This window comes from Geomicrobium sp. JCM 19037, from assembly GCF_000698105.1.
Taxonomy (GTDB): domain Bacteria; phylum Bacillota; class Bacilli; order Bacillales; family Marinococcaceae; genus Geomicrobium_A.
In genome coordinates, this window is record NZ_BAWZ01000001.1 from 1 (window position 1) to 57,671 (window position 57,671).

At 43.9% G+C, this 57,671-nt stretch carries 52 protein-coding genes, 1 other RNA gene, 10 pseudogenes and 1 riboswitch (1 of these 64 running past the window's edge); of the genes and pseudogenes, 51 read left to right on the plus strand and 12 right to left on the minus strand.

All coding sequences use genetic code 11. The features are described from left to right. Nucleotides 1-271 precede the first annotated feature (271 nt). Nucleotides 272-453, minus strand: a riboswitch (Lysine riboswitch). Nucleotides 454-617: 164 nt separating this feature from the next. Beyond that, nucleotides 618-1,262: a YhcN/YlaJ family sporulation lipoprotein gene (locus JCM19037_RS00005; RefSeq protein WP_042396538.1), complete on the plus strand. Its 645-nt coding sequence runs from the start codon at nt 618-620 to the stop codon at nt 1,260-1,262. A 24-nt stretch (nt 1,263-1,286) separates the two neighbouring features. Here JCM19037_RS00005 and JCM19037_RS00010 read toward each other — a convergent pair whose 3' ends face one another. Then, on the minus strand, nt 1,287-1,817 hold the full coding sequence (locus JCM19037_RS00010) for a hypothetical protein (protein WP_042396542.1): 531 nt from the start codon (nt 1,815-1,817) through the stop codon (nt 1,287-1,289). Nucleotides 1,818-2,008: 191 nt separating this feature from the next. Here JCM19037_RS00010 and JCM19037_RS00015 point away from each other — a divergent pair, with 191 nt between their 5' ends. From JCM19037_RS00015 to JCM19037_RS00030, 4 genes and pseudogenes are all read left to right on the plus strand, one after another. Then, nucleotides 2,009-2,272 carry a hypothetical protein gene (locus JCM19037_RS00015; RefSeq protein WP_042396546.1) on the plus strand — a complete coding sequence of 88 codons (264 nt, stop codon included), beginning with the start codon at nt 2,009-2,011 and terminating at the stop codon, nt 2,270-2,272. Nucleotides 2,273-2,292: 20 nt separating this feature from the next. Next, complete coding sequence (locus JCM19037_RS00020; protein ID WP_238544457.1) at nt 2,293-2,682, plus strand: type II toxin-antitoxin system PemK/MazF family toxin; 390 nt, start codon at nt 2,293-2,295, stop codon at nt 2,680-2,682. A gap of 544 nt (nt 2,683-3,226) precedes the next feature. Next, nucleotides 3,227-4,107, plus strand: a pseudogene (locus tag JCM19037_RS00025) (alpha/beta hydrolase). Nucleotides 4,108-4,358: 251 nt separating this feature from the next. After that, nucleotides 4,359-4,889 carry a hypothetical protein gene (locus JCM19037_RS00030; RefSeq protein ID WP_152548863.1) on the plus strand — a complete coding sequence of 177 codons (531 nt, stop codon included), beginning with the start codon at nt 4,359-4,361 and terminating at the stop codon, nt 4,887-4,889. A 277-nt stretch (nt 4,890-5,166) separates the two neighbouring features. On the opposite strand, the gene JCM19037_RS00035 is transcribed toward JCM19037_RS00030, so the two are convergent. Then, a complete protein-coding gene (locus JCM19037_RS00035) occupies nt 5,167-6,519 on the minus strand; it encodes a YjiH family protein (protein WP_042396557.1) in 1,353 nt (450 codons plus the stop codon). Nucleotides 6,520-6,550: 31 nt separating this feature from the next. Next, nucleotides 6,551-7,348, minus strand: a complete 798-nt coding sequence (locus JCM19037_RS00040; protein ID WP_052363358.1) for an HAD family hydrolase — start codon at nt 7,346-7,348, stop codon at nt 6,551-6,553. 534 nt (nt 7,349-7,882) lie between these two features. On the opposite strand from JCM19037_RS00040, the pseudogene JCM19037_RS00045 reads away from it, so the two are divergent. The 3 pseudogenes from JCM19037_RS00045 to JCM19037_RS29755 all read left to right on the plus strand — a co-directional run. After that, a pseudogene (locus JCM19037_RS00045) lies at nt 7,883-10,711 on the plus strand (2-oxoglutarate dehydrogenase E1 component). After that, a pseudogene (locus JCM19037_RS29750) lies at nt 10,711-11,182 on the plus strand (biotin/lipoyl-containing protein); the annotation flags it as partial. The pseudogenes JCM19037_RS00045 and JCM19037_RS29750, both read left to right, overlap by 1 nt. 146 nt (nt 11,183-11,328) lie before the next feature. Continuing rightward, nucleotides 11,329-11,969 (plus strand): annotated as a pseudogene (locus JCM19037_RS29755) (2-oxo acid dehydrogenase subunit E2); the annotation flags it as partial. Between the two features lie 65 nt (nt 11,970-12,034). Here the strand turns inward: JCM19037_RS29755 and JCM19037_RS00055 are convergent. Both JCM19037_RS00055 and JCM19037_RS26325 read right to left on the minus strand, forming a co-directional pair. Next, a complete protein-coding gene (locus JCM19037_RS00055; protein ID WP_238544458.1) occupies nt 12,035-13,453 on the minus strand; it encodes an ABC-F family ATP-binding cassette domain-containing protein in 1,419 nt (472 codons plus the stop codon). After that, nucleotides 13,369-13,659: an ATP-binding cassette domain-containing protein gene (locus JCM19037_RS26325; RefSeq protein ID WP_238544459.1), complete on the minus strand. Its 291-nt coding sequence runs from the start codon at nt 13,657-13,659 to the stop codon at nt 13,369-13,371. The genes JCM19037_RS00055 and JCM19037_RS26325 overlap by 85 nt, the downstream gene beginning before the upstream one ends. 536 nt (nt 13,660-14,195) lie before the next feature. Between JCM19037_RS26325 and JCM19037_RS00060 the strand changes: the two genes are divergently transcribed. From JCM19037_RS00060 to JCM19037_RS27990, 25 genes are all read left to right on the plus strand, one after another. Further along, on the plus strand, nt 14,196-14,609 hold the full coding sequence (locus JCM19037_RS00060) for a hypothetical protein (RefSeq protein ID WP_042396562.1): 414 nt from the start codon (nt 14,196-14,198) through the stop codon (nt 14,607-14,609). Nucleotides 14,610-14,746: 137 nt separating this feature from the next. Next, complete coding sequence (locus JCM19037_RS00065; protein WP_042396565.1) at nt 14,747-15,310, plus strand: hypothetical protein; 564 nt, start codon at nt 14,747-14,749, stop codon at nt 15,308-15,310. After that, nucleotides 15,250-15,453: a DUF6501 family protein gene (locus JCM19037_RS00070; protein WP_042396567.1), complete on the plus strand. Its 204-nt coding sequence runs from the start codon at nt 15,250-15,252 to the stop codon at nt 15,451-15,453. The genes JCM19037_RS00065 and JCM19037_RS00070 overlap by 61 nt, the downstream gene beginning before the upstream one ends. 128 nt (nt 15,454-15,581) lie before the next feature. Further along, complete coding sequence (locus JCM19037_RS21600) at nt 15,582-15,977, plus strand: acetamidase/formamidase family protein (RefSeq protein ID WP_052363359.1); 396 nt, start codon at nt 15,582-15,584, stop codon at nt 15,975-15,977. A gap of 31 nt (nt 15,978-16,008) precedes the next feature. Continuing rightward, nucleotides 16,009-16,467 carry an acetamidase/formamidase family protein gene (locus tag JCM19037_RS21605; RefSeq protein WP_152548864.1) on the plus strand — a complete coding sequence of 153 codons (459 nt, stop codon included), beginning with the start codon at nt 16,009-16,011 and terminating at the stop codon, nt 16,465-16,467. A 20-nt stretch (nt 16,468-16,487) separates the two neighbouring features. Further along, the gene (locus JCM19037_RS00080; RefSeq protein WP_042396569.1) at nt 16,488-16,916 is read left to right on the plus strand and encodes an NUDIX hydrolase; all 429 of its coding nucleotides are present in this window, start codon (nt 16,488-16,490) and stop codon (nt 16,914-16,916) included. A gap of 127 nt (nt 16,917-17,043) precedes the next feature. Then, nucleotides 17,044-17,313: a VOC family protein gene (locus JCM19037_RS00085; protein ID WP_238544471.1), complete on the plus strand. Its 270-nt coding sequence runs from the start codon at nt 17,044-17,046 to the stop codon at nt 17,311-17,313. Nucleotides 17,314-17,466: 153 nt separating this feature from the next. Next, nucleotides 17,467-18,405 (plus strand): S1C family serine protease, encoded by a 939-nt coding sequence (locus tag JCM19037_RS00090; RefSeq protein ID WP_042396572.1) that lies wholly within the window; start codon nt 17,467-17,469, stop codon nt 18,403-18,405. Continuing rightward, a complete protein-coding gene (locus tag JCM19037_RS25355) occupies nt 18,402-18,854 on the plus strand; it encodes a hypothetical protein (RefSeq protein WP_052363361.1) in 453 nt (150 codons plus the stop codon). Before JCM19037_RS00090 ends, JCM19037_RS25355 begins: the two co-directional genes overlap by 4 nt. Next, the gene (locus JCM19037_RS21615; protein WP_193744611.1) at nt 18,763-19,749 is read left to right on the plus strand and encodes a 3'-5' exonuclease; all 987 of its coding nucleotides are present in this window, start codon (nt 18,763-18,765) and stop codon (nt 19,747-19,749) included. Before JCM19037_RS25355 ends, JCM19037_RS21615 begins: the two co-directional genes overlap by 92 nt. A gap of 48 nt (nt 19,750-19,797) precedes the next feature. Continuing rightward, the gene (locus JCM19037_RS21620; protein WP_052363363.1) at nt 19,798-20,193 is read left to right on the plus strand and encodes a hypothetical protein; all 396 of its coding nucleotides are present in this window, start codon (nt 19,798-19,800) and stop codon (nt 20,191-20,193) included. A gap of 17 nt (nt 20,194-20,210) precedes the next feature. Beyond that, nucleotides 20,211-20,696, plus strand: a complete 486-nt coding sequence (locus JCM19037_RS21625; RefSeq protein WP_152548866.1) for a hypothetical protein — start codon at nt 20,211-20,213, stop codon at nt 20,694-20,696. Beyond that, complete coding sequence (locus JCM19037_RS21630) at nt 20,603-21,601, plus strand: PD-(D/E)XK nuclease family protein (RefSeq protein WP_255357820.1); 999 nt, start codon at nt 20,603-20,605, stop codon at nt 21,599-21,601. The genes JCM19037_RS21625 and JCM19037_RS21630 overlap by 94 nt, the downstream gene beginning before the upstream one ends. 13 nt (nt 21,602-21,614) lie before the next feature. Continuing rightward, the gene (locus tag JCM19037_RS27985; protein WP_052363366.1) at nt 21,615-21,887 is read left to right on the plus strand and encodes a PD-(D/E)XK nuclease family protein; all 273 of its coding nucleotides are present in this window, start codon (nt 21,615-21,617) and stop codon (nt 21,885-21,887) included. Beyond that, nucleotides 21,887-23,566 (plus strand): UvrD-helicase domain-containing protein, encoded by a 1,680-nt coding sequence (locus JCM19037_RS21640; RefSeq protein WP_052363367.1) that lies wholly within the window; start codon nt 21,887-21,889, stop codon nt 23,564-23,566. The genes JCM19037_RS27985 and JCM19037_RS21640 overlap by 1 nt, the downstream gene beginning before the upstream one ends. Further along, nucleotides 23,511-24,065 (plus strand): 3'-5' exonuclease, encoded by a 555-nt coding sequence (locus JCM19037_RS21645; protein ID WP_081828941.1) that lies wholly within the window; start codon nt 23,511-23,513, stop codon nt 24,063-24,065. The genes JCM19037_RS21640 and JCM19037_RS21645 overlap by 56 nt, the downstream gene beginning before the upstream one ends. Further along, the gene (locus JCM19037_RS21650; protein WP_052363369.1) at nt 24,008-25,528 is read left to right on the plus strand and encodes a 3'-5' exonuclease; all 1,521 of its coding nucleotides are present in this window, start codon (nt 24,008-24,010) and stop codon (nt 25,526-25,528) included. Before JCM19037_RS21645 ends, JCM19037_RS21650 begins: the two co-directional genes overlap by 58 nt. A gap of 115 nt (nt 25,529-25,643) precedes the next feature. After that, nucleotides 25,644-26,837: an exonuclease subunit SbcD gene (sbcD, locus tag JCM19037_RS00105; protein ID WP_042396574.1), complete on the plus strand. Its 1,194-nt coding sequence runs from the start codon at nt 25,644-25,646 to the stop codon at nt 26,835-26,837. Continuing rightward, nucleotides 26,834-27,502 (plus strand): AAA family ATPase, encoded by a 669-nt coding sequence (locus tag JCM19037_RS00110; RefSeq protein ID WP_042396578.1) that lies wholly within the window; start codon nt 26,834-26,836, stop codon nt 27,500-27,502. Before sbcD ends, JCM19037_RS00110 begins: the two co-directional genes overlap by 4 nt. After that, nucleotides 27,492-28,616, plus strand: coding sequence for a hypothetical protein (locus JCM19037_RS00115; protein ID WP_042396580.1), 1,125 nt, complete (start codon nt 27,492-27,494; stop codon nt 28,614-28,616). The genes JCM19037_RS00110 and JCM19037_RS00115 overlap by 11 nt, the downstream gene beginning before the upstream one ends. Next, complete coding sequence (locus JCM19037_RS26330; protein ID WP_042396583.1) at nt 28,562-29,758, plus strand: hypothetical protein; 1,197 nt, start codon at nt 28,562-28,564, stop codon at nt 29,756-29,758. The genes JCM19037_RS00115 and JCM19037_RS26330 overlap by 55 nt, the downstream gene beginning before the upstream one ends. After that, nucleotides 29,725-30,204 carry an SbcC/MukB-like Walker B domain-containing protein gene (locus tag JCM19037_RS00125; protein WP_042396586.1) on the plus strand — a complete coding sequence of 160 codons (480 nt, stop codon included), beginning with the start codon at nt 29,725-29,727 and terminating at the stop codon, nt 30,202-30,204. Before JCM19037_RS26330 ends, JCM19037_RS00125 begins: the two co-directional genes overlap by 34 nt. 122 nt (nt 30,205-30,326) lie before the next feature. Continuing rightward, nucleotides 30,327-30,758: an RNA polymerase sigma factor gene (locus JCM19037_RS00130; protein ID WP_042396588.1), complete on the plus strand. Its 432-nt coding sequence runs from the start codon at nt 30,327-30,329 to the stop codon at nt 30,756-30,758. 31 nt (nt 30,759-30,789) lie between these two features. After that, nucleotides 30,790-31,977 carry a hypothetical protein gene (locus JCM19037_RS00135; protein ID WP_042396591.1) on the plus strand — a complete coding sequence of 396 codons (1,188 nt, stop codon included), beginning with the start codon at nt 30,790-30,792 and terminating at the stop codon, nt 31,975-31,977. 14 nt (nt 31,978-31,991) lie between these two features. Beyond that, nucleotides 31,992-32,117, plus strand: a complete 126-nt coding sequence (locus tag JCM19037_RS27990; RefSeq protein ID WP_255357819.1) for a hypothetical protein — start codon at nt 31,992-31,994, stop codon at nt 32,115-32,117. Between the two features lie 110 nt (nt 32,118-32,227). Here the strand turns inward: JCM19037_RS27990 and JCM19037_RS00140 are convergent, their stop codons facing one another. Beyond that, nucleotides 32,228-33,070, minus strand: a complete 843-nt coding sequence (locus tag JCM19037_RS00140) for an SDR family oxidoreductase (protein ID WP_042396594.1) — start codon at nt 33,068-33,070, stop codon at nt 32,228-32,230. Nucleotides 33,071-33,206: 136 nt separating this feature from the next. On the opposite strand from JCM19037_RS00140, the gene recQ reads away from it, so the two are divergent. Next, nucleotides 33,207-35,000 carry a DNA helicase RecQ gene (gene recQ, locus JCM19037_RS00145; protein ID WP_042396597.1) on the plus strand — a complete coding sequence of 598 codons (1,794 nt, stop codon included), beginning with the start codon at nt 33,207-33,209 and terminating at the stop codon, nt 34,998-35,000. Here the strand turns inward: recQ and JCM19037_RS00150 are convergent. Genes JCM19037_RS00150 through kynU form a run of 4 tightly spaced genes read right to left on the minus strand, consistent with a single transcriptional unit; the run spans nt 34,957 to nt 38,681 of the window. Then, nucleotides 34,957-35,922, minus strand: coding sequence for an MBL fold metallo-hydrolase (locus tag JCM19037_RS00150; protein WP_042396600.1), 966 nt, complete (start codon nt 35,920-35,922; stop codon nt 34,957-34,959). The genes recQ and JCM19037_RS00150 overlap by 44 nt on opposite strands. A gap of 33 nt (nt 35,923-35,955) precedes the next feature. Further along, nucleotides 35,956-36,804, minus strand: coding sequence for a tryptophan 2,3-dioxygenase (gene kynA / locus JCM19037_RS00155; RefSeq protein ID WP_042396603.1), 849 nt, complete (start codon nt 36,802-36,804; stop codon nt 35,956-35,958). A 27-nt stretch (nt 36,805-36,831) separates the two neighbouring features. Then, nucleotides 36,832-37,443 carry a cyclase family protein gene (locus JCM19037_RS00160; RefSeq protein ID WP_238544460.1) on the minus strand — a complete coding sequence of 204 codons (612 nt, stop codon included), beginning with the start codon at nt 37,441-37,443 and terminating at the stop codon, nt 36,832-36,834. Then, entirely contained in the window at nt 37,440-38,681 is a 1,242-nt protein-coding gene (kynU, locus tag JCM19037_RS00165) for a kynureninase (RefSeq protein WP_042396925.1), read from the minus strand. Before kynU ends, JCM19037_RS00160 begins: the two co-directional genes overlap by 4 nt. 186 nt (nt 38,682-38,867) lie before the next feature. Between kynU and JCM19037_RS25360 the strand changes: the two genes are divergently transcribed. The 12 genes and pseudogenes from JCM19037_RS25360 (at nt 38,868) to JCM19037_RS00210 (ending at nt 49,073) form a co-directional block, all read left to right on the plus strand. Then, nucleotides 38,868-39,038: a hypothetical protein gene (locus JCM19037_RS25360; RefSeq protein ID WP_193744612.1), complete on the plus strand. Its 171-nt coding sequence runs from the start codon at nt 38,868-38,870 to the stop codon at nt 39,036-39,038. Between the two features lie 492 nt (nt 39,039-39,530). Then, nucleotides 39,531-40,222, plus strand: a pseudogene (locus JCM19037_RS26335) (chorismate-binding protein); the annotation flags it as partial. 108 nt (nt 40,223-40,330) lie between these two features. After that, nucleotides 40,331-40,921, plus strand: coding sequence for an aminotransferase class IV (locus JCM19037_RS21660; protein WP_238544472.1), 591 nt, complete (start codon nt 40,331-40,333; stop codon nt 40,919-40,921). A gap of 63 nt (nt 40,922-40,984) precedes the next feature. Continuing rightward, nucleotides 40,985-43,238, plus strand: a pseudogene (locus tag JCM19037_RS00175) (DEAD/DEAH box helicase). A 14-nt stretch (nt 43,239-43,252) separates the two neighbouring features. After that, the gene (locus JCM19037_RS00180; protein ID WP_052363372.1) at nt 43,253-44,071 is read left to right on the plus strand and encodes a ribonuclease H-like domain-containing protein; all 819 of its coding nucleotides are present in this window, start codon (nt 43,253-43,255) and stop codon (nt 44,069-44,071) included. Further along, entirely contained in the window at nt 44,032-44,475 is a 444-nt protein-coding gene (locus JCM19037_RS21665; RefSeq protein WP_152548870.1) for a hypothetical protein, read from the plus strand. The genes JCM19037_RS00180 and JCM19037_RS21665 overlap by 40 nt, the downstream gene beginning before the upstream one ends. 873 nt (nt 44,476-45,348) lie before the next feature. Then, nucleotides 45,349-45,717: a CotD family spore coat protein gene (locus JCM19037_RS00185; protein ID WP_042396606.1), complete on the plus strand. Its 369-nt coding sequence runs from the start codon at nt 45,349-45,351 to the stop codon at nt 45,715-45,717. A 166-nt stretch (nt 45,718-45,883) separates the two neighbouring features. Next, on the plus strand, nt 45,884-46,234 hold the full coding sequence (gpsB, locus tag JCM19037_RS00190) for a cell division regulator GpsB (protein WP_042396608.1): 351 nt from the start codon (nt 45,884-45,886) through the stop codon (nt 46,232-46,234). After that, nucleotides 46,227-46,640, plus strand: coding sequence for a ribonuclease HI family protein (locus JCM19037_RS00195; protein ID WP_042396610.1), 414 nt, complete (start codon nt 46,227-46,229; stop codon nt 46,638-46,640). Before gpsB ends, JCM19037_RS00195 begins: the two co-directional genes overlap by 8 nt. 54 nt (nt 46,641-46,694) lie before the next feature. Next, an RNA gene (rnpB, locus tag JCM19037_RS23805) (RNase P RNA component class B) lies at nt 46,695-47,073 on the plus strand. 102 nt (nt 47,074-47,175) lie between these two features. Continuing rightward, nucleotides 47,176-48,303: a class I SAM-dependent RNA methyltransferase gene (locus tag JCM19037_RS00200; RefSeq protein ID WP_042396612.1), complete on the plus strand. Its 1,128-nt coding sequence runs from the start codon at nt 47,176-47,178 to the stop codon at nt 48,301-48,303. Nucleotides 48,304-48,659: 356 nt separating this feature from the next. Continuing rightward, nucleotides 48,660-49,073, plus strand: coding sequence for a CoA-binding protein (locus JCM19037_RS00210; protein ID WP_042396930.1), 414 nt, complete (start codon nt 48,660-48,662; stop codon nt 49,071-49,073). Nucleotides 49,074-49,120: 47 nt separating this feature from the next. Here JCM19037_RS00210 and JCM19037_RS00215 read toward each other — a convergent pair. Beyond that, nucleotides 49,121-50,837: pseudogene (locus JCM19037_RS00215) on the minus strand (GMC family oxidoreductase). Nucleotides 50,838-50,872: 35 nt separating this feature from the next. Continuing rightward, nucleotides 50,873-51,649 (minus strand): gluconate 2-dehydrogenase subunit 3 family protein, encoded by a 777-nt coding sequence (locus tag JCM19037_RS00220; protein ID WP_042396616.1) that lies wholly within the window; start codon nt 51,647-51,649, stop codon nt 50,873-50,875. A gap of 303 nt (nt 51,650-51,952) precedes the next feature. Here JCM19037_RS00220 and parE point away from each other — a divergent pair. From parE to JCM19037_RS21675, 5 genes and pseudogenes are all read left to right on the plus strand, one after another. Next, nucleotides 51,953-53,917, plus strand: a pseudogene (gene parE, locus JCM19037_RS00225) (DNA topoisomerase IV subunit B). Nucleotide 53,918: 1 nt separating this feature from the next. Then, nucleotides 53,919-56,361: pseudogene (gene parC, locus JCM19037_RS00230) on the plus strand (DNA topoisomerase IV subunit A). 19 nt (nt 56,362-56,380) lie between these two features. Then, the gene (locus tag JCM19037_RS00235; protein WP_042396618.1) at nt 56,381-56,896 is read left to right on the plus strand and encodes a metal-dependent hydrolase; all 516 of its coding nucleotides are present in this window, start codon (nt 56,381-56,383) and stop codon (nt 56,894-56,896) included. Nucleotides 56,897-57,109: 213 nt separating this feature from the next. Beyond that, nucleotides 57,110-57,522: pseudogene (locus JCM19037_RS21670) on the plus strand (D-alanyl-D-alanine carboxypeptidase family protein). Then, nucleotides 57,498-57,671: the start of a D-alanyl-D-alanine carboxypeptidase family protein gene (locus tag JCM19037_RS21675; RefSeq protein ID WP_052363375.1), read on the plus strand. The gene runs 306 nt beyond the window's last position; 174 of the gene's 480 nt are visible here — the first part of the coding sequence; it begins with the start codon at nt 57,498-57,500; its stop codon lies off the right edge, out of view. The pseudogene JCM19037_RS21670 and the gene JCM19037_RS21675 overlap by 25 nt, the downstream one beginning before the upstream one ends.

Sequence of the window (57,671 nt, forward strand, 5' to 3'; positions counted from 1 at the left end):
AACATCGTTGTAATCAATCTGTCCTTGTTCATTAAATGGAGTCACCATCGCAGTGACAATTCGGCCAAAATCCATGAATATCACCCTCTGCTTATAAATTGTAGTCTAGGTTTGTTAAAAAACATGAGGGGCCTGACACAAACATAATATGTGCTTGCACTAGTGAAAGTGCAGCTGTTTGATTGGGAAGGGCGGCAGCTGCCAATAAAAAAGCAACAATGAGAGATCTCATTGCTGCATGAATACCTTCCTAAACAGAAAAGCACTTCATGCGTGAGATAGCCCTCCATATAAGGTTGTCCTTATATGACAGCCATACATTTGTTCAATGTAAGACCAGCTTTGACTGCGTGAGCATGCCTTAGCTTCGGCAAATTCCCCTTTCAGTAAACTTCAAAGAAACTCACGTTTCTCCATTTACTTACTAATGATCTTTGCTCCTCTACTCCCAGAAGAAGTTTGTATAAACTTATATCCTTATACTAACAAAGGAACTCACCCGATGCAATGGGTAAACGATGATCATTTTGTTACGTATTGGAAACAGTGACGACATTTGCCTTCAATAAATCAAGTAAAGCAGTGAAAAATAACAGTAAGAGGGAGGTTCGCGTACTATGAAGAGGAAAAGCATAATAGTATGTATTGTGCTTGGTCAGCTCGTATTGATGAGCGCATGCAATGAAAATGCAATTGAAGAAAGTAGTCAAGACCGCTATCCAAATCGAGACGACGATCAAATGGTTGAGAACTTAAGTTCTGATGAATATTACAATTATACAAACAAACCGACACAAAGAGATTATGGATGGCATAATAACCGTTTAACTCCTGCAAAAACAGGGAAGTTTAAAGGTAGGCCGAATTCGCATGCACATCCTGATGCGTTGTTACATGAGGCTGAGCAAATTAACGATCGTATTGAACAGACGGATACAGGTGAAGACGCTGCGAATATTAAGTACAAACTAGAAAAACTTCACCCTGTATACAGCGCGTATGTTGTTGAACTCAATGGCAGGTTTTTTATTGGCTTAGAAAGTGAAACTGAGGATAAGTTGCAGATGAATCGTGCAATCCAAGAGATTGTAAATGCAGAACGAAATGATGCGCAGTACGAATGGTTTACAGATCGAGGAGCGGTGAACCGAATCCGAGCTGCTGAACGTGCTGAACACCCGAATCAAGAAAGGCATCTGGATGATTGGTTTCATGAGATGGAGTATGAGCTACAAAAAAGAGGAAAAGGATGGTTAGATTAAACCATCCTCCCTCTTCATTTATATTTACGATGTGATGCCTAAGTCGTTAATCTTTGCTTCATACAGATGTTCCATCGTCACGAGATAATTCGTTAAGTTTTCTGTATGGGTTTTCGCATTGTCACAGTCTGTTTGCCCATCGCAGTTCGGTAGGTCGTCGAGGATGGCGTTTAATTCAACACGTGAGCTAACAATGAGTTCTTTTACATCTTCAAAAGATTGAGGTGTATAGATTCCTTCCATATCTTTTGTGTAATTGAACAATGTTTCAGCACTTTTTTCTGCTCTCATGTAGTTGCCATTTAGCATGTGGTTGTAAAGCACATCAAGTTCATCATGAAATTGCTCCAAAAAGTATGCGTAATGATCACTATAGAGCATGACCTCTTCTTCAGGAGGATGTTTCTCATTCTTTACATAAATGGAGTTAGGTTGCTGATCCTCCATGTGAGGCTTAGCATTGTCTTGTTGTAAATCTTGCTCAAGATCGTTTCCGTATTGATTGCAGCCAGCCAATAAAGAGATGGCTGTTATGGCGAACAGGTGCTTTCTCACGATCGAAACCCCTTTCTGTCAATCTTCTTTACTTCGTAGTATGGGATTTGCGCGACAATTCTATGCATGTTTTCTAACAGAACCGGTCATCCTTACATTATAGGGAAGCGAATATGTGAAAAATCATTTATTCCATCACCGATTTCACTTATAATGGATAAGGAATACATGGCTGGGGGGCGAATAGGATCATGCATTCAGAAAAAATCGCAGTTCCACTTTCAAATGATTTATTTAGTGAAATAAGGCACTTGACGCAACCCGAACAAAATCGCCTGTTTCACAATATTGTTCAATACTATGTTCAAAAGAAAAAGCGCGAACAACTCATTCAAGATCTTCGATATGGTTATGAGGAAATGGCAGAGCTCAATTTAGCGATTGCCGAAGCTTTTGCCTATTGTGAATGGGAAGCGTCTAAAAAGAATCACACACAAAAGGTCACCCATTATTAACAAGGAGGTGAATGGATGAGGTGAGCAACCATAATCAATCGCAACATCCAGCTGCAAAGAAAAGCGTCAAACGCGGCGATGTTTTCTTTGCAGATCTATCTCCGGTTGTAGGATCCGAACAAGGCGGGGTTCGGCCGGTGTTGATAATCCAAAATGATATCGGCAATCGGTTTAGCCCGACCGTCATCGTTGCGGCGATCACTGCACAGATAAAGAAAGCCAAGTTGCCAACACATGTAGAAATTGATGCGAATAAACACAAGTTTGACAGAGATAGCGTTGTACTTTTGGAACAGATCCGAACGATCGATAAACAAAGGCTAACAGACAAGATTACACATCTCGATGAGAACATGATGCAAAAGGTGAATGAAGCGTTAGAAATCAGCATTGGGTTAAGAGATTTGTAGCTACATAACCGATAAAAACCGACTCGACTCCCCGAGTCGGTTTTTCATTGCTAAGAATGTGTGAAAATGTGTGATAAACTAAAAAAATAACGCAACATTTACCAAACATTGTGATATAATATAAAAAACATGCATGAATATCGTGGAAACAGAGATAAATAGGAGAAGTGCGGGAGGCGAGATAATCGTGAAGATCTCATCAACGAAACTTTGGAAAATGATCACATTCTTATTCAAACTAGGGATTGGTTTTGGCATTATTTTATCAAGCTTTGTCAGTAGCTGGTCGGTCACCGCAGAAGGGAATTTACCTGCAAAAACGGGAGTCGTTCTTCATGCAATTAACAACCAACTCATCGTGCCAAGCGATAATTTACAAGCACCTGCATTTCTCACGCGAGGAACGAATAATGATGGGATTGTCTTTGAAAGACAAGACATTGTAATCCCAGTAAGTGATGGTCACTTCTTAGAGGCACGTTTGCACAAGCCGAAAGGTGTGCAAAATGCACCGATGATTATGTATTATCACGGCGGGGCATTCATGGAAGGGTACGGCAGCATTTATTCTCATGATAATATCGTCCGAGCTTTAGCGAATCGGTCTGGCGCCATTGTTGTTAGCGTAGGTTACCGTCTTGCACCTCAACATATCTTCCCTAAAGCGATTGAAGATTCTTACGATGCTCTCGTTTGGGTGCATGAACATGCAGAAGACTCGGGGGAGATCCAGATAATATCGCTGTCGCAGGGGACAGTGCAGGTGGGAACATTGCGACCGTTACGGCGATGAAAGCGAGGGATTTAGGAGGGCCAAACCTCGTAGCCCAGCTTCTTTATTACCCATTAACGACGTTTCACGATCACGCCCTTGAGACGAGGGACAAGTACAGCAGCGGCAACTACTTGCTTTCCAGAGCCGTAATGGAAAAGGCAAGAGATTCATACACGCCAGGAAAAGAGATGTGGGAGAACCCGTATGTTTCACCACTTGATGCTGGAGAAGGTACCGATTTGCCACCAGCATTTATCGCAACTGCAGAATATGATCCACTCCGTGATGAGGGTGAACTGTATGCTGAGAAACTATTCCAAGACGGTGTACATGTAGAAACAATGCGCTATGAAGGCGTCATGCACGGGTTTTTATCGTTTTATGAAGTGATGGCCACGGGTAACACAGCTTTAAATGACAGTCTTGCTTTCCTAGAAAATGAGTGGGCAGGGGACCGAGAGGCAACTGTAGGTTTCCGCGTCATAGACCGCGAACCTCCAAGTGGGTGGGCACGTGTGAAAGAAGAAATTGAAGCACACGCTGCAGCAATTTATTTATTGTCCATTCAATTTTCAAATGTGTTTGATCAGATGGCAGAACAAGCAGATGGGTTATTTAAATTTGAAGATCGAGATGACGAATTCAAGTAAAAATAGTGATAAACGACGAAAAAACGGCACCTGATCAGCACAGAACTGATCAGGTGATTTTTTTTCGTGTATTCTTTGTATTTCTCTATTTTATTTTACCTTTGACTGTGATACACTACATTTTGGTTAATGACAATTCCGAAAGGGGGCCTCCTGATGCTGGCAGGACTTAAGCTGCGATTGAATCGTCCGATGAATCGCGTAAACCACACAACGAACAACGAAGAAGCGGTGATTTTTTAGAACAGGAAATGAAGAAGTTTATTCAAATGACTCGACCGGTCTTTTTATTAAAAGATGAATCAGAAGAGATGCTCGTAAACTTTCTTCAAACGTCTAAACAACGGACGGGTCTAAAGCAACGTCCACAGACGAAAGAGTCACGTCAGAGAGCTGCCTTTTTTGATAAAGACTTGCCATTGTTCGTGAAATATTGTAAGTCGCAAGGGTTTCAGATGGAGGGTAACGAAATGTTATTCTCACAAGTGCTCATGAACAGTGTAGACCTATGGAACTTTCAGTTTAATCAAAAGAAATACGGCCGTATTGTACAAAAAGGAGATTCAATCCGCGATGTGTTTGAACGTTATTTAGACCAAGTGGATGAATCCGAGCAGTATCAGATTACTTCAATAGAATTTTTACGCCAGAGTATGATCGGCCAACGGCTTTTACCGGTATCCATTAAAGCCGAGAAACTCATGCGCCAGTTGCTCATCCATGAGAAGCGAAACAGTGGCGAGGAACTTAGACGATTTGAAAAACGACTAAACAACGTATAACTATAAAAAAGAACTGAGCGGAATTGTACGCTCAGTTCTTTTTTGAGTACGAAGTGATGCATATCCGCAAGTATTAGCTTGGGGTCAGAGAGAGAATGAACACATAATGTGTCTAAGAAAATCGAAATCTAATTTATTGATACTCTAACGACGCTTCATTTTTTGCCCACACCCACCTTAGAAATAATGTCACAAAAAACCGATGTTCTATAGCGAACATCCGGTTTATATGAATCGTTGTATTGGCGTATCTTTAATGATTATATGTGTAAGCCTGTTAAAGCGTAAACACAACGTGTGCACATAAAATGATTACCGGTAACGTTATGATCGTTCTAAGCAAGAAGATCGCAACGAGATGCCAAAAGTTTACGGGGATTTTTGATGCGAGTAACAATCCGCCCACTTCGGACATGAATATGAGTTGCGTAACAGATAAACAACCGATAATAAATCGCGTCATTTCACTTTCAATTCCTGAACCGATGAGTGCTGGCAACAACATATCTGCAAAGCCGATGAGCATCGTTTCCGAGGCAGCAGCAGCTTCTGGCACTTGCATGAGCTCTAGAAATGGGATGAACGGCATACCTAACCAGGTGAAAACCGGTGTTTGTTCTGCAATAATGATCGTGACAGTACCAATGGCAAGGACAATTGGAATGACACCGAACCATAAATCCAATACGTTTTGCATTCCTTGTTTTCCGGTATCCCGAATTCGAGCATGAGCGGCTCGGGTCATCGCTCCACGCCATGCTATTTTTAAGAGCGGTTCATTCGATGCTTCTTCATTTCTTTTAGGCGTAGCATATTCATAATAGTCATCACTAAATCTAGACAGTGGTGGAATGCGCGGCATGATCAGTGCGGCAACTAAACCTGCAATGACAATTGTTGCATAGTATGGTATAAACAAGTGCTCTAAGTCTAGATAACCGAGAATAACAATCGTAAACGTAATGGAAACGATGTTAAACGTAGTCCCTAAAACTGCTGCTTCTCGTTTCGTGTAGTGGCCATCAATATACTGCTGATTGGACATCATGACGCCAATTGTAGCGTCACCGAACCAAGAAGCTAGCGTGTCAATCGAAGACCGTCCTGGCAAACGGAACAACGGACGCATGATGATGTTCATGAGCGTTCCGACAAACTCTAACAAACCGAAATTGAGCAAAAGCGGGAGAAAGATGCCGGCAAATAAAAATACGACGATAAGAAATGAAACGAGATCAAGAATGAGTCCACCCGTATCTTCACCCCAAATCCATTCTGGACCGACTTGGAAAAAGATAAAAAGTCCGAGTGTTAACCCGATGATTCGAACGATCAACCAAAAGGTAGATACGTTGAATATTGATGCAAATACGGAGTTGTTCATCCACGTTGGTTTCACATAAAGGTAGACGAGACTACCGAGAACAGATAAAGTAGCAAGCACCATTGTCATTTCTGCAAGGATCGGTGCAAAAGCCATTTCTGCTGTTTCTGATATAAAGGCAATCGGAATCGTCAATTGCGATTGACCGTCCGCCGTATAACTGATGGGAAGCATAAAGATAAATATTCCTATTAATGAAGGAATAAGAAACCAAAGGATCGTTGGAAGTTTTGTCGTGCTGTTCATGATGTTCCCACCTTAGATGAAAAATAGAAAGTTATGAGATGGAGATTCGCTCCACCACTTCGTGCATTTCCCGCAAACTGACGATCTCAATGTCTGGGGTAATTGATGTTTCGTTTTTCGTACCTTCGCGATTTAACCATATTGTTGTTAGTTTAGCCTGATTCCCGCCAATTATATCCGTATGAAGATTATCGCCGATCATTGCTGCATGTTCTGGTTTTAAGTCAAGCTGACCTAGTACATATTGATAAAACCCTAAGTCAGGTTTACCGACACCATAAGAACCGGAAATGAAAATCCGGTTGAAAAACGGTACGAGTGCCGGGGTCATTTCTAACTTTTTCAATTGCAAGCTAGGTGCTCCATTTGTAAGTAAAACGAGTTGAAAAGCTTTATTTAATTGTGTGAGTACATCAAACGTTTCCTCAAACACATAAGGTAATGTTTCTCGATAATAAATAAACGTTCTGGAAAGTTTGCGGGCAAGAGACAAGTCTTCATTCCCTACACTTCTTAATGCTTGCATCCATACATCAAATTGATAAGCACCAATGTCCGCAGCCATCGCCCGAAGCCTGGCGTCATGAACGTCATTGAAGGAGCCCCAAAGTCCCTCGAATGGATTAATTCCTAAAGCTACAGTGAGCGGGTAAAAACTTTGCTTTTTGTACTCTTCTGGCGCTCGTTCTTTTACGGCTTCAAAAAGTAGTTCAGGATCAACGCCAGCAAGTGCATAAGCTTCATTGCATGTTGCAAGCAAAGACTCCTTGATGCTTTTTTTGTCCCAAAGCAATGTATCGTCGAGGTCAAAGATCAATGTGTTTAGCACAATGTTCATCCTTTCCTGTCAGTGTATATTTACTCATATTGTAGCATATTGTCAACAGATAGACGTATAAATATAATATTCTGACGGAAAGTGACACCCGTTTGTCATATATTCGGAATTTTTCGGCGTTTACGTTGTGGAAATAAAAGTTTGTCAGTTTAACAAACAAAATCTGCTCTATCTTTTGTATCCTTTCGCAGAGCATGTTAAAATAGTATCGTGAAAGCGTTACGAAATGACGTCAATCATTTTTTCATGCAATGATGCAATTAGTTTTAACCGTGATTAACACGGATCCACCGTGTAACGACGAATGATTGTTATATGGATATAGTTTCGTCATGAATGATTTTTTTGATGGATGACTGTTGTATGTGATATTCGCTTTTTGCAATATCGTCATTTTAGTGTGTGAAAATAATGAGGAGAATGATGATTCTGAGTGGATCGGAATTGTTCGGTAAGACGAAGTTTAGTAGAATTAGCGGCCATCATTCACAGATTGTAAACAAGTGTAGTTGGAGGTAGTAGCAGATGGACAGAAAGGTTTCCAAGCTTGGAAAGTCTTGGGAAACATTTCACGGACCGAACTTAGGGTACGTGATGGACATGTATGAAGTGTATAAGGATAACCCAGATGAAGTTGAAGAAGATTTAAAAGCGTGGTTTGATGCATACGGTGCACCAACCATGGATGAAACGACTAATGGTGTTTCAGTAATGGACAGCCAAGAAGTGAACTCATCATCAATGCATAAGGTTGCAGCTGCCATTAAACTTGCCGATAATATTCGGACATTTGGTCATTTGTTGGCGGATATGAACCCTCTGCAAGAGCCAGGAGAAGAATCCTCGTTTCTTGATCCAAAAGAGCATGGTCTCAGTGAAGATGATCTGAAATCAATGCCTGCAGAAATGCTTTGTAAAGATGCACCAAACACTGTTCGGAATGGTTTAGATGCCATTAATCATCTTAAGCAAATGTACACCAAATCCATTGCATTTGAATTCCACCATGTACACGACCTCGAAGAGAAAAATTGGCTCAATCAGATGGTTGAAACGGGTAATATATACGAAGAGCTGTCAAGCGATAAACGCAAATCGATCCTTGAGAAGCTTACGGCAACCGAAAGTTTTGAGCAGTTTTTACACCGTTACTTTGTCGGACAAAAGCGTTTCTCCATTGAGGGATTGGACGCGATGGTACCGATGCTCGAAGAAATGACGCAAAGCTACATGCAAGATGGTGCAAGAGACATCATGATTGGCATGGCGCATCGCGGTCGTTTAAGTACGCTTGCCCACGTATTAGGGAAGCCTTACCATTTAATTTTCTCTGAATTTAAACATGCACCAAATGAAGAAGAAGCACCAACTGAAGGTTCATTGAGCGAAGGTTGGACTGGGGATGTTAAGTATCACCTCGGGGCTAATAAGCAAATTGGTGAAGAATCAACATATACAACGGTTGCATTAGCGAACAACCCAAGTCACTTGGAGTATGTAGATCCAATTGTCGCAGTATGCGCGTGCTGCACAAGAAAACCGTACAGAAATCGGATTTCCGAGTCAAGAAATGGAGCGAGCAGGCGCCATTCTTATCCATGGTGACGCGGCGTTCCCAGGTCAAGGCATTATTGCGGAGACGCTTAACTTGAGCCGTCTTAAAGGATACCAAACGGGTGGAACCTTGCATATTATTGCAAATAACTTGCTTGGGTTTACGACGGAAAGTCACGATTCAAGATCAACAACATATGCAAGTGACCTTGCAAAAGGCTATGAAATTCCAATTATTCACGTGAATGCAGACGATCCTGATTCATGTATCGCTGCTGTTCATCTCGCTTGTGAATACCGTCGTCGTTTCCATAAAGACTTCTTAATTGACCTCGTAGGTTACCGTAGATACGGACATAATGAAACCGATGAGCCTGCATCAACACAACCGAAGCTTTATGAACAAATTCGAAACCATGATACTGCACGAACGTTGTACGCGAAAAAGCTTGTTGGCGATGGTGTTATTACTGAAGATGAAGCGAAAGAAATGCAAACAAACATCCAAGACAAACTAAAGCGTGAGTATGACAAAGTAGGCGAGGCGAATAAAGAGGTTTCTGAAATGAACCCGCCTGAAGTGATCGAAAAAGGCTTGCCAAAGATGGATACTGCCGTAGATTATGACACGCTAAAGCAGATGAACGAAGAACTGCTCGAGCACCCAGAAGGGTTTTCGGCATTCCCGAAACTGAAGAAGATTTTAGAACGCCGAAAAGAAGCATTTACAGATGGTGTAATTGATTGGGGTCATGCTGAAGCACTAGCATTTGCTTCGATTATCTCTGATGGAACTCCGATTCGGATGACAGGTCAAGATTCCGAGCGTGGAACGTTTAACCATAGACACTTGATCTTGCATGATCATAAAACGGGTGATATTCATTCACCTATGCACACGTTGTCAACGGCGAAAGCATCGTTTGCGTTGCATAATAGCCGCTATCTGAAGCTTCAGTTGTTGGTTTTGAGTACGGGTACAACGTTCAAGCACCAGAGACACTTGTACTTTGGGAAGCACAATATGGAGATTTCTCAAACGCCGCACAAGTCCAGTTTGACCAGTTTTTGTCAGCGGGTAGAGCGAAATGGGGACAACGTTCAGGTATGGTGCTGTTGTTACCTCATGGTTATGAAGGCTCTGGACCTGAGCACTCAAGTGCGCGTCTCGAACGTTTCTTATCACTCGCAGCGGAGAACAACTGGAACGTTGCGTACTTGTCAAGTACAGCGCAATACTTCCACATCCTTAGAAGACAAGCGAAGAGCTTGGAGATGGATGAAGTTCGACCGCTTGTGCTCATGACACCGAAGAGCTTATTAAGAAACAAATCATTAGCCGATTCAAACGAATCATTTACCGATGGACGTTTTCACCGTATAGTTGGCGATCCGAAGACGCTTGGAAACGAAGATGAAGTGGAGAAACTCGTCTTCTGTACAGGTAAAATGGCGATTGACTTGCATGAAAGTATTGATGACACCGTTGATACGAAGAAGATTCATATCGTAAGGTTTGAAGAATTGTACCCTTACCCTCACAAGACAGTGAACACGATTCTTAACAAATATAAGAACGTGACCTCAGCCGTTTGGGTACAAGAAGAACCGAAGAATATGGGCGCATGGAATTACATTGATCCGTACTTGCGTGAAAGTTTGCCAGATCACGTAACGCTTGATTACGTAGGTCGTCGTCGCCGTTCCAGTCCATCTGAAGGGGATCCGAACTTCCACAAACACGAACAACAGCGGATTATTAATACAGCATTGGGTCGAAATGAAGGGAGAACAAAATAGTGGCTGAAATTAAAGTTCCTGAACTCGCAGAATCGATTACAGAAGGTACAATTGCTGAGTGGCTAAAGCAACCAGGCGATTATATCGAACAAGGGGAAACGATTGCCGAGTTAGAAACCGATAAAGTGAACGTTGAAATCAACTCCGAACAATCTGGTGTGTTGCAAAAACACTTAAGAGAAGCAGGAGACACAGTCGAGATTGGTGAAGCCATCGCGACGATTGATGAGAATGCCAAGGAAGGTTCAGCACCAGCTGAAGAGCCGGCAAAAGAATCACCAGCTGCTGAACAACCTTCTGAAAAGAAAGAGGAGCCTAGTTCGACTGGCGGAGATGACTCTTCTGAGTCTAGTGAAACGGACCACGTAATCGCTTCTCCAGCTGCTCGTAAGTTGGCACGTGAAAAAGGGATTAACTTGAATGAAATCTCGACCCGTGATCCACTTGGCCGGGTGCGCAAAGAGGATGTAGAAGCGCACACGAACCAGCCGAAATCAGCACCAGCAGCGAAGAATGAAAGCCCAGCACCAGAAAAGAAAGATGAGTTCGGTGGCAAGCCGCATGAGCGAATCAAGATGAGCCGTCGTCGTCAAACGATTGCGAAGCGTCTTGTTGATGTACAACAAGAAAGTGCGATGCTTACGACGTTTAATGAAGTAGATATGAGTGCGATTATGGATATTCGTAAGCGTCGTAAAGATGCCTTCCAAGAACAACATGATGGCGTACGTCTCGGATTTATGAGTTTCTTTACGAAAGCGTCGTAGGTGCTTTGAAGAAATTCCCACTTCTTAATGCAGAAATTCAAGGCAATGAAATTGTGAAAAAAGATTTCTACGATATCGGTATGGCTGTATCAACGAATGATGGTCTCGTTGTACCGGTCGTTCGTGACGCTGAACGGTTAAGTTTTGCAGGCATTGAGAAAGAAATCGGTGAGCTTGGGAAAAAGGCAAGAGATAACAAACTCGCTCTTTCTGACCTTCAAGGCGGTACGTTTACGATTACGAATGGTGGCGTGTTTGGATCATTGCTATCCACACCAATTCTAAATGCTCCTCAAGTTGGGATTCTAGGCATGCACACCATTCAATGGCGTCCAGTAGCCATTGATCAGGAACGCATGGAAAACCGTCCGATGATGTACATCGCTCTTTCTTACGACCATCGTATTGTTGATGGGAAAGAAGCTGTAAGTTTCCTTGTGGAACTTAAAAAGATGCTCGAAGAGCCGGAGCAACTTTTACTCGAAGGATAATATAGGAAAAACCGCTCGGATGCCGATCATCCGAGCGGTTTTTTGATAGGTGAGGGGGCGTCTTTTCAACGCTCCTTTACCCGTTTTTCATAAGCATACCGAAAAGATCCTTCATACTTCGTAAGTTGGCCATCTTCAAGCCAGAAGGTGATTGGGAAGCATTTGTTAAGAAAGTATCGATTATGGGATACGGCAACGATTGTACCCGTAAAACCTTCAATTGCATCTTCAATCATATGCTGCGCGTCGATATCAAGGTGATTCGTCGGTTCATCCAAAATAAGAACATTGTGGTTTTGGTGCATGAGCTGTGCAAGGCGAAGCCGCATCAACTCCCCGCCGCTAAGAGAGACGACTGTCTTAAAGACGTCATGTCCGAAAAAGTGAAACGATGCAAGAATATGACGGGCCCGAGCCTCAGTGACGGCCACTTCTTTTTTAAATGCTGCAACGATCGTATCCTCTTGATCGCCAACAGTGGGGTGTTGAGACAAATAGCCAATGGATACATTCGTGCCGATCGTTACCTCTCCATCATCAACAAGTACTTCTCCTGTTAATACGTGTAGAAGCGTCGATTTGCCAGCGCCATTTGGACCAACGATGGCCACTCGCTCACCGTAACGAATGTGCATAGAGACGTTTTGCAAAATCTGCAGGTGAGCATACGACTTGTGCACATTATGACAAGTGAACACATCATTTCCTGTTCGTTTTTCATGATTGAAAGTTAATGAGATTTTCTTCTTGTGAACGGGACGTTCTAATTGTTGAATTCGTTGTAGCGCTTTTTCCATACTTTTAGCTTGACGATGCATTCCAGCATTTGGTGGGTTGGCGCGATTTGCCCAATCTTTTAGACGTTTAATCGTTTCTTTCATTTTATTAATCTTTTTTTGCTGATCGGTATAAGCTTGGAATTCTTTCAGTAATCGTTCCTCTCGCTCTAGGACATATCCGCTGTAATTTGTATTGTACGTGTGCAATGTGCCTTGCTCGATCTCCCACGTCTTTATTGTCGTATCATCGAGAAATGCACGGTCGTGGGAAATGATAAGCACAGCACCTTTGTAATTACGGACCCATTTGCTCAACCATTCGAGTGCATAAAGATCAAGATGGTTGGTTGGCTCATCTAGTATGAGTAAGTCCGGCGTTGTGAGTAGTAAATGTGCAAGTTCAACTTTGGCACGCTCGCCACCACTTAACGCTTCCCAACTCGCCTCTAAGAGCGTATTAATGCCTAATCCATCAGATACGCGTCGGATTAAGGCGTCCATTTCATAACCGCCCACAGCTTCAAATCGCTCTTGTATTAATCCATACGTGTGTAACGTTTGTTCTAGGTTGGTTTGATCGGGTTGTTGAAGCAGTTCTTCTAGACGTTGCAGCTCATTGTTTATATCGTATATATGTTCAAAGCTTTGTTGGAGTACTTCATAAACTGTACCCTCATTCGAGTGACCTGGAATTTGTGGAAGCAAACCTTTTGAAGTGTTTTTTTGCAACCAATCGTGCCGACGATTGGTAATTCTTCGCCTGCAGCTAACTGGGCGAGTGTTGATTTACCTGACCCGTTTTGACCGACAAGACCAATTCGGTCAGCTGATTGAATTTCAAAAGATAGGTTGGAAAATATGGTGGTCCCACCATACGTTTGTTCGATTTGATGTGCGTAGCATACAATCATTGTTGCTTCTCCTTTGAGAAGACGTGACCAATAAAAAAGATGACGGAGCATGAGTCTCCATCATCTTCGTGTGAAAAATGAATAGACACGTCCCTTTAGTAGTTTTTCCATCGTATAGGTTGAAAAAAGACAGACTGATCCAATTTCGCAACCGATACCGAAAAAATCGTCCGACAACGTGTTAAAAACGAACCGATCTTTGCCAGACGACCACTAAAAAGACTCATATCTACTCACCTCCCATTTGTATGTAATCACCTATACTTTACTGAATAATCTCTCAAAAGTAAACCGGAATCATTTGTGTCACAAGACGAAGTTGTCGAATGGTAGGCTAAAATCACTAAGACGAGCAATTGTGAGAAAATATGAAATTTAAGGGTTTACATCATCTAGAAATGTGGTAATATATAGTATACCTTTAGCCCTCGTAAACGTTCATTCGAGGCTGAATACTTTATATCGCCTCTTGAAGCGAAAGTCGCCCGTAGTCCGTCGATAACCGTGAGGTGCACATTTTTGAGGAGGGATTTCTTATGGTACAAACGAAAGCTCAAGAATTGCGTGCGGCGATTCAGATGAGAGGCTGGTCAAACACAACACTCACCGTAGATGATAAACAAGACATCGTTCTGAATAGTCGAACTGGATGTCGTTCTTGGAAAGGGACGAAATGGGGATTTATTTCTACAGATGTTCCTGAGAAGTTAAGCATCCGTATTGATCTCCCTAAGCAGCGTGTACAATTATCAGAAATTGCTGAACGGCTTGAGATGCAAATTATGAACGAAGATTCACTAGAGCTCAGTGGAATCTGGATTGAACACAAACCCGATCGCGATACGCTCCATATTACAATAAGTGAACATGACCTCAATGAAACAGCATTTTCCGGGGAGTCTAAGCTCATTGATTTTATTAGCGACGTACGTAGAATGAATTGCTTATAAATGGTAAAGTCGAACAGTCGTCAATTGTTGACGGCTGTTTTTTTGGGTTGTATTCAGATTGTCATGAAAGCATGTCGCATGATATACTATTGATAATCACTCTCAATCAGGAAAAGCATGATCCGAAAGGGGATACTATGGATACGAGCCGAAAGCGTTATTTCTATTGTCGCTCGCTGCATCACTCTTTGGAACCGATGAATTGGCCACGCATTAAAGAAAATGGCTTTGATCTTAATATAAAACGTGAAGATTTACCGTTTTTCATTACATTTTTCCGGGAGCTTCATTCTTATTATGCCGACCGAGCAAGTTGGGTTCCCGAAAGTTATCAGCGTTATATGGATGAGATTGCTCAGTTTTTCAAAGAACAATCAAATGAAATGATCTATTGTTCATCGATTCAAACCGAAGCGAAGTCTTATGTGATTCCGTTTACGGATTTTGTTGCTGCGTTTATGCTTGCTGACGAAGCATTTGAACGCATCTTTAAGGAAAGTAAACAAATGGAGCATCATTCGAGAAAGTGCTCACGTACTATAAGCGCTTCAATTTACTTGCCGATGCGAACAAAGCGCAGTTTATTCTCGATCACTTACCAGAACTTGTTTACCATCACGATTAATAAGGGGAGTTATAGATGCTGCACTATACATGGGAAAATAACACGACAATCAAAACAATTACTTGTGTGCATGTGAACGCGAAGAAATACAAAGTAGATTCCGTCCTTACACCAGGGAATACGTACGAAGTGAAGAACGAAACTGAAGAATTTTATTTTGTGATTGATGACACGGGAACGATGGCTGGTTTCTTAAAAGATTATTTTGAAGAGCAGTAGTAAGACGGCGAACAGCCGTCTTTTTTTATGGAGAATAGGCATTGAGTAATTAAGTTTCCAATAAAAATATTATGTAAACTTAAAAATTGATAATATATGTTAGAATAGTATGAAAAGAGGTGATGGTTATGAACATACAATCAACGGATCATATTTTTACGTTTTCAAAGGAGCATCGAGCCATTCGTTCAGTTCCTGTAGGAAAAGAAGTGACATTCCATACGTTAGATGCATTTTCAAATCAAATTGTGGATGAAACGTCGACGTTTGACAAAATTGATATGAATGCCGTGAACCCTGCTACCGGACCGGTGTTTGTAGACGATGCAAAACCTGGAGATGCGCTGAAAGTAGAGATTGTAAGCATTGATTTAGATTCGCAAGGTGTCATGGCTGTTGCTCCTGGTTTAGGGGTGTTAGGAGATCAGGTGGATCGTTTTCAATCGAAACTGATGGACGTTCGCGACGATCACGTGATTTTTCGGATGAGATTTCATTTCCAGTGCGCAAAATGGTTGGCGTGATTGGCGTTGCACCGACAGGCGAGGCGGTGAGTTGCGGAACGCCTGGGAATCACGGTGGAATATGGATAACACGAGTATGACCGAAGGATCAACGGTCTACTTTCCGGTTTCGTGTGATGGGGCGCTATTCGCTTTAGGTGATGTGCATGCGGCAATGGGAGATGGTGAAGTGTGTGTGACCGGTGTGGAAATTGCTGCCCGTGTGACAGTGAAGTTTTCGGTCGTGAAGGAGGAAATAAATCTTCCGTGGTTAGAAACGAGCGATAGTTGGCAAGTTATTGCGTCAGCAGAAACATTCGAAGAGGCAGCCAAACGAGCGGCGTCGGAATGGACAACCTTCCTTGCCACGCGGTCACGGCTAACGAGTGAAGAAGCGATGATGCTACTCAGTGCTTCTTCGAATTTGGAAATATGCCAGGCCGTCAATCCGTTAAAAACCGTGCGATTAAAAATGCCAAAATCAGTTCTCCAACAAACGGGCGTTGAGTGAAGATGGAAAAGGAGAAAACGATGTTTGTCGTTAATGTAGAAGCAGCCATTTACGATGATAACCATTGGTTATTTATAAAACGGAGTGAGCAAGAAGAACACGCCGCTCGGCAATTGGCTTTTGTCGGTGGACGAGTCGAGGCTGGGGCACGAGCAAACGATGTATTGGAGCAAACTCTCCATCGTGAAGTGATGGAAGAGATTGGGGTGCAGGTGAAAAATTTGCAGTATGTGAATAGTACGCTGTTTTTTGCAGATAACGGTACGCCTGTTGTTGATATTGTGTACGTTTGTGAATTGGCGTCAGGCATACCCTACGAGAAAAGTAACAAAGAAGTGAAAGCCGTTTTATGGCTGTCCACTTCAGACTTGCTCGATACGGCAAAAGCACCTGAATTCTTAAAGAAAAATGTTCGACAAGCCGATTCAATTAGAAAACAAGTGGGTTAAACAAATAGTTGGGAGGATCATTCATGACGTTACCGATAAGAAATCAAATTAATAGTATTTTTGTGCATGTGAAAGATCTAAAGCTTCGGCGGTTTGGTATTCAGACTTGGTAGGGGTGAGCTTGAATGTGTCCCATGTGGAATCACCCGTACACAATGTGCCCGTGAGCGGGCCGACGTCACTCACGTTGGACGATCATCGTTTTGATCCGAATTTCCACTACGAAGCGACAACACAACCTTTGTTTAACTTGTATGCGCCAAACATTCAGGATGCCTACGATGATATACAAAACAAAGGTATACGTGTCGTACGAGAAATCGAACAAGTCGGCGAAACGGCTTGGTTCAACATTGAAGACCCAGATGGAAACGTGATTATGATTTGTAATTGCTAATAAACACCACATTAAATTTCACATACCGTAATATATAATCAAAAGAAGTGATCAATGCGAATCACTTCTTTTTCTTTCGATGTTTTCATATGACGCTCCTTTGCCTTGCATGATAAAATACATATAGCGAACAAAAAGGGGCCACTTGTACTTATGACAGAAGATGATCAAAGAAGACGCGAGGAAGAACGACGAAATCGTGAACAATCAGACATCGTAGGTGAGTTCGATGATGACGCTGATGATTTTAACGATGAATTTATAGAAGAAGACTTTCGAGAGTGGCAAACAGAAGAGTCTGATGATGATTTGAATATCCCTCCAGAGGAACCCCCTTTAGAGGCTTTTTTTGAAAAAGAAGTGATCGATGATAAAACGAAAAAGAAGAAAAAGACACTAAAACGGTGGCAAAAATTCGGGATCATCTTCGTTTCTTTTTTACTCGTCGTTCAAGGCGCAGCGGCATTGTTTCAATTCTTACGACCAGATGTGATTGATTTTCTTACGACATCATACGAACTCTCACAAAATGAAGAAGTTGCCGAGTGGCGGGAATCTGTCGTCACGTTACAAGTCGAAGCTCCCGGAGCATCTTCAAGAGGGACAGGCTTTTTTATAAATGAAGATGGCTTGATTGCGACGAACAGACATGTAGTGGAAGAGGCGTTTCAAGTGATTGCAACGTTGCATGATGGTACTGCGTTTCAAGCGGAACCGGTGTTTATTTCTGATGAATTGGATTTTGCAATTATTGATATTGGAGAGCAAACGCCTGTCCCGTATTTGCCTTTGGCAGAGGATGAGCCGATTATGGATGTAGGTACCGATATTATTGTCATTGGCAATCCCCTTTCCTTTACAGGCATTGCGAATGAGGGAGAGGTATTGGAAACAGGCACGCCAGCTGTCATCAGTGCCCCTACGTTTAGTGGTAACTCTGGTAGTCCAGCGATTAACCATGAGGGAGAAGTAGTCGGTATTATTTATGCAACGAGAAATCAAGGGGATGAAGGTCGTGTCGGATTGATGGTCCCCGTTAATGAAGTCATTGACCAAGTGACAATAATTGAAGAAGGAGGTGCTAACGAGTGAGCATCCAGTTTTATTTAGGGAGAAATGGAAGTGGGAAATCTAAGGAAATGATCAGTGAAGTTGCCCGTTTGTTGTCAAACGAGCCGGTCGATGGATCACCGATCGTGTTTCTTGTACCCGAGCAAATGACTTTTCAAGTGGAGTATGCGTTGGCGAAACTAACTGGTGGCATGACACGAGTTCAAGTGTATAGTTTCTCACGTTTAGCTCACCGGGTTTTGCAAGAATTGGGAGGGCACCGAAGGGAACGTTTACAAAAGCCAGGTATGCACATGCTCATTCGAAAGATTGTCGAGGAGAAAAAGGATGAGCTACTCGTTTATAAAAAAACGGCAGATACGGAAGGTTCATTGCGAGATGGAGCGCATCATTACGGAAATGAGAAGGCAAGCGGTCTCAGCAGAAATGCTAGAGCCTCTCGCAGAAAGCGACCAACACGTGATGCGTGACAAAATTCATGATATCCATCTGATTTACGAGACGTTCGAATCGTTGTTTACTGGGGTTTATGTGAACGCTGAAGAATCGATTAAACTGTTAGCGGAGTTAGTGGACCAATCAACGATTGCGCGAGGGGCCATCGTTTACATTGACGGGTTCCATGATTTCAGCAAGCAAGAGCAAATCGTTGTACATAAATTGTTCAATGTGGCAAGTTCTGTAAAGATGTCGCTAACGTTACCTGAAGTACCCCGATCTGGAGAATCGCCGAATGAACTGAATCGCTTCTTTTTACCTGCGAAAACGTACAGCGAGTTAACCCAAATATTACAAGCGGAAAACTTGTCTTGGGGCGTACGTCAATTTGCTGGTGGGGGACGTTTTGAAAATGCTGGCATTTCGATGTTGGAGCAATTTGATGACCAGCCACGAGGCACAAAACAGCATGTAGGTGACGGTAGCATTCAAATTGTTGAAGCTGTGAACCGACGCGTAGAGGTCGAAAGTGTTGCCCGTGCCATCCGTGACCTCGTCAGAAAGAACGGGTATCGTTATGAAGAAATCGCGATTCTCATGAGAGATATTGAGCCTTATGAAGATTTATTGAAGCATACATTCGCACGTTTTGATATTCCTTATTTTCTTGATGATTCTCGGTCGATGATGCATCATCCTGTTATTGAGTTTATTCGTTCAACGTTCGAGATGATGATACAGAATTACCGCTACGAACCGGTTTTTCGTGCATTCAAGACGGATTTATTGTTTCCACTACATTCAAATTGGCAGATGTTTCGTGAGCGTGTGGATGAGTTGGAGAATTATGTGCTCGCGACCGGAAAGAGAAGCAGGATTGGACAGTCACAACAAATTGGACATACTCAAGCGCCCGTCATCTCTTAGATGTACGAAGTCAAACCGACAAAGAAAAGAAGATTGAAGAACGCTTAAATGAAACAAAAAAATATGCTCATCGCTCCGATAGAACAGTTTCATAAAGCGTTATCTGCATGCACAAATGTTGAAGAGATGAGCAGAGTACTTTATGAATTTCTTATTGAGCTACACATCCCAGAAAAGCTGGAACAATTGAGTCAAGCAGCCGTAGATCGAGGGGCTTTGGAAGAAAGCAGTGAACACGATCAAGTTTGGGAAAACATTATCGATGTGATCGATCAATTTGTGCACGTGGCCGGTAACGATGATCTTGGACTTGAGACGTTTTCTACACTCATCGATGCTGGTTTTGAAAGTTTGAGTTTTCGTCTAGTCCCCCCAGCGATCGATCAAGTGACGATCGCAGATATGGAGCGTTCTCGCCTACCTAAAATAAAACGACATTTTTAATTGGTTGCAATGAAGGGTTGCTTCCAAAGCGACCGACTGAGGACGGGATCTTATCAGACCAAGACCGCAATCTGTTGGAAGCCCAAGGAGTGTCTCTTGGGCCGTCTGCGGTGGAACGGTTATGGCATGAACCTTTTTTCGTTTATCTTACGCAATCTAGTTCAAGTCATCACATCGTTTTTTCCTATGCACTTGCTGATGAAGAAGGAAGTAGCTTGTTGCCTTCTCCGCTAATTCGCCAGTTGAATGAACAGTTTTCTGGGATTGAAACGGCATTTGTTGAAGCAGAACCCGCGGGCACACAATTGTCTGAACAACTGACCCACCTTTCCCATCCTAGACAGGCGATCGACCTTTTATCTCGCCAACTCCAACGGTGGAAAGCGGGGGAGACGATCGCTCCAATTTGGTGGGACGTTATAATTGGTTTACGAAACAACCCGACTGGTATGCTCATTTTGAGACGGCACTACAAAGTCTTACGTACGACAATGAAGCGGTAGCTTTGCGTGAGGAGTCATCTGCGAAATTGTTTGGCGAGCACATTGAAGCAAGTGTCAGTCGAATGGAGCTGTTTGAACAATGTGCGTTTCGACACTTTAGTCAATATGGGTTAAACCTAAAAGAACGTGACATTTACCGCTTAGAAGCATTTGATATTGGGGAATTATTCCATGCGGTGCTAAAAGACATCTCGGATGTACTAAAAAGAGAGAACAAGACATGGAAAACAATGACTGAAGAAGAGTGTCGCCACATTACTGGAGAAGTAACGAAAGCGGTTATACCTAAAATTCAACGGCACATATTGGAGAGCTCGAATCATTTCCGATATGTTCAGTACAAATTAACAAATATCATGCAAAGCGTGACGAAGACACTTCGTGAACAGGCAATTCAGTCCAACTTTGAGACGATTGACTTAGAAGTAGAGTTTGGAAGAAAAAGCCCATTGCAGTCACCGGTATACACGTTAGACAATGGGGCGACAATGTCTCTTCGAGGAAGAATTGATCGTGTTGACCAAGCAACAACAGACCGAGGTTCTTATATGCAAGTCGTTGATTATAAGTCAAGTGAACAATCGCTCTCATTTACCGATGTTCTCCATGGCATATCCTTGCAAATGCCTGTGTACTTAGACATTGTCGTTAATGGTGCCAAGTCTTGGATGGGGATTGAAGCTCATACGGGGGGAATGTTTTATTTCCACGTTCATAATCCGGTAATTGACTTAACTGAGGCGGATGAGGATACCGTAATTGCAGCTGAACGTTTTAAATCGTACAAAATGAATGGATGGTTACAAAAAGATCCGGCTGTCGCCTCGTTAATGGATGAGGAGTTCACCGATACAGGTGCTTCACGAATGGTTCCAGCTAAACTAAAAAAAAGACGGGAATTTTGACGCTCACTCGAAAGTGATTAATCAAGACGAATTAAATGGCCTGCATGAGTTTTTGCAAACGAAGATGGTTGACATTGGCAATCGCATGACAGCTGGGGAAACGAGCATAACTCCGTACAATAAAGACAACAAGAAACTTGCCTGTACGTTTTGTCCATTCCAATCGGTCTGTCAGTTTGATCCGACATTACCAGGAAACGACTATCGAGATATCCCAAAACTTGACGATGACGAAGCACTCCAAAAAATGATGGATCTTCGTGCAAAGAGAGAAGGTGAAAAGTGATGAAGCGTTGGAAACTAGAAGCAAAGCCCACGGGTGTCCGTTGGACGGACCCGCAGTGGGAAGCGATCTCTTTAAAAGGGGGAAACATTCTTGTCGCAGCCGCAGCCGGTAGCGGGAAAACAGCCGTACTTGTTGAGCGCCTTGTACGTAGAATTGTTGATTCAAGCGATGAGGCAGAAGTAGATCGGTTGCTCGTTGTGACGTTTACTAAAGCCGCTGCAGCTGAGATGAAAGAACGGATTGGAGAGCGGATTGAAGAAGAATTAAATGCGAACCCTTCGCTCTATTTACAACGTCAACGACAGTTGTTAAATCGCGCAAACATCTCCACGCTTCACTCGTTTTGCTCAGAGCTTATTCGTCAGCACTATTATGAAGTGAATGTGGACCCGAAAGTCCGAATTGCAAATGACACGGAGCGCGAGCTCCTGAAAGAAGAAGTACTCGATGGTGTACTTGAAACCTATTACGGAGCATCAATTGAAGAAGCACCGATCTTTTATGAAATGGCAGAAGCGTATAGCAACGACCGAAGCGACACGGGATTGCGCAAACTTATCTTTGACCTATACACTCGTTCAAGAGCGCACCCAGAGCCAAATAAATGGTTGGGTTACGTCAAGAAAATGTACGCACATCCGTATGAACATCCTCAACAATCACCGTGGGGAGAAGTTGTGTTCTCTTACGCTTTAGAACAAGTGCATTCCGCATTAGGGTTAATGAAGTCAGGATTAGAGGCGGTTCACGCCCCTGAAGGCCCCCCTCATTACCTCGACCTATTTGAAGAAGAGTACGGCCGGCTGCACCAATTAACAAGTGTGAATACGTGGGAAGAATTGCGCCAACAGGTGATCGGTTTTACGTGGAAAAGATTACCGAGTAAGAAAAAAGGGATTGAATTTGATCCTGTCGTTCAAGCACGCGCGAAAGCGTTGCGTGATGAGAGTAAGAAGATGATCGCTGAGGTAGAAAAATTACTGCGCCCAAACCCTGATGATTATCTGGATACGATTCAACAGTTGCACCCACGTGTAGAGACCCTTGTCGAGATTGTACAAACGTTCGCCAAAGAGTACCGAGAAACGAAGCGTGAAAAGACATTAATGGATTATGACGACCTTGAACATTTTGCGTTAGAAATTCTCAGTAATGATTCCGTGGATCAACCATCCGCCATTGCAAAACAGTACCAAGACCATTTTCAAGAGGTCCTTACCGATGAGTATCAAGACACAAATCAAGTTCAAGAAGCAATTCTGGAGCTTTTATCAGACGGGAACAATCGTTTTATGGTAGGGGACGTCAAACAAAGCATTTATCGATTCCGTCTTGCCGAACCCGGTCTTTTTATTAAGAAGCATGAAACGTATGCAACCCTCAGACAACCGGCAGAGGAGATTGAACGAGCACCTGGAGTACGCATCGATCTATCCGATAACTTCCGCAGCCGTGAAGAAGTGTTGGATGGTGTGAATTATGTGTTCGAACAAACGATGGATTCAAATGTTGGCGATGTGACATATGATGATGCTCAATCGTTGAAATACGGAAATGTAGATTATGTTCCTGATGTGGACCGCTATGAAGTAGAATTGACTTTATTAGAGCGGGAATCAGAGGATGAGGACAAACAGCCAGCAGCTGAGATCGAGTACGTGGACAGCATCGAAAATTAATGAGCTCATCGCAAGCGAGTATCCGGTGTTTGACAAAGAGAAAAAAGAAATGAGACCGATTGAATACCGGGACATTACGGTGCTCATGCGATCACTGCCATCAGCTCCGGTTTATTTGGACATCTTTAAGCATGAAGGCATTCCCGCATATTCAGATCGAGATGAAGGGTACTTCCGACGAATTGAAGTTCAAGTGATGCTTGCTTTGCTAAGAATTATCGATAATCCGTATCAAGATATTCCACTCGCTGCGGTGCTTCGTTCTCCGATTGTTGGCTTACAAGAAAATGAATTAGCAGAGATTCGACTCGCTGCTGTTGGTGAGCCTTTTTATGAAGCGGTGAAAAAGACGATTACGAATGAGCCGCGTCTACGTTTGAGCCATCGCCGACCACTTACATTGAAGAAAAGCGTCAAACCGATCGGTGGCAGCGAAAACTTGTGCTATTCTATGAGCATTTTCAACAGTGGCGTACGCGGTCCAAACATACCGCCTTAGCGCCATTTATTTGGCAGCTTTTTGAAGAGACTGGCTACGATTCCTATGTAGGTGGTCTCATAGGCGGCAAACAGAGACAAGCAAATGTTCATGCGTTATATGACCGCGCGAGAGCGTATGAAAAAACGTCATTTCGTGGGATTTTTCGCTTTTTACGATTTGTTGATCGAATGGAAGAGCGAGGGGATGACTTAGAAAGTGCAAGAACGTTAAGTGAGCAGGAAAATGTCGTACGAATCATGAGCATCCATAAAAGTAAAGGCTTGGAGTTCCCCGTTGTGTTTATCGTGGACGGGATGAAAGAATTTAATTTCTCGGATAGTAAACGGGCGACGCAAATTCACCAAACGTTAGGGTTCGGTTCCGTTCATATTGATACAAATCAGCGTACGAAACGAAAAACGTTGCCACAATTGGCGATTAAGAATGCTCAAGAACGTGAGCAGCTGTCCGAAGAGCTCCGAATTCTCTACGTCGCACTTACTCGCGCTAAAGAAAAAGCAATTCTTGTTGGCAGTGTAAAAGAACGCGAGAAAAAAATGCTCGACTGGATAAAGCTGGCTGATGACGATTCTAAGCTCTTGCCGTTACACGTGAGAAAAAATGCAAAACGATTTTTTGATTGGCTTGTGCCAGCGATCTTAAAACACCCTAGTATTCAGCAAGCTCATTCAGATGTACAGCTGCAAACATCAATTGCTCACCCGTCGAAATGGCGATTGCAGTTTGAACAGACCGTTTTGTCTGAGGAAGGTGAGAAAGAGCCAGATCAGAATGAAAAGCTCGGCTTGATTAAATCTCTTCAACCTGTGGAGAACCGTGGGGATTCACACATGGCTGAAGTTGACGAGAGGTTGTCGTATAGCTACCCTCATCCAGAAGCGACAAAATCGTTTGCAAAACAGACGGTTACAGACATAAAACGACTCGCTGAAGACCGATACAGTGCAACTGAAAGCCCCGCTCGCACGTTCTCTTCTGAAAGAGCAAAACGACCTGAGTTTTTACAAAAGGGCGCGTTAAGTGGTGCAGAGGCAGGAACAGCGATGCATACTGTGATGCAACATCTCCCGATGCAAGATGCCAGTCTTTTAGACATCGAAGCGTTCGTTCAACAACTATATGAAAAAGAACTTCTTACCCTCTCAGAAAAAGAGACGATTCAGCCGCAATGGGTGTTGGATTTCTTAACGTCACCGCTCGGGATGAGGATGAAGCAAGCCAAACGATTGTACAAAGAAGTCCCTTTTACTTTCATTAAGAAGAGTCGTCACGTTTATCCTGATTGGGAAACCGCTGAAGATGAGCCGATTCTTATACAAGGCATGGCGGATTGTCTGTTTGTTGATGAAAATGACCGACTTGTCCTTCTTGACTATAAAACGGACCAAGCGGCTTCGCGTTTTTCTGGTGGGATTGCTGAAGCAGGCCTATTCTTTGTGAGCGCTACCGTGCGCAATTAGAAATATATAAGGAAGCCATCGAACAGATTTGGCACCGACAAGTCGATGAGAGTTGGTTATACTTTTTTGATGGGAGTTATGAAATTGAAATTAACGTATAAAAGGAGGGCTGCACATGCGAATATTGCACACAGCTGATTGGCATTTCGGTCGCTCTTTAGAAGGAAGAGACCGGTTATCTGAACATGCTGCATTTGTTGATGAACTCGTAACGATTGTTGAAGAAGAAGCGGTGGATGCGATACTCATCGCCGGTGATCTATACGATAGCATGAACCCGCCAGCAGCTGCGGAGGAGCTCTACTACGAAGCATTAAGTCGTTTATCCGACGGAGGCAGGCGTCCGATTGTCGTGATTGCTGGAAATCATGATCAACCTGATCGTCTCGCAGCAGCGCTTCCTCTCGTTCAGTCGCAAAACATGTACCTGGTAGGTATGCCGATTACCGGGCCTCTCCACGTCCCGATCAAATCACACGACGTAACAATGAAAGTCGCCGCGTTACCTTATCCTTCTGAATCAAGATTACGGACGAGCTTTTCAAATAATGGAAGCTTTGACGGAGATGATTTGGCATTCCAACAGACGTACGACGAGCGGATTCAACAACTTTTTAAGCAAATGACCCAATCATTTTCCGATGATGACATTAATATAGCGACGAGTCATATTTTTGTTGGGGGTGGAGCGGCGACGGATTCCGAGCGCCCCATCGAAGTTGGAGGTGCCTATACGGTTCGTCCTACGAGCTTGCCGGAAAATGTGAGTTATACGGCACTTGGGCACTTACATCGCCCCCAATGGGTACACCACGCCCCGGCTCCAACTCGATATGCAGGGTCACCGCTATCCTTTTCGTTTAATGATACGGGTGTATCTAAATCAGTAACGGTAATTGACGTCGTGCCTCATGAAGACGCTCATATTCGAGAGATACCGCTCAAAAGCGGCAAGCCTCTCGTGAAATGGCAAGCGAAGAACGGACTACAGGAAGTTTACAAATGGCTGGATGAATCGGCATCACTTGATTTTTGGGTGGATTTGTCCATTCATAGCGACCACACGTTGCGCCCTGAAGACATCCAAAAAATACGACGGTCCCACCCGGGCATTGTGACGATTCGTGCGGTATTACCAGAAGAACAATATGTAGAGCGAGAAGAGCGTCGAAACTTACCGATCGATGAACTGTTTAAACAGTTTTATGAAAAGAAGACAGGTGGAGCTACCCCGGATCAAGAGATTACGGAGTTGTTTCTAAATCTCATTGACCAAGAGAGCACCGAACAGAAAGCAGGTGCAAAATGAGACCTGTCTATTTGAGTATCCGCGGTCTGCATAGCTTCCGTGACGCCGTAGAAATTGATTTTGACACGCTCTGTTCAGGTGGGGTCTTTGGGATTTTTGGTCCTACAGGTAGTGGTAAGTCAACGATATTAGATGCAATGACCTTTGCTTTATATGGGAAAATCGGTCGCAGTGGTGCAACGGGTGCGAGCATGATTAACCAAGCCGAAAAGGAAGCGATGGTCGTTTATACGTTTCGGCTGGGGGTACGTGTGTATACGGCCGAACGAAGAGTAAAGCGTTCCAAAGATGATACACTGCAAACGACGCGTGCACGGTTTTTAGATGTTACAGACGAAGCGGTTGTGCTTACCGACAAAGTGGGCGACATGAACGCTTCAATCGAACAGCTGCTCGGATTGAAATTGGCCGACTTTACACGTGCAGTCGTACTGCCTCAAAATAAATTTTCTGAGTTTCTTCACCTAAAAGGTTCCGACCGACGTGAAATGCTGCAACGGTTGTTTAACCTTCATAAGTACGGCGATGACCTTAACCACAAGATCAAAGAAGGATTGCAACATTTACAAGGGGAACATCGCGTCATTGATGGTGAGTTGCAAGGCATTGGTGAAGCTTCAGAAGCAGCGGTAAACAGAGCGAAAAAAAGAAGTGGTGGAAGCTGAAACAACGCTGAAGAAGGAACAAGAAAAAATAGAAGAGCATAAGCGTCAATGGGAAGCTGCTCAACAATTGAAAAGCTTATATGAAGAACTTCAAGATGCGCATAAGGAACAACAGAGCTTAGTTGAACAAAAACCACTCTACGAGAAGAGCCAAAAACGCCTTCGGGTTCACGCTCTTTCCAAAGAAGCGAAACCTCTATTGCTTGCAGTTGAGGAAGCAGCAGCGGACGTGTCTGTGAAAGAGAACGAGTATAAAAAGCAAGAAGAAGCGTTTTCTCAAATCGTGAAAGAGCTTGAAAGCGCAAGACAACAGCAACAACAAGATAAAGAAGATCGTGAGAAAAAAGAACCTGAGCTGCTCGTTCGGCAAGCGAAAATTGCTGATGCCGCAGAACAAGCAAAACAATATGAAGTCGCACGAAAGACGGTAAAAGAGGAACGTGAAAACGAGCAACAATTGAACAAAACAGTAAACGATCTAAGTAAGAATAAAGAAGCTCTCTCACACAGAATTACGGAGCAAAAAGAAAACATCGACCAGATGCAAAATGATTTGAATGCATATGACGATCGAGATGATGAAAGAAAACAAGTGGATGAAGCGTATGCGCATGCCAAGTCTCTTGACGCACTGTTCAAATCGGTCGAGGAAGTCGACGAGCAGCTCGTTCAAACGAGAAAAAAACAAACAGAGATTGAGGCAACGGCTCGGCAAGCGATAAATGACCGAAAGCAAATTGAAGAGAAACTAGCGATCGCTTATGAGTACGCGTTAAACTGGTACTCAACATTTAAAGATCTCGAGCGACAAAAAGCGAAAATGATGGATGCCGTGAAACTTAAGGGAATGCATCACACCCAAGCTTCTGTACATCAGATTGCCCAAAGCTTAGAAGCAGGAAACCCATGCCCAGTATGTGGGTCAACTTCACATCCAAACCCGAACACTGAGCGACCGAGCGAAGCCGAAGAGCGGCTACAAACATTATATGAAAATCTGAATACCGAGACGCCTACCTCATTTCCAACACACAACTATTGGAACAGATTGCGGGCCAAGTGCGCACAACCGTCGCCATTGATGAGCATCGGGATCGAGAGGTTCAACAAGTAGAAGAAACACTTTATGAGCAAAAGTCCAATGAAAATTTGGTTGCAATCATCGAACAATGGTTAGAACAGATCCCTCCGAAAACGAACACAGTTCAAAAAATCAAAGAGCGGACAGAAACGCTTATGAAAGAACACCAAGAGCAACTGCGCGTTGAACAAGCCCATCAAGCTGAGTTGAACTACGAGCAGAAGACGGTTGAAGAATTAACAAAAAGGCGTAACGAAAAGCATGCGGAGTGGGAAGCTGAAAAACACCGTTGGGAAAATTCTTATTCGGATTGGTCACTTACGACGATCGCTAAAACGAGGGAGCGTGTGCACGAACAAGCGAGCATCATTAGTCGCTTAAGAAAAAATGTGCAACAAGAGCAGCAATCGCTACAGAAGCTAGAAGCCGACCATAAACGACTCGAAGAAGACATTTACAAGCTTGAGATTGACGTCCTTAAATCGCAACATAATCGCCAACAAGCAGAAGCACAAATCTCGTCTTTTGAGAAGCAACATCATGACTTTGTGGACGTAGACAATATCGAAAAAGCAAAAGCTGATGTCGAAGAGCAGATTGCGCGCCTAAAAGCAAAAGTAAAGTCGAGTGACGAGCGAGTACAAATTTCTACGAAGCATTACGAGGAAATTGATGCGAAGCGGACAACAGCTCGGACTCGGTTCGAATCGGCAAAAGAGTTTCAACAAAAAGCCGATAAAGAATGGAGACATTATCAACAAACAAAATCGTTCACAACGTTAAGTGATCTGATTCAATTCGATACTGCTGCGCAGTTATCGGAATGGGTATTGTCTGATGAAGAACGGTTAAAAAATGAAGAACAAAAAGACGACTATGAGCGAAAGATCACAAGTGTTACCGCAAATGTTGAGCGTCTTGAAAAACGCATGGGAGGAAAAACCTTTGACGAAAAGGCGTTTGCCGAGCTTGAGCGTTCGTACAAAGAGAGTGAGTCTCGTTTCGAACTGCTTAAAGAACAACGAACAACCGCCAGATCAAAGTGGGAAGACGTGCAAGAGAAACATGTTGCTACGCAAAACTTAACAAGAAAAAGGAGCATTACGAGCAACAAATCAGTAACTATAAAGAACTGGAGTCTGTGTTTCGTGGAAAAGAATTTGTTGACTTTTTAGCGGAAGAGCAATTGATTCATGTCACGAAAAACGCTTCGGAACGACTTCATGATTTGACGAGAGGCCGCTATGCTTTAGTGCTTGACTCGAGCGGAGGATTTCTCATTGCAGACTATTTTAACGGTGGTGAGAAACGCCCGACAACCTCTCTGTCTGGAGGAGAGACGTTCCTTACATCACTTGCCCTTGCGCTGTCTTTATCAGCTTCCATTCAACTCACTGGAGAGCAAAACCTAGAGTTCTTCTTTTTGGATGAAGGATTTGGGACATTGGATACGGAGTTGTTAGATACAGTCGTAACGGCGTTGGAGCAATTGCAAACGGATCACCTAGCCGTTGGTGTCATCAGTCATGTTCCGGAATTACAAGAACGTCTTCAAACGCGATTGCTCGTCACCCCTGCTACGGCAGAAGGTACGGGCTCACGTGTGACCGTTCAAAGCTAGCCGACATTCGGCTAGCTTTTCTTCCGTCATCTATTGTTATGAAAAAAATTAAAAAAGTTTCGTCAGTTTTGCTTTCTCAACCGTTACCTATATGAACCGACAAAATAGAAAGGGCCAACCTAATGTTTGATCATCATTATGAACAGTTGTTCCCCGACCTTTGGCGATTTGCCAATAGTATTGCAAGACATGAACATGAAGCAGGAGATCTCATCCACGATGCTTGGACGAGAGCGATGAAACACCCCCACGTCTTTGACTTAGAAGTTCACCAACAACGTGCGTGGTTTTTCAAAACGATGAAACGTCTTTTAATTGATGAACGACGAAAAAGTCAACGTGAAGATGTATTTGATCATACGATTCATGATCGAATTGAATCTCCATTTAGTGACTATGAAAAAATTGAAGTGATGGAGATCCTTTCAACACTTCCCGAAGAAGAAAGAACGATATTATTTCAGAAATATTGGCTCGGATTGTCCAGTACTGAAATTGGTAGACAACTCAATATGCCGCCATCGACGGTTCGATCAAAGATGAAACGGCATTAAAACAATTGCAAAAATATTAGGAGGAATGATGATGAACGGTAAATTTGGAAACGTAGGTGTACTCGATTTACGAGAAACGAAAGAAGAAGAAATTAAAGGAATTACAAAAATTGGAAATGTCGGTGTCGTTCTTATACGACAGGGAGGAAGCCATCTATTGCACCAAATCTCAATTGGCAATATCGGGGTCGTCGTTGAGGTTGAGGAAGGATATGAGCTCTTTTTGGAAGACCTCCAAATTACTCGCTCCTATTTAGAAGGGCTTGAACATCCGCTTAAAGCGACTACGACAAGTGTTGTAACCTTTGAACGAGACGTCACAAAAGAAATGATACAAAAATACATTGCCGACATTCAGTATTATGGTCAGGTCAATATTCCGGAAGAGCTTAGAGGTTCGATTCAAACACGCATGACCGACCGAGGCGGTAACATACATGGCTATAATGATGAAGACATCAAGACCATTACAAAAAAAGGCACATTCCGTTTAAGTAAATCGTATCTGGAAAACTTGGATGAAGAAATTCACATGGAAATCAAAGGGGTGTTATACATTGAAGATGATGTGGATGAAGCGTCTTTACAGCGAATGTCTTCACTGTCCGTTAAAGGTGTCATCGAATTACGCAGCCGATTGGAACCTATAGTAACAGCGTTGTTAACATCAAAAAGTACCGTACTAGAGCTCATTCCAGATGACTATTATGTGGTCCCTAAAACCCTTAAATTGCGAGATCAGCAACTTTCCTTTTGGAAACATAAAAAGCTATTCACGGAGAAGCCGATATTTTTTGGAAAAGATGTTGACCGAGAGCGATTGGTGACAACGATCACAAATATTAAATCTTCATCATACATTGTTGGTTCGAGTGAAATTGAGGACGTATTGTATGAACTTGCAGATGATTTAGAAACAGAGATCTTAGCGATCGACAACGACTTCATCGTCGTCGATGGCAAGGAAGAATGGGATGATGAAGCGATTCAAGGTGTTGATGAAGGGACTTCAATCATTATCAACGGATCACTCACACTAGCTGAAGATGTGCAAAAAGAAACTTTGAAGACGTTAGGCTCGATCTATTTGTTCGGAAAAATGTATGTACATTCTGGAATTAAGTTGGTCGTAAAGCAAAAGTTAGACGTTGATCACGGCAGCATTCGAACAGAGAAGAATGAAGAAGGGACGGGAAACATCGGAGTGCTCAGAATATAGGGAGGTGTATGCGGATGTGGCATGATGAGTTTACGAAAGCATATTATCGGAATGAACGTGAACGACAAAACCGGTATTACCACCTTTCCCAATGGCATCGAGGGAAAAAGAAAAGAAGAGAGCGAAAGCGAGATGAGTAGTGGCCGCTGGCAAGAGTCACAAGAAAGTCATCCCCTCAACATACAAAAAGAGTATGTTGAGGGGATGACCGAATTTATCATATACATAAACCGGCCTGCTGCCTTTCGGGTTACGTATAAATTTCAATCATCTGTTTGCTCCATTGCCAGAACCTCTCCGCTTCTCGTTGATCAGATGCGAGCGCTTGTTTCACGGGTCGGCGTTTCATTTTGTAATAATACCCTCCGTTGACGATATCGTCAGTCTCTGCTAAGAAGACACTTGTTTCTGCTCCTTGTTCTGCTGTAGAAAAGAATGGCCTCAACACTTGATGCACACCTTTGCCAAAGCCTGTATCTCGATTCACACCGAGAGAAGTGCTCACAGCCCCAGGATGAACGGCAACGGTGTTCGCACGAGTGTGTTTTAATCGTTCAGCTAAACGCATCGTAAACCAAAGGTTCGCGAGTTTTGAGCGCCCGTAAGCTTTCATAATTGAAAAAGAATGGTCAAGGTGAGGGTCTTGTGGGTCAAATGCCCCCCATTTATATGCTCCTGAGGAAAGATTAATGACACGTGCAGAATCTACGTTTATCATCATCGGTAACAAAGATTGTGTGAGTAAAAAATGTCCGAGGTGATTCACACCGAGCATCTTTTCAAATCCTTGCGCGGTCGTTTCACGTTGGAGAGTGACCACACCCGCATTATTAATGAGTCGGTCGAGTGAGGCATGTTTTTTCTGATAGGCTTTTGCGAATTGCTGTACGCTCTCCAAGTCGTTTAAATCACAGTACATGACCGAAAAACGACCATGAGGCACTTCAGCGAGCAATTGCTGTTTCGCCTCTTCCCCGCGTGTGATTGATCGACAAGCGATCGTCACATGAGCCCCTCTTCTGCCAATTTCCTGCGCTGTTGCTTTGCCAATTCCTGAATTTGCTCCAGTAATGATGACGTTCATATGCCGCATAGGAAAGTCCCCTTTACTTCCAATAATAGTTTCATATTCCCTTAGTCGTTGGAGGTGAAACAGATTTATAGAAAACGGTTGATAGTCTTTGAGTCACTCGCTATGATTAAAGAAGCAGCATTTCAGGAGGAGAGTCATGAGAGACGAAGCAAAGAAATTACTACAAACCTATTACGGATATGACTCGTTTCGCCCTGGACAATTTGAAGTCATAGAATCCATTATGAACGGTCAAGATGTGATGGGAATTATGCCTACAGGTGGTGGGAAGTCGATCTGTTATCAGTTACCGTCTCTACTTCTTGACGGCATGACGATTGTCGTATCCCCGCTCATTTCATTGATGAAAGACCAAGTGGATGAAATACAAGAAATCGGGATTCCGGCTACATACATTAACAGTTCGCTGTCAGGAAAAGAAACCCATCGGCGATTAGAAGCTGCGAAAAACCATGAGTATAAATTAATGTACTTAGCACCTGAACGGCTCGTATCCCCAGATTTCACATCGAGCTTACATGAGTTGGATATCTCATTAATCGCCATCGATGAAGCACATTGTCTTTCCCAGTGGGGTCACGATTTTCGACCGAGTTACTTAATGATTCCATCTTTTATCCAATCTCTAGACAAGAAGCCAAGCGTTCTCGCACTTACTGCGACGGCGACACCAGAAGTTGCTCGGGATGTGTGTGAAGCACTTCGTATCCCTGAAGACCAGCGGGTTAACACCGGATTCCTTCGAGAAAATCTGACACTGTCAGTCATTAAAGATCAAGACGATGACAAGTATATCGTCAATTACGTTAGAAAAAGTGCCGGAGAATCCGGGATCATTTATGCAAGCACGCGAAAAGAAGTCGAGAGAATTTATCACTACCTTACACAAAAAGGAATTCAAGCTGGCAAGTATCACGGTGGCATGGATTCAGAGTCGCGTGAACAGAGTCAAGAGCAGTTCGTTTATGATGAAGTAAACGTCATGGTTGCAACGAATGCGTTTGGGATGGGTATCAATAAATCCAATGTCCGCTATGTGATTCATGCACAGCTTCCCCGGACGATTGAAGCTTACTACCAAGAAGCGGGGAGAGCGGGGAGAGATGGCCTGGACAGTGAATGTATATTGTTATTTTCACCACAAGATGTTCAAATCCAAAATTTCTTACTCGAGCAAACCCAACTCTCTGAAGACAGGAAGCAGCAAGAGTTTTTAAAACTCCGGTCGATGGTGAATTATTGTCATACAGAAGATTGCTTGATGAAGTTTATATTGAAGTATTTTGGTGATGATGACGCACAAGATTGTGGACGTTGCCTTCATTGTACGGACCAACGTCAGACCGTCGATGTGACCAAGGAAGCGCAAATGGTATTCTCCTGTATGAAAAGAACGAGGGAGCGATTTGGAAAGACGATGATTGCTGGAGTGCTTGCGGGTTCCAGTAATCGAAAAATCATTGATTTTAAACTCGATCAACTTTCTACATATGGGCTCATGAAAGGTCGCTCTCAACGAGAGATTACCGCTTTTATTGATTTTCTTGCTGCCCATCGTTACGTCACAATCGGTGAAGGCCAGTATCCGGTATTAACACTAAATGAACGGTCCGTTGATGTTCTTAAAGGAGAAGAACGGGTGTTAAAGAAAGAAACGGTTGCTACGACGAGTGTTAGTGTGGATGATCCCGTGTTTCAACAGTTAAAGAAAGTGCGTACTCAGCTTGCAAAAGAACATTCGGTCGCACCTTATATGGTATTTTCTGATCAAACATTGCGGCATCTCGCGGTCAGTCAACCAAAAACGAAACAAGAAATGCTCTCGATCAAAGGGATCGGAGAGCATAAATTAGATGTTTACGGCGAAGCTTTTTACAAGCACTGCATCAAACCGTCGAATGATAGTAGTGTACGAACGATGGGGCGTTGAAGTTGGCTTGAAGGAATGAATCATAAAAGTCACGGTAACGCCCGTCGTTTTCTAGCAGTCTTTCAAGATGTTTCGCAATCCCTATTTTCTCGAAAGCAACGAGAGGAGGGGATTGTTTTAAGTTTTTCTCCCGATAAAAGATCTCTTGATAGACAATTTCCTCTGGGGTGACACCTGCTTTGATTCGATCAATGAGGCGCGCTTCCCGTTCATCAATGATTTGCATATAATCTTTTAACTTCGCTTGATAGTCTTCCCGAGAAAATACACCTTTGTGATGGAGCGTCACGTAATGCTCCACATCATAGCCGAGCGTTTTCTCCGCAGACGCAATCATCTGATTAATGTTCGAATCAGCGTTGTTATACCATGGCCCAAAAGAAGTGAGGTCGTAATCCCCGACGATCATTACTTTCTCTTCTGGGAAATATGGGCAGCAAAAGCTCTCACAATGACCAGGTGTATGAATCATTTGCACTCGTTTTCCAGCGACAACAAATTCTTCATCGAATGGGTAGATCTCTTTGTTGCGATCAACGACTGATTGAAACGCTCGTCCTTCCCGGCTCTTAATCATCGCCTGGAGGTTTTGTTCCCCTTCGACAGCATAATTGCCACCTATTTTGAGAAGCTCCTCCATAGAACTGAGTTTCTTGGCGTCAAGCGGGTTGACATGCACTTGTGCGGTAGGGAAATGCTTGATGCCCCACGTATGATCAATATGAAAGTGGGTGAGGAATATTTGACTTATATCATATTGGTCATGGATGTAGGAGAATGCTTCTTTTCCTGCACCCGCATCAATGAGTGCAGACTCCCCGTCACCGACCACAACCACATTGGTGGTGAACGGTACGCGACTGCCATTCTCACCACGTATAATTTCTAAATCTCCAATCCGTATCGTATTCTCTCTATCCATCGAATTGTCCTCCGATCATCGTCTAGGTGTTGGTTAGATCGTTGTTCGCACTTCCCATAACTCTGGGAAGAAGTACTGATCAATTACTTTTTTAAGGTAGCTTACACCTGATGAACCGCCCGTCCCTTTTTTATTACCGATAATTCTTTCGACGGTCTTCATGTGGCGAAAGCGCCATTGTTGGAACCAATCTTCAAGGTCAACAAGCTTTTCGGCGAGCTCATAAAGCTCCCAATGGTCATCTACGTTTTCATATACAGCTTGCCAAGCTTTTTGTACACTTTCGTGTGTCGTATATGGCTTGGTAATGTCGCGCTCTAGTACATGTTGGTCAATAGCAAAGCCCGCGCGACTGAGCGCTTGTATCGACACGTCATACAAGCTCGGTCTATTTAGCTGGTGTTTGAGCTTTTCGTAAATCTCGGGTTCGTTCTCGTAAATCTTTAAGCTATGTTCGGTTTTATATCCGAGGGAAAATTCAATCATTCGGTACTGATAGGATTGAAACCCTGATGCTTTGCCAAGAGCATCTCTAAACTCCATGTACTCTGCCGGAGTTAACGTTGATAACACATCCCAACCTTGGATGATTTGCGATTGGATTTTTGAAACTCTCGCGAGCATTTTGAATGCAGGTGAAAGTTCACCAGCTTGTATTGATTGAATTGCCCGATCTAACTCATGAATAATGAGCTTCATCCATAGTTCACTCACTTGATGAATAATGATGAAGAGCATTTCATCTGGATGATCTGACAACCGGTTTTGGCTGGAGAGAATTTGATCTAACGTCAAGTAGTCACTGTACGTCATATTGTCTTTAAAATCGGTATGGATGTCTTTCTCATTTTTAAACGCTTTCAATTGATCGTCATTGTCCAAAACATGTTCCTCCTAACGTTTGCTTCTTTAGAACGGCTCGGACCGGACTACCATCACCGTGTGTAATTGCAAGCGGTAATGCTGATAGAAAATAGCCCCCCGCTTCAACGTGTCGAGCATAAGGTTTTCCAATATATACATGTTGCGTAAATTTAATCTTTTATGCGCGAGCATCGATTTGCTATCAAGCGGATCAACAGACGGCACATCCACACCAATGAGTTTTACTTCTTGCTCAAATAAATAGTCAACCGCCGCTTCGTCTATCGCTGCAATTGAATCCGGAAAACGGTTCGCATCGTTCGGTATTTTTGTTTTAAGTAATACGCGACGGGCTTTAATCGGTCCGCATTGTTGCAACGCTTCTTTTGAGATGGTTGGATAAGCGGATAGATCCACAACTTGTGCGGGTCCGATAAAAGGTTCAATCGGCACATCGCCCATCCTTTGACCTTCTTTTTCTGCATGGTACGGTGCATCTGCATGAGTTCCGCTATGAAGGCTCAGCTGAATTTGCCCGATGGCAACGGATCCGGTGTCGGCGTGAGAGTAAGTTTCTTTATACGTGAATGGAATGTCACCGGGCCAATGAGCGAGTGAGCCCGTGAGCGGTTGGGTAATATCAATCCACTCGCTCATGAGACGACATCCCGCTCTTTACTAAACTGTTCATATGCTTTCGTCGACATAATTTCATAGAGTGCATCCACCACATGATAGATTTCCTCATATGTATTATACAAGGGCACAGGTGCGAGACGGATCCCGTTTGGTGGCCGTAAATCGGGCACGATGCCATTCTTTTTAAGAGCTTTAACGATTCTAGCCGCTTCGTGATGCTCTAAATATACATGCCCTCCACGTTCTTTGTTACCTCGCGGATTGCTGACAGTAAACTGAAACTGTGCAAGGCGGTCGTCAATCAGGTCCATAAAATAAGCCGTCATCCGTAACGAACGCTCACGTAAGGCAGTAATGCCTATCTGCTCGAACATATCTAAACTGGCAATTAATGGCGCAGTGCTCAAAATGTGGGGTGTGCCAATTTGAAATGACCCGGCATCATCGGCAAACGTAGGTTCATGATTCATGTCGAATTGCTTTTCTTTATTCGAACCGAACCATCCGGCAAGGCCTGGGGTTTTCACGTGATGTTTCTCATGAACGAACAGCCCACCTGTACTTCCAGGTCCGGCATTCACATATTTGTAGTTGCACCAAAAAGCAAAGTCCACTTCGCAATCATGAAGTTGGTGGGGAATACTGCCGATGGAATGGCAAAGATCAAATCCAATCGGAATGTTCTTATCATTTGCAGCCCGGGTAATCGCTTCGATATCAAGCACTTGTCCACTCCGGTACAACACTGAAGGCAAAACAATGAGTGCAATGTCGTCACGCATAGCAGCAATGATGTCATCGGTATGTAAGGTCAGGCCATCACGGGATTTAACTTTCACAAGGTGATCGTCAGGGTTTTTATTTTTTTGTTTGAGTTGACTTTCTAGCGCATAAATATCACTCGGGAAGTTCAATTCATCTGCGAGAATCTTCGTTCTGTTCCCTTCAGGTTGATAAAAAGTGGCAACGAGCTGATGAAGATTCGTTGTCGTTGACCCAGTGACAATCACTTCGCCGACGCGTGCACCAATGAGGTTGGCGCTTTTTTCTCCAAGTTGCTCACTTAAGTAAAACCAAGGATGATCGCCTTTCGTCCAGCCATCAATGGCATGTTGTTTCCAACTTTCTAACAGTTCAAGCACTTTTTGTTCCGCGGATGTTGATAAGAGTCCGAGGGAATTTCCGTCAAAATAAATGTGAGAATGGTTTGTGTAAAACTGATCACGAAGTGATGCGACCGTTTCTTGATTGTCCATTTCTTTTGCCTTTTCTAATGTATAACGGTGCAAAACATACGACCTCCTTCATCATCGATTTCTGTACTATCTTCTCATGAACGATGTATCTTTTCCATATTTCTCTCTAAACAATATTTTTTTGAATATTGCATTCATAAACGGTATAGTATAAGTGTAAGCAAATATCTGATAGGGGGCTTGGAGATGTTGCGTTTTTCAAAAGTAGAAATGATCCGTCTTTTGAGTGAGTTATGCGGGATTCCTCGACCTTTCCTGGTGGATATGGAAGACGATGCACTAAAACGATTGTTTCATGAACGTCTGTCAGTACACCAACCATATGCACTCGTACCTTCCCACAAGAAATCATCATAAATGGCAAGCACTCCATAGGGGGTGCTTTTCTTTTGTCTGTAGGCAGCTCCATCAATTAGAATGATAATGTATACTGAAGAAGATAAAACACGGGCATAGCGATGCGGGTGTTTACGCTTGTTTCACGTGACATTACATGCAGTAGAGGATGACGAAATCATGACAAATCGCGGATACGTACAAATCGATTTTCATCATAAAGAGACAGGCCCACTGTTATTCACAAATCCCATACATATCATAACGACAAACCACGTTGACGAAGTCGACCGATGTCTAGATGAGATTGGTTCGTGGACGGAACAAGGATACTTTGCGGCAGGGTTTATTTCATATGAAGCAGACATACGAAGCTTTTCGGTTCATAAGGAGAGTGGCATGCCGCTCGTTTGGTTTGGCATTTTTTCGAAAGCCAAAGCTGTGCCACAATCGAAGAGGCCAAAGCCATATGATGTAGGTCATTGGGAAACGAAAACGACCAAGAGTAAATATATGAAAGATATTGAAACGATTCACGAACATATCCGCCAAGGCGATACGTATCAAGTCAATTATACGATGCAATTGGAAAGTCAATTTCTTGGAGATGCGAAATCGTATTATGAGGATTTGAAAACGAAACAACAAGCCGCATATAGTGCGTATGTGGACATGGGTGATGGGCGTAAAGTTGTGTCGGTCTCCCCTGAACTGTTCTTTTCGAAAACTGACAATGAACTTATGACAAAGCCGATGAAAGGAACGATTCGTAGAGGGGAAACGTCTTCAGAGGATGAACAACTAAAAAAAACGCTCGTACACTCTGAGAAAGATCGTGCGGAAAATGTGATGATCGTCGATCTTCTTCGAAACGATCTCGGTCGCATTGCGAAGTTAGGTTCAGTTCATGTGAATGATTTGTTCCATATTGAACAATACCCGACCGTTTGGCAAATGACGTCTGTTGTGGCGTGCACGATGAGACCTAAAGTGAAATTTCGAGAACTTGTTCGTACCCTCTTCCCTTGCGTTCGATCACCGGAGCGCCAAAGCAAGAGACGATGAAAATCATTCAAGACCTAGAGGCCGACCCCCGAGGGGTGTATTGTGGATCGATCGGCTACGTTACACCAACTGGGGATGCGCTATTTAATGTAGGCATTCGTACCGCATCAATCATGAATGAATCCATTCGCTACGGTGCAGGGGGTGGGGTAACGATCGATTCAACGGCGGAGGGGGAGTATGCGGAGGCTTTGCTTAAAACGAACGTTGTGGAGCAAGTGAAATCGAACTTCTCACTGCTTGAAAGCATGTTGTTAAAAGAAGGTCGGTATGCTCGTTTGAACGAACATCTCGAGCGGCTTGCCGAGTCTCAAATGACATTTTTACGGTCGCTTGACGAAGACAATATAAAAATGGCGCTGTTGGAATACGCAGAATCGCTCGATCACTCAACGACCTACAAAGTCCGGTTAGTTGTTGGACCGACCGGTGAATGGTCGATATCTCATCACCGGATTGAACACTCGGGCATACGGACAGTCGAACGTGTCGGCTGGGGAACCCGACCTGTCCACCGCGGTGACCTGTTTTTACGCCATAAAACGACGTTGCGCAGCGTGTATGAAGAGAGACGTCTTCCAAATGTGTTTGATGTGCTTTTATACAATGATGAAAATGAAGTGACCGAATTTACAATCGGCAATGTCGTTGCCAAAGTGAATGGGAAATACGTCACACCTCCGTTGGAATCGGGGTGTTTGCCTGGTGTTTTCCGTCGACATTTATTACAACAAGGGACGATTGAAGAACAAGTGCTGACCGTGGATGACGTTTCGTTCGCCGATGAGTTATGGCTTATTAATAGTGTACGTGAATGGGTGAAGGTGCGGTTATCTTAAAGTGATGCAAACGAATGTTCGTGCGTGTTATACTGACGGTATGGAATGAAAGGGGGAGATCAAATGCTTTTTGAAAAACCGAACCTTGAGCAACTGATTGCTCAGTTAAAAGAAGACGAGCATGTGGTGCATTGGCACACGATCCCACCTCAAGAAGCAAGGCATGCCCCTTTGCCTAATTTGGACGAGCGGATCATTAAAGCTATGGAACGTAAAGGTATTGAATCCTTATACACACATCAACGTGATGCAATCGATGCGACAACGGCAGGATCAAATATTGTAACCGTCACTCCAACAGCATCTGGCAAAACGCTCTGCTACAATTTACCAGTACTTCAATCCATTGCTCAAGACCCTGAATTGAGAGCGCTCTACTTATTTCCGACGAAGGCTCTCGCACAAGATCAAAAAAGTGAACTCGCAGAATGGATTGAGGACTCGGGTATGGATGTGAACAGCTATACGTATGACGGTGATACTGCACCTGCAATCAGACAAAAGATCCGACAAGCTGGACATGTGGTCATGACAACCCAGATATGTTGCACACGTCCATTTTGCCTCATCATACGAAGTGGGTATCTCTGTTTGAAAAGCTAAAGTACATCGTGATTGATGAACTTCACATGTATCGTGGAGTGTTTGGTAGTCATGTAGCGAATGTCATCCGACGTCTCGTACGACTGGCCCAATACTACGGCAGTCGCCCGCAATTTATTTGCACGTCTGCAACAATAAAAAATCCGAAAGAACTTGCGGAGCGACTCACTGAACAATCATTCTCGTTGATTAACAACAACGGAGCACCCACAGGGAAAAAACACATCGCTTTTTACAACCCGCCTGTCGTAAACAAAGCATTAAACATTCGTCAGAGTGCTTCTAAAAAGGTGCGGCAGTTGGCAAGAAGAACGCTCGAAGCAAGGGCGCAACTCATTGTGTTTGCCAAAAGCCGTGTTCGAGTAGAAGTCATCTATAGCGACCTTCAATCGATGATGCAAAAAGAGTGGGGGCCGGCTTCGATTCGGGCGTATCGCGGTGGCTATTTGCCAAGTGAGCGTAGAGCAATTGAACGAGGATTAAGAAATGGAGAAGTGCGCGGGTGGTGAGTACAAATGCATTGGAGCTAGGCATGGATATCGGGCAACTCCAAGTGTGTATACTCACAGGGTATCCTGGCTCTGTGTCTAGTCTATGGCAACAGGCCGGACGTGCAGGAAGACGCCAAGATGAGTCGCTTGTTATTGTGGTGGCTGGCTCCACACCGATCGATCAGTACGTGATGAATCATCCAGCGTACGTGCTTGATTCTCCGGCAGAGGAAGCGCGAATTGAACCGAACAACGTACTCATTTTGATGGATCATGCGAAATGTGCAGCATACGAGCTGCCATTCCATGTTGACGATGAGTACGGAGGCGTGCCAATTAATGACATTATGGACTATTTAAAAGATCAGCAAATTGTTCATTTGCGAAGAGATAAATGGTACTGGATGAGTCAAGCGTTTCCCGCCCACAATATAAGTCTTCGATCTGCTTCTCAAGAGAACATTGTGATCATTGATCAATCTGAGCAAGGTAAAACAGCGGTCATCGGGGAAATGGATCGTTTTAGTGCGATGACGCTCTTGCATGAAGAAGCGATTTACCTACACCAAGGTGAACAATTTCAAGTCGAGGAATTGGATTGGGAAGAGAAGAAGGCTTATGTGAAACACGTGGACGTCGAGTATTTCACAGATGCGAACCTTAATGTCAAGCTGTTTGTGATTGAAGAAGACGAAGCGGTTGCCCGCGCCCACTATCGCCGATCTTTTGGCGACGTAGCTGTCACGATCATGCCTTCAATATTCAAGAAAATGAAACTATCGACTTACGAAAATATCGGTTCTGGGCCGATTCATCTTCCTCAAGAAGAGTTGCATACGTCTGGCGTTTGGCTAGATTTCGATGAATCCGCACTTCTCCAGTTCGGCAAAAATCGGTTTGAGCATATGCTTGTAGCACTGAGCACGATGCTTCATCATTTGGGAGCGGTTATGACAATGAGTGACCGTAGTGATTTGCACACAGCCGTACAAATTAAAGCCGATCATTCCGAGCTGCCAGCCATCTTCTTATATGACCATTACCCTGGTGGGATTGGACTTTCAGAAAAAGTGTATCAGCGAATGGATGAAATTCTTCACCGCTGCCTTCTGCTGAGTGAACAGTGTCCATGTGCGCATGGGTGTCCGTCTTGTTTAGGTTCAGGCGAACACGAAGGACTCAAGCAAGATGTCAACCGTTGGCTTGCGACACTCATAGAGTAAGGTTGTGGAACAACATGAATTTTAAAAAGAAATTGGCACGTATGAAGCCGCATTTACAGACAGAGACTGTTCAGACGGAAGCTCCGCCAAACCATCAACCGTTAGAAACGAAGCAGTGGCATGATCTGCAGTGTAGCGTAATTGACACCGATCAAGGGACGGTCATTCACCGACAAAACACGTATCCACTCGGAGTAGCCGAAAGGGATACATTATCTTTTTCACATGTGTTTAGCGACTGGTCAAACTTGTCTGTTCACCAGCACCCTCTTAAACCTAAGGATCATACCGAGCCAAGTGATTTGTTGTTTTTAGATACCGAAACGACAGGTCTTAGCCACGGTGCAGGCAATATGATTTTTATGATTGGTACAGGTAGAATTGTGGGTAACCAAATGGTTATTGACCAATATTTGTTGCCAGGTCCAGAGAACGAAGTCGCTTTTTATGATTACTTTTTAAAACAAGTTCACCATCTGGATGCCTTAGTAACATATAACGGCAAAGCATTTGATTGGCCACAAGTGAGAATGCGACATACGATGCTTAGACACGAGCTTCCTCGACTTCCTGAGTTTGGTCACTTTGATCTGTTGCACGCAGCGAGGCGACTGTTCAAACATCAATTGCCCTCGTGTCAGCTTAGTGTCGTAGAAGAGGAAATTCTACAAATGGGCAGAGAGGAAGATACACCGGGTTACTTGGCGCCGATGTATTATCAAGATATTTACAAACAGCGGACCCGACCCACCTTATTGGTGTGTTTGAACATAATGAACAAGACATCAAGTCGTTGTTCACGCTGTACCTCGAGTTGTCAGACCGGGTGCTAGGCGGTGGAAAAACATTAGATGAGGCATTTGAAATCGCTCGGTGGTGGAAACAGCAAGGAGAGTGGCGCTTAGCGCTACACCAATTCACCTCTCTTGTAGATAAAGGTTATGGGAATGAGGCCGTCGTCGAACGTGCGCGCTTGCTACGAAAACATGTCAATGAGGAAGAGAGTATCAAGCTCTACGAACAGTTGTATACCGCTGACTCTATCCAGAAAATCGAAGCAGCCCGTGTACTTTCCATGTGGTATGAACACAAAAAGAAACAGTACGACGATGCGCTTCGTGTTGCATACCAAGGCCTTCTTTGGTGTGAGCATGAGCCAGCTAAAGAAAAAGCAGCGTGGGAGCATCGGATTCGTCGTTTAAAAGGGAAATGTTCACAGATATACCCACTTGGATAATGGGTGTCATCTCTGTAGAATTTCATGCCGGCAGGGGGGGCGCTAGATAAGTTGAACGAAAGAATTTCACTGAATCCGATAACCGAGATCGACCTTTACGGGCGAACGCCTACCGATCGTCTGTTGAAGTAAATCTCACTCCGATGTCGATCGGTGTTTGTTATTGCAAGGGTTGTGGCCAACACTGAAGACGTTTACTGAATGGTAAAAAGACGTGACCAATGGTCACCACCTGGCACTTATGTGACAATCCAGCCTTTAAACCGTACACCTTCGACCCTCAACGGTCACATAGATCCCGATTTGTGACCGTCGATTCCTTTTATGCGCGCATCCACGTTTAAAATGATGTTTTTCTTTCTCAATTGTCACGTATATGAATATATGGGTATTAGGACTTCTTTCCACACACCGAAGTGCCGAGGTAATGTCGCCTTGTGCTCTGAAGTATAAAGAAAACACGGTGGTCGATCTTTGATCACCGATGTTGCCCCTGTGCTCTGGAGTAAAAGCATCCGCCTGCAGTGGAAAACAACAACAAACTTCGCAAGTAGGAAAATGTTACGTTTATTCTATATAGATCCGTTGAGGCCACGTTTAGCACTCTGGAGCGTTCAAGCCAGTTTGCTTCTTAAGCGGTTCCGGTTTACGTTTGCAGGCGGGAAATATTGCCAAGCGATTATTTCCCGGGCAAGCGCACGGTAACCTAAAAACGAACAAGAATCGTTCAGTTTCTCCATGCGGGCTTGTTAGTTCTTGTCGATTGCTGCATAGATTTATACCCATTCCCTTGAAAATAGGTGCTTGCACGATAACGCTTGCTCAATCTTTTTCATATAGTAACACTAAGCTTACAGAAAAGGAGGAAGATTCATGAGCAGACATTGTGGTAAAGGCAACTTTGGCGGTTATGGAAATTGGAATGGCAATGGGAATGGGTGCAACAACCAACCCATCGTATTACCAGCTGTAGTTCACCCAACGAAGTGTGACACATCATTTAGCAACCAAGAGTATATTATTCCGGAGGTGCACCCATCGCACCATACGCACGTTCATAAAGATGTGTATAAGCATGTTCACAGCCATCCTCACACGAATGAGAACTTATATGAGTGTGAAACAGAGCAGTACGATTGTGGACCTGGTAATGGAATGGTTGGCGGACAAATGATGAACGGGAATGGCCATATGGGTGGTCATCACCATAAAGGAAAAGGCTGCGGCCATCGCCCTTGGTAAGTAAGGACAACCATATAGGCAAAAACACCGGTATAGAGCATTTACCGGTGTTTTTCTTTTTAGGTATTACGGGGGATTTACGATGTAATAAATTGACTTTTCATCGGTATTCTGAAAAAATAAATGGATAGAAGATGCAAGAGATTAAATGCGTGGGGTGAGGATCATGCCGGCCAATGCACAATTAGATGCAAAGAAAATTTTGGATAAAGACTTTAAGACGAGCATGAAAGGGTACAACAAAGAAGAAGTGGACCAGTTTTTGGATCATATTATCCAAGACTATGAGCTATTTCAGGAACATATTATTAAGCTTGAAAAAGAAGTGGATCAACTTCGTAAAATGCAGTCATCTACAACAGTACAACGCAGTCAACGCAATGCACCTGCTCAAACAGAACGAACGCAAGCAGCGGAACCGTCAGTAAACAATGCTTCAGGTACAACAAACTATGATATTTTGAAACGGTTATCGAACCTGGAGAAAGAAGTATTTGGAAAGAAACTAAGTGAGTAATGATGAGGTTGTGCACGTATATGTTGATGCTGCTTGTGCTGGGGACCCAGGAAAATGTGGGCTCGGTGTTTTCTTGAAACATCCGAGTGGAGACGTCGAACGGTTTAGTCTACCGAGTCACCTGACGCACATTCATGCAGCAGAGTTTGCGGCGTTAAAGGCAGGGATGGACCTTGCGATTTCACGTGGATATACGCATGCACGGTTTTTTACAGATTCACAACTCGTCGACCAATCTGTTCATGATGGCAAGGTGAAAAACCAAGTGTATAAGCCTTACTTGCATGATATTTTGCTACTGAGCATCGAGTTTCGTTTATTCATTGTCTCCTGGATCTCTAATGCAAGGAATAAAGAGGCAGACCATCTAGCGAAACAAGCTATTCATAAACAACTCGAAACGTAGCATTGCACATTTCTGCCATTCGCGATATAATACAGCTTGCGCATACGCTGGATTGGGCTCAGGCAATCGCTCTGCTTCTTAAAGGAGCAGAGAGGAAAGTCCATGCTCACACAGCCTGAAATGGCTGTAGTGTTCGTGCTTGACGAAACCATAAGTCAAGGCAGTATTATATACTGACGGCGATTGGAACACCTACGTATCCTCTTTGGGTATACGGTCGACCATCTGAAAGTGCCACAGTGACGTAGTCTTCTCGGAAACGAGAAGAGTGGAACGAGGTAAACCCCGCGAGTGAGAAACCCAAAAATATGGTAGGGGCATTTCTGTAACGGAAACGTTAGAAGAAGGCGGCTTGTAGCCGCAGATAGATGATTGCCATCGTCATGTGAGGTGAATAGCCGCAGCACGGCGATACAGAACATGGCTTATCGAGCCCTCCAGCCTCTGAAGGACCCCGTATTCGGGGTTTTTTTACTTTAACCATCCACCCGTGATAATGTAGATGAGAAACTGTTTAAGGAAGAAGGTTCTAGCTATGTCTAAAACTTATACGTATATTGCAACCGCAACGATGGGTTTAGAGAGCATTGTTGCCAAAGAAATTCAAGCGCTCGGTTATGATACAGAAGTTGAAAATGGCAAGGTCATGTTTGAAGGTCCAATTGAAGCCATGATTGAAGCCAACTTATGGTTGCGGACGTCAGATCGTGTGAAGCTTGTGATTGGAAAGTTTCATACCGACACGTTTGACGACTTGTTCGAGCAGACGAAAGCAATGCCTTGGGAAGAGTTTATCCCAGTATATGGAGAATTCCCTGTTGACGGCCGCTCGGTTAAGTCCACGTTGTTTAGTATTTCAGATTGCCAACGAATCGTAAAAAAGGCGATCGTGGAACGGCTGAAACAAACGTACAACCAAGACTGGTTTCAAGAAGAAGGTCCGCAGTTTAAAATTGAAGTGGCTCTTTTAAAGGACGAAGCCACACTTACGATTGATACGTCAGGAGAAGGTCTTCATAAACGAGGTTATCGCTATTTACACAGCATGGCTCCACTAAAAGAAACATTAGCCGCTGCTTTAATTAAGCTAACCAATTGGCGATATGACCAAGTGCTTGTTGATCCGTTTTGTGGCTCAGGCACGATTCCGATTGAAGCTGCACTCATGGCAAAAAACATTGCGCCAGGGCTTTACCGAAATTTCGCATCCGAGCAGTGGTCATGGGTACCAGAGCAAGCGTGGAGTGAGGCACGAGCGAAGGCGAAAGAGAAGATTAATGATCGAGACGTCCATATCTATGGATTTGATAAAGACCCTGAGATGGTTAAACTTAGTGAGAACAATGCGGAGTTGGCTCACGTCCCGGAGATCCGTTTCTCACGATCAGCCGTTGATCAGCTTCCAGCGATTGACGGAAGAGGGGTGCTCGTCATGAACCCGCCTTATGGGACAAGACTAGAAGATGAAAAAGCAGTCCAAAAGATCTACAGTCAATTGGGAACTCGCGTACGGGAAGCGTATGATGACTGGTCTGTATATGTGCTCACGGCAAACGAACAATTTGAATCACTATATGGAGCAGATGCTACGAAAAAAAGAAAGCTTTATAATGGCAACATTAAAACCGACTATTATCAATACTGGGCAAAAAGAAAACGTTAAACGAGGAATAAGTTCCATCCTTTCGGCGTATACTGGTCACATGTTTTTTTGGAAGGGGACATGACTTATATACGCTGATTGTGTTGATTACTCGATATTTTCACGAATTCAACATGCAATGTTGCACGTCGAACAAGCTGTTGTTGAATCACAACTTTCAGAGGATCAAAGAAAAAAACATAGATCAAGCGCTTTTGGCTGCCAACATCCGGTACGACCAAGCGATGAACTATCAGCTTAATAAGAAGAACTGCCGCTACAGCTGAATGCGGCAGTTCTTTGTTTCTGACAACGGTCAAGAAATCATGTAAGGTTACGAGTAAGAACGATTGCACATAGGAGAGAGGATGATTCATGTGAAAATGGAAAACCCTTCAAGAGAAGAGATCGGTCGAATTCTAAAGAATGCAAAACGGATTGCGGTTGTCGGTTTGTCTGATGATCCGTACCGAACGTCCAACAGTGTGTCCCTGGCGATGCAAGACGCTGGGTATGAAATCATTCCAGTCAATCCGATGATTGAGGAAGCATTAGGCGTAAAAGCGGTTGATTCACTCGAAGACATTGATGGACCGATTGATATTGTGAACGTATTTCGACGAAGTGAATTTGTGACTGAGATCGCCAAAGAGGCGGTTCGTGTGAATGCAAAGGTATTTTGGACGCAGCTTGACGTTGTGAGTGAAGAAGGTTATCAAATTACGAAAGATCACGGCATGGACGTCGTAATGGATCGCTGCATCAAAGTGGAGCATAGCATTACCGTATAAAAAACGGAAAGCGCCAACGTTAACGGCGCTTTCGTTTTAAAATTCAATTAAACTAATGGACCTGGATTATCTAAATACTGCAAAATGCCTTCGGCTGCTCGGTAAGAAAGCGCCCCAACTGTTGGAGTTGGGTTGTAACCACTGTTGTGAGGGAACGCTGAAGCACCGACAACAAACAAGTTTTCACAATCCCACATTTGCAAGTAATTGTTCACCGCAGACGTTTCTGGCTCCGCGCCCATAATGACTCCTCCGGTGTTATGGGTTGTTTGATAAGGCATAATGTTGTAGTCGCCAATGTCTGGATTCGAAGCCACTTCATTTGCGCCCATCTCTTGCATAATCTCTTCAAGTCTAGCCGTTTGATGAGCAGCGAGATTGCGGTCTTGTTCCGTAAAGTTATACGTCATGCGCAGAAGCGGGTCTCCGAGCGCATCTGTGTAGGTCGGATCTAAATCTAAATAGTTGTATCGATACGGAAGGCTAGCTCCTTGTGAGCCGAGCGATAACGTGCGATAAAAGTGGTGAGCGGAGCTTGCTTGAATTCACTCCCCCAATTCGGTGTACCTGGAGGCACGGGGTTCGTACTGATCGGACGAATCCCCGTTTGGGTGAGTTGAATCGTTCCGCCGTGAAGGAAATCAAGGTCGGAATGGTCAAAGTTGTCCGCATTATAATCATCAACTTGCCCACCGAGCGCACCTGCACCAGCGTACAAATTAAACTGCTGGTCAAAGAACCCTTGGGCACTGGCCATAATTTGATAGCAGTAATTTTTCCCGATCACACCCGTGTTTGTGTCTGGATCATACGGTTCTCCTATACCTGATTGCAACAGCAAACGCGTATTGTTCATCACATAAGTAGTCAAAATCACAAGATCAGCAGGTTGAAAGAATTCTTCTCCTGTACGAGTATCAACGAAATACACACCGTCCGTCCGCTCTCCGTCATAAGAGACTGAGCGCACATTCGCATGCGTGCGAATCTCAAAATTCCCCGTTTCCACAGCTGTAGGAATAACGGTTATGAGTGGATCGGATTTCGCTTGATAATCACAACCAAATCGCTCACAAAATGAACAGTACATGCATTGGTTAATCGTCTTGCCATCTGGATTCGTATAGGATTCAGAAAGGTTGGCGGAAGCACTCATATATGGGTGGAGCCTAAGTTCTCCGCAGCTTCGTGAAAAAGCCGAATCGATGGTGTTTTTTTCATCGGCGGTGTAGGGAATTCACTCGAGCGTTCAGCGGTCATTTCATTATCTTCACCTGACGTGCCAATCGTATCGTCAAAGTGTGCGAAATGCTCTTCAATTTCCTCATAAGAGATTCCCCAGTCTTGTAAGCTCATGTCTTCTGGAATTCGGTCTTCACCGTAACGGTCAATCGTTTGCGAACGAATTTCAAAATCATAAGGGAAAAACCTTGGGCATTGGCCATTCCAATGAATCCCTGCGCCCCCGAGGTCTGTTCCTAGAAGAAACGAACCCATCTGACGCATTGGAAGTGCTCGCATATCTTGGTCATTTCTAAAACTTAACGTTTCTTTCGAAAGGTCTTGCATCAGTTCATAACGGACCGCGTAGCGCAGTTCATCTTTTTGCATGATGAAATCATTGATTTTGCGCTCGCTACCACGCTCCAATCCAATACATTCAACCCCAGCTTTAGCTAGTTCTGAAGCGATGATGCCTCCAGACCAACCGACGCCAACGACGGCGACTTGTTTTCTTGGCAATTCTGTTGCATAATCGTTCACCTTTCCTTTCAGATCATCACAAGAACAACGCTTGTTTACGTATGATGTGCGTGTAAACTTACAGGTTCCATTTCTACGAACTCTTCAGACTCAATGACGTCAAAGAACGCCATTTGCCCACCTGGATACTGTTTCATTCTCCAACCGTCCATGTTTAAGTTTCCACCGTACACTGGGTCTGAGTAAGCGCCTTCCAATGTAGAGGAGCGAAGCATCGCAAAGAAAGCATCTGAAGTGACGCCAGTCATGTCAACGTCTCCTTGCTCAAAAGCGCCGAGGATCTCGTCTTGGGCTTCTCCTTCTAAATCAAAAAAGGATTCGTCATGCTCACTCTGTGCCATTTCTTGCAGTTTGGATACACCGTACAGGAACACTTCTCTTCTTCGCATGCCTGTTTGTGGGCCTTGAGTAGGCGCGCCTTCAAAGAAAGGCCCTTCCATGTATTCTCGGGAATTAAAGCCATACTCACCTGCCAATTGCTTATCAATGAAATAAGGAATGGCCAATGAAATCGCTCCAGGGCCGATATCGTCCTCTGGAAAAATCCTTTCCACAGCTGCACTTAGCACCCGGAAATCTTCCGCTCGCTTAAAGAACATCCGCGCTTTCGTTAATTGTTCTGCATCTTGGGGATCATCACCGTTATCGGCGGTAGGGGATACAGATTGTCCATCATCCATAAATGTGTTGGTGATGAGGCCACCTAAAAGGCCACCCCCGACGACCCCGCCAACGACAAGACCACTGTTTTTTAAGAAGTCTCTTCGGGTAACGCCATCGGTTTTCGTGTCATTGTTTTGCTCTTCAGCCATTTTAATCACTCCTTTATGTTTGGAAGTCTACACAATTGCCTTTTTACTTTTGCCCAGTTATGGGTAAATTTACTCAAAAAAGTATCATTTCGAACACAAAAGATAAAAAATGCCAAAAAAAAAATCGACCGACTTTCGGACGGAAAAACAGGTGTGATATGAAATAGAGCTTGAAAACATACGTTCTTAGCATGTATTGTATAGAGAGTAGATGAGGCATTGTGGCGCGAATCGCCAGCTGCCAAAACAGTTTTTTATTCATGTTGGATTGGAAAGGGGCCTCATAGATTCGTGAGTCAAGATATGAACAAGACACTTGAATATAATGATGATGCGATCCAAGTACTCGAAGGTTTGGAAGCAGTACGTAAGCGACCGGGAATGTATATCGGTAGCACAGACACACGCGGACTTCATCATCTCGTATATGAAATTGTAGACAATGCCGTTGATGAAGCAATGGCAGGGTATGGAAAGCGTATCGGTGTAACCATCCACTCCGATGATAGCATTACAGTTCACGACGAAGGCAGAGGTATGCCTGTAGGCATGCACCGAACGGGTCGTCCGACCCCGGAAGTATTATGACCGTGCTGCATGCCGGGGGTAAATTCGGACAAGGCGGCTATCAAACAAGTGGGGGACTTCACGGCGTCGGTGCTTCAGTCGTCAATGCGCTCTCCTCATCCCTTACGCTAACGATTCACCGAGATGGCCATTCCTACCGTCAGCAGTTTGTTAACGGTGGCATTCCAAAAACGACGTTAGAGAAGATCGGCAACACGAAGAAAACAGGAACGACGGTGCATTTTAAGCCTGATGACCAAATGTTTCAAACGACGAACTACCAATTTGAATCGTTGTCTGAACGCCTTCGCGAAAGTGCGTTTCTCCTCGGTGGAACTGCGATCTCGTTAAAAGATGAACGCGCAGGCAAAGAAGTGGAAGAAACGTATCAATACGAAACGGGCATTGATGCCTTTGTTGAATATTTAAACGAAGATAAGGACGCGCTTCATCCAGTTGCTTCTTTTTCTGGAAATCACCAAAGCATTGAAATTAACTTTGCGTTTCAGTTTAACGATGCTTACACCGAAAATATATTGTCATTTGTCAATCATGTTCGCACACGCGACGGAGGAACGCATGAATTTGGAATGAAAGCGGCGTTCACTCGTGCTGTGAATGAGCATGCGAGAAAGTTGCAACTTCTTAAGCAAAAGGATAAGAACTTGGATGGGAATGATATCCGCGAGGGCCTTACTGCCGTGCTGTCGATACATATTCCCGAAGCGCTATTGCAGTTTGAAGGCCAAACGAAGAGTAAACTCGGGACGCCGGAAGCAAGAGCGAGCGTCGATCAACTGCTGTCTGAGAAGCTCGTGTATTTCTTTGAAGAAAATCCAAAACTTAGCACGCAGCTCATAAAGAAAGCAATTAAAGCCCAAGAAGTGCGCGAAGCCGCACGGAAAGCGCGAGAAGAAGCTCGTAGTGGGAAGAAAAATAGCCGCAAGGATGCACTTCTCAGTGGCAAACTTACCCCAGCGCAATCAAGAAATCCCGAGAGAAATGAACTGTACCTTGTAGAAGGGGATTCTGCTGGAGGCTCTGCTAAACAAGGGCGGGATCGAAAGTTCCAAGCGTCTTGCCTCTTCGTGGAAAGGTCATTAATACCGAGCGAGCAAAGCTCGATGACATTATGAAAAACGAAGAAATTCGTACGATCATCTACAGCATTGGCGCGGGTGCGGGTACAGACTTTTCATTGGAAGACAGCAATTACGATAAAGTGATTATCATGACCGATGCAGATACAGACGGCGCTCATATTCAAGTATTGTTGCTCACGTTTTTCTATCGGTACATGCGGCCGCTCGTCGAAGCAGGCAAAGTGTTTATTGCTCTGCCGCCGCTTTACAAAGTTGAAAAAGGAACAGGAAAGAAACAAAAGCTCGAATATGCTTGGGACGAGGAAGGACTGAAAAAAGCGATTCAGTCTGTCGGCAAAGGGTATACGATCCAGCGCTACAAAGGTCTTGGAGAAATGAATGCCTCTCAACTATGGGAAACGACGATGGACCAGAAACGCGTACGCTCGTTCGAGTAAGCATTGAAGACATCGCTCGGGCAGATAAGCGTGTGTCCACGCTAATGGGCGACAAAGTAGAACCACGCCGCAAGTGGATTGAATCCCATGTTGCGTTTGGGTTGAATGAGGAAACGAATATCCTCGATAATGAAATGTTAATGTCAGAGGAGGATGACTAAGGTGCATGAAGCGGAAAAGTATTTAGACTTGCCCCTTGAGGAAGTGCTAGGTGATCGGTTTGGAAGATACAGTAAATATATCATTCAAGAACGAGCGCTTCCCGACGCAAGAGATGGACTAAAACCGGTGCAAAGAAGAATTCTTTACGCGATGTTACGGGACAACAACCTCTCTGACAAACCTTTTAGAAAAGCTGCGAAAACCGTCGGGAACGTCATTGGTAACTATCATCCCCACGGGGATTCTTCAGTGTACGAAGCACTGGTGAGAATGAGCCAATCATGGAAGATACGCAATGCACTTGTCTCCATGCACGGAAACAATGGCTCAATTGACGGAGATCCACCTGCTGCAATGCGGTACACCGAGGCGCGGTTGTCGGCTTTAGCAGAAGAGATGCTTCGCGATATTCAAAAAGATACGGTGCAGTACATTCCAAACTTCGATGACACCGAAGAAGAGCCGGTTGTTTTGCCGGGTCATTTCCCGAATTTACTCGTAAACGGTTCAACCGGAATATCATCAGGGTATGCAACAGACATTCCTCCGCACAACCTCGCCGAAGTGATTGACGGTGCGATGCTTGTTTTGGACCAACCGACTGCGACTGTCGACGACTTGATGACTGTCATCAAAGGTCCTGACTTCCCTGGTGGTGGAACCATTCAAGGAACAGCAGGGTTAAAACAAGCATATGAAACAGGTAAAGGCAAAGTTATTCTCCGTGCGAAAGTAGACGTTGAGTCGTTACGTGGCGGGAAAGAGCAACTTGTCATTACCGAGATTCCATATGAAATTGTTAAGGCGAGCTCGTCAAGCGTATGGATGAAATTCGGTTTGACAAAAAAATCGATGGCATTGCTGAAGTTCGTGACGATACGGATCGAACAGGACTTCGAATTGTTGTGGAGCTGAAAAAGGAAGCCGATGCAAAAAGCATTTTGCATTACTTATACAAGCATACTGATTTGCAAGTGAACTATAATTTCAACATGGTAGCCATATCAGAAAAAACGCCTAAGTTGATGGGCTTAAAAGCGCTTCTCGTATCTTTTTTGGATCATCAAAAACAAGTCGTGTTAAATCGTAGCCAGCACGATCTTAATCAAGCACAAAACCGTGCGCATATCGTTGAAGGGTTGATTAAGGCAATTAGTGTATTGGATGAACTGATTGCACTTATTCGCCAGTCTAAAGACAAACGCGATGCAAAAGAGAACATTATGGAGCGCTTTGGGTTTAGCGAACCACAATCAGAAGCGATTGTGAACTTGCAACTGTACCGCTTGACGAACACGGATATTCAAACGTTACAAGAGGAAGCAGCAAAACTACAGGAGACAATTGAACAACTCCGACAAATCATAGAGAATCCGAAGAAGCTCATCCAGACAATCAAGAAAGAATTGAAACAAATTCAAAAGACCTTTAAAGATGAGCGACGAACCATTGTGCAAGCTGCAGTTGAAGAGTTAAAGATTGATATGCAAACGATGATTCCACAAGAAGACGTCATTGTTACGGTCAGTCGTGAAGGGTATATAAAACGAACAAGTGTGCGATCTTTCACTGCATCCAACGGCGAACGGCCCGGATGAAAGATACTGATGACTTGCAGTTTTTTAAAGAGATGAACACGACGGAAACGTTGCTCATCTTTACGGAAAAAGGACAATACATGTATATCCCTGTGCATCAAATTCCAGACATTCGGTGGAAAGATACCGGTCAGCATATCGCAAACCTTGCCAATGTGGCCGCTGACGATCGAATTGTTCGGGCGATGCCGATTTCCGAGTTTAAAGACGATCACTATTTATTGTTTTTCACAAAAAATGGGATGGCAAAGCGGTCCCTACTAAGTGAGTATCAGTCTCAGCGATTTGCTCGAGCACTCATTGCGATTAAGCTAAAAGGTGATGATCGAGTCGTTCATGTCTCGCAAACCGATGGCACGCATGAGGTAATGATGTTTACGCAAAAAGGTTATGGACTCAGATATAAGGAATCAGATGTAAATGTTGTCGGCCAGCGTGCTTCAGGTGTAAAAGGAATGTCCCTTAAAGAAGATGATTGTGTCGTTTCTGCATTCACATTTCTTGAGCAATCGCTTCGTCACGTACTACTCATGACGCAACGCGGGGCGGTAAAGCGAATGAAAGTGAGTGAATTCCCAGTTGCAAACCGAGCCAAACGGGGTCTCACGATGTTAAGAGAATTGAAGAAAAGCCCACACACGACGGTAGGTGTGTATCCGAATACAGATGAGCTTCACGAAGTGATGGTATTTACCGACAAGAACGACATGTTGAAGATTGCCGACTTACCAACTAAAGATTATGACCGCTATCAGACAGGTTCTTATTTGGTGGATACAGAAGCAAATGGAGAAGTCGTCGACGTTTGGCCATATATTCATCATGAACTGACGAAAGAAGAATAATATAGAACGGAGAACAATTATGAAAGCCGGTACGCATCTCGTCGGGGCGCTGGCCCTTGCCGCAGCGTATGATACATTTGCTCCAGACAACTGGGCCACTGCAGCAACAGGTGTCGAATTGGCTGTTTACGGCGGAGCAGCTCTCTTTGGAGGGCTGCTCCCTGATATTTGTCAGCCGAATTCAAAAGCAGGCAGTCGAGTGTCGTTGCTATCAACAACCATCCGGCGCCTGTTCGGACATCGAACCTTTACACACAGTCTTATTTTTTTACTTATCATTGGGGTTGTTGTTGGCTTAATCCCAGGTCAATTCGGCCTCATGCTGCAAGTCGGAATCATGCTCGGGATGATTAGTCATTTTTTATTGGATATGCTTACATCCCGCGGGATTCAACTTTTCTATCCAATCAACCAGACCGTCCGCTTTCCTTTTCATACAAGAACGGGATCATTGCTAGGAGAGGGAAGTGTGTGGGTTGTGTGCGTTCTTTGGGTTAGCTATTATACATTAACGGTTATGGGTGTGATTCACTAGTCACACCCAAATGAGCGTTGTCGAACAATGACAATTGTCATATACTATGTGTATAAGGTCTTATGTAAAAGAGGAGAGCTGATGCAAACATTTTTGAAGTCACTTCTTTGTTTCTTCATCGTGAGTGTATGTTTTTCAACGTTCGGCGCACAAGCATCTACTGATGGGCTGAGCCTAAAGAAACTCACGCCTCCAGAAAAGTCTAATATTTCAATGCTTTCAGACGTTAACCTGCGTGACATTGGGGCTGACGCTGCCATTGTCATTAATGCCGATAACGGTCAACTCGTGTGGCAAAAGAACGCCAGGCAACCGTTGCCTCCTGCGAGCATGTCTAAAATGATGAGTATGTACCTTGTGTTGGAAGCAGTTACTCATGGAGAAGTCGATCCCGATGAATTTGTAACGATTAGTGAGACGGCAGCCGAAACCGGGGGAAGTACGATGTACCTTCAAGATGGTTCAGAATGGCAAGTTCAAGATTTGTTTTCGGCGATGGCACTCGCTTCTGCAAACGATGCGACAGTGCACTTGCTGAGCATTTGGCTGGTTCGGAAGAAGCGTTTGTTGATCGGATGAATGCTAAAGCAGAGGAATTAGCTTGTCGACACACGCCAATTTCGTGAATAGTCACGGTCTTCCACTCGATGGTCGGGGTACTGAGTCAACACTTACAGCAGAAGATACAGCATTGCTAGGTTTTTATTTGTTGCAACATTTCCCGGAAGTGGTTGAATTGACGAAACAGCCCTTTTTTTCTCTTTCTTTTACGAAT

Bases quoted from the DNA above. Each gene is read 5' to 3' on its own strand.
- JCM19037_RS21660 (WP_238544472.1), top strand. From the start codon at position 40,331: ATGTTGTTAAAAGAAGGTCGGTATGCTCGTTTGAACGAACATCTCGAG.
- JCM19037_RS00130 (WP_042396588.1), top strand. From the start codon at position 30,327: ATGTTTGATCATCATTATGAACAGTTGTTCCCCGACCTTTGGCGATTT.
- JCM19037_RS25360 (WP_193744612.1), top strand. From the start codon at position 38,868: ATGTTGCGTTTTTCAAAAGTAGAAATGATCCGTCTTTTGAGTGAGTTA.
- JCM19037_RS00090 (WP_042396572.1), top strand. From the start codon at position 17,467: ATGACAGAAGATGATCAAAGAAGACGCGAGGAAGAACGACGAAATCGT.
- JCM19037_RS00060 (WP_042396562.1), top strand. From the start codon at position 14,196: ATGGTACAAACGAAAGCTCAAGAATTGCGTGCGGCGATTCAGATGAGA.
- JCM19037_RS00235 (WP_042396618.1), top strand. From the start codon at position 56,381: ATGAAAGCCGGTACGCATCTCGTCGGGGCGCTGGCCCTTGCCGCAGCG.
- gpsB (WP_042396608.1), top strand. From the start codon at position 45,884: ATGCCGGCCAATGCACAATTAGATGCAAAGAAAATTTTGGATAAAGAC.
- JCM19037_RS00005 (WP_042396538.1), top strand. From the start codon at position 618: ATGAAGAGGAAAAGCATAATAGTATGTATTGTGCTTGGTCAGCTCGTA.
- JCM19037_RS21640 (WP_052363367.1), top strand. From the start codon at position 21,887: ATGAAGCGTTGGAAACTAGAAGCAAAGCCCACGGGTGTCCGTTGGACG.
- JCM19037_RS00070 (WP_042396567.1), top strand. From the start codon at position 15,250: ATGCTGCACTATACATGGGAAAATAACACGACAATCAAAACAATTACT.
- JCM19037_RS00035 (WP_042396557.1), bottom strand. From the start codon at position 6,519: ATGAACAGCACGACAAAACTTCCAACGATCCTTTGGTTTCTTATTCCT.
- JCM19037_RS00200 (WP_042396612.1), top strand. From the start codon at position 47,176: ATGTCTAAAACTTATACGTATATTGCAACCGCAACGATGGGTTTAGAG.
- JCM19037_RS00080 (WP_042396569.1), top strand. From the start codon at position 16,488: ATGTTTGTCGTTAATGTAGAAGCAGCCATTTACGATGATAACCATTGG.
- kynU (WP_042396925.1), bottom strand. From the start codon at position 38,681: ATGGACAATCAAGAAACGGTCGCATCACTTCGTGATCAGTTTTACACA.
- JCM19037_RS00135 (WP_042396591.1), top strand. From the start codon at position 30,790: ATGAACGGTAAATTTGGAAACGTAGGTGTACTCGATTTACGAGAAACG.
- JCM19037_RS00160 (WP_238544460.1), bottom strand. From the start codon at position 37,443: ATGAGCGAGTGGATTGATATTACCCAACCGCTCACGGGCTCACTCGCT.
- JCM19037_RS21645 (WP_081828941.1), top strand. From the start codon at position 23,511: ATGAGGACAAACAGCCAGCAGCTGAGATCGAGTACGTGGACAGCATCG.
- JCM19037_RS00015 (WP_042396546.1), top strand. From the start codon at position 2,009: ATGCATTCAGAAAAAATCGCAGTTCCACTTTCAAATGATTTATTTAGT.
- JCM19037_RS00220 (WP_042396616.1), bottom strand. From the start codon at position 51,649: ATGGCTGAAGAGCAAAACAATGACACGAAAACCGATGGCGTTACCCGA.
- JCM19037_RS00185 (WP_042396606.1), top strand. From the start codon at position 45,349: ATGAGCAGACATTGTGGTAAAGGCAACTTTGGCGGTTATGGAAATTGG.
- recQ (WP_042396597.1), top strand. From the start codon at position 33,207: ATGAGAGACGAAGCAAAGAAATTACTACAAACCTATTACGGATATGAC.
- JCM19037_RS21620 (WP_052363363.1), top strand. From the start codon at position 19,798: ATGAAACAAAAAAATATGCTCATCGCTCCGATAGAACAGTTTCATAAA.
- JCM19037_RS00150 (WP_042396600.1), bottom strand. From the start codon at position 35,922: ATGGATAGAGAGAATACGATACGGATTGGAGATTTAGAAATTATACGT.
- JCM19037_RS00110 (WP_042396578.1), top strand. From the start codon at position 26,834: ATGAGACCTGTCTATTTGAGTATCCGCGGTCTGCATAGCTTCCGTGAC.
- JCM19037_RS00140 (WP_042396594.1), bottom strand. From the start codon at position 33,070: ATGCGGCATATGAACGTCATCATTACTGGAGCAAATTCAGGAATTGGC.
- sbcD (WP_042396574.1), top strand. From the start codon at position 25,644: ATGCGAATATTGCACACAGCTGATTGGCATTTCGGTCGCTCTTTAGAA.
- JCM19037_RS27990 (WP_255357819.1), top strand. From the start codon at position 31,992: ATGTGGCATGATGAGTTTACGAAAGCATATTATCGGAATGAACGTGAA.
- JCM19037_RS00180 (WP_052363372.1), top strand. From the start codon at position 43,253: ATGAATTTTAAAAAGAAATTGGCACGTATGAAGCCGCATTTACAGACA.
- JCM19037_RS00030 (WP_152548863.1), top strand. From the start codon at position 4,359: ATGAAGAAGTTTATTCAAATGACTCGACCGGTCTTTTTATTAAAAGAT.
- JCM19037_RS21615 (WP_193744611.1), top strand. From the start codon at position 18,763: ATGGAGCGCATCATTACGGAAATGAGAAGGCAAGCGGTCTCAGCAGAA.
- JCM19037_RS26325 (WP_238544459.1), bottom strand. From the start codon at position 13,659: ATGATTGTATGCTACGCACATCAAATCGAACAAACGTATGGTGGGACC.
- JCM19037_RS21600 (WP_052363359.1), top strand. From the start codon at position 15,582: ATGAACATACAATCAACGGATCATATTTTTACGTTTTCAAAGGAGCAT.
- JCM19037_RS00065 (WP_042396565.1), top strand. From the start codon at position 14,747: ATGGATACGAGCCGAAAGCGTTATTTCTATTGTCGCTCGCTGCATCAC.